The 51,270-nt window shown below is 73.7% G+C and carries 39 protein-coding genes and 1 pseudogene (1 of these 40 only partly in view); 22 read left to right on the plus strand and 18 right to left on the minus strand.

What is annotated here, in order from left to right:
- Positions 1-1,017, plus strand: the 3' portion of a protein-coding gene (locus ABH925_RS22420) for an acyl-CoA synthetase (protein ID WP_370150543.1). 549 nt of this gene lie to the left of the window's left edge; 1,017 of the gene's 1,566 nt are visible here — the last part of the coding sequence; its start codon lies off the left edge, out of view; the stop codon is at positions 1,015-1,017.
- A gap of 100 nt (positions 1,018-1,117) precedes the next feature.
- Here ABH925_RS22420 and ABH925_RS22425 read toward each other — a convergent pair whose 3' ends face one another.
- Together ABH925_RS22425 and ABH925_RS22430 are read right to left on the minus strand one after the other, a co-directional pair.
- Positions 1,118-1,627 carry a DUF2087 domain-containing protein gene (locus ABH925_RS22425; protein ID WP_370150544.1) on the minus strand — a complete coding sequence of 170 codons (510 nt, stop codon included), beginning with the start codon at positions 1,625-1,627 and terminating at the stop codon, positions 1,118-1,120.
- A gap of 209 nt (positions 1,628-1,836) precedes the next feature.
- Positions 1,837-3,918 (minus strand): glycosyl hydrolase family 8, encoded by a 2,082-nt coding sequence (locus ABH925_RS22430; protein ID WP_370150545.1) that lies wholly within the window; start codon positions 3,916-3,918, stop codon positions 1,837-1,839.
- A gap of 301 nt (positions 3,919-4,219) precedes the next feature.
- Here ABH925_RS22430 and ABH925_RS22435 point away from each other — a divergent pair, with 301 nt between their 5' ends.
- Complete coding sequence (locus ABH925_RS22435; RefSeq protein ID WP_370150547.1) at positions 4,220-5,320, plus strand: DUF2332 domain-containing protein; 1,101 nt, start codon at positions 4,220-4,222, stop codon at positions 5,318-5,320.
- Positions 5,321-5,341: 21 nt separating this feature from the next.
- Here the strand turns inward: ABH925_RS22435 and ABH925_RS22440 are convergent, their stop codons facing one another.
- Positions 5,342-7,030 (minus strand): acyl-CoA synthetase, encoded by a 1,689-nt coding sequence (locus tag ABH925_RS22440; RefSeq protein ID WP_370150549.1) that lies wholly within the window; start codon positions 7,028-7,030, stop codon positions 5,342-5,344.
- A gap of 128 nt (positions 7,031-7,158) precedes the next feature.
- Here ABH925_RS22440 and ABH925_RS22445 point away from each other — a divergent pair, with 128 nt between their 5' ends.
- The 7 genes and pseudogenes from ABH925_RS22445 (at position 7,159) to ABH925_RS22475 (ending at position 14,389) form a co-directional block, all read left to right on the plus strand.
- Positions 7,159-7,962, plus strand: a complete 804-nt coding sequence (locus ABH925_RS22445) for a crotonase/enoyl-CoA hydratase family protein (protein WP_370150551.1) — start codon at positions 7,159-7,161, stop codon at positions 7,960-7,962.
- 328 nt (positions 7,963-8,290) lie between these two features.
- Positions 8,291-9,300, plus strand: a pseudogene (locus tag ABH925_RS22450) (Zn-ribbon domain-containing OB-fold protein).
- Positions 9,297-10,394 carry a thiolase domain-containing protein gene (locus tag ABH925_RS22455; protein ID WP_370150553.1) on the plus strand — a complete coding sequence of 366 codons (1,098 nt, stop codon included), beginning with the start codon at positions 9,297-9,299 and terminating at the stop codon, positions 10,392-10,394. The pseudogene ABH925_RS22450 and the gene ABH925_RS22455 overlap by 4 nt, the downstream one beginning before the upstream one ends.
- Positions 10,391-11,596 (plus strand): thiolase domain-containing protein, encoded by a 1,206-nt coding sequence (locus ABH925_RS22460; protein WP_370150555.1) that lies wholly within the window; start codon positions 10,391-10,393, stop codon positions 11,594-11,596. Before ABH925_RS22455 ends, ABH925_RS22460 begins: the two co-directional genes overlap by 4 nt.
- Positions 11,597-11,874: 278 nt before the next feature.
- Positions 11,875-12,087: a DUF397 domain-containing protein gene (locus tag ABH925_RS22465; RefSeq protein ID WP_370150609.1), complete on the plus strand. Its 213-nt coding sequence runs from the start codon at positions 11,875-11,877 to the stop codon at positions 12,085-12,087.
- Between the two features lie 516 nt (positions 12,088-12,603).
- The gene (locus ABH925_RS22470; RefSeq protein WP_370150557.1) at positions 12,604-13,098 is read left to right on the plus strand and encodes a hypothetical protein; all 495 of its coding nucleotides are present in this window, start codon (positions 12,604-12,606) and stop codon (positions 13,096-13,098) included.
- 109 nt (positions 13,099-13,207) lie between these two features.
- Complete coding sequence (locus tag ABH925_RS22475; RefSeq protein ID WP_370150559.1) at positions 13,208-14,389, plus strand: acyl-CoA dehydrogenase family protein; 1,182 nt, start codon at positions 13,208-13,210, stop codon at positions 14,387-14,389.
- A gap of 61 nt (positions 14,390-14,450) precedes the next feature.
- On the opposite strand, the gene ABH925_RS22480 is transcribed toward ABH925_RS22475, so the two are convergent.
- Complete coding sequence (locus tag ABH925_RS22480) at positions 14,451-15,587, minus strand: aminoglycoside phosphotransferase family protein (RefSeq protein ID WP_370150561.1); 1,137 nt, start codon at positions 15,585-15,587, stop codon at positions 14,451-14,453.
- Between the two features lie 350 nt (positions 15,588-15,937).
- Between ABH925_RS22480 and ABH925_RS22485 the strand changes: the two genes are divergently transcribed.
- Entirely contained in the window at positions 15,938-17,425 is a 1,488-nt protein-coding gene (locus ABH925_RS22485; protein WP_370150562.1) for a hypothetical protein, read from the plus strand.
- A gap of 96 nt (positions 17,426-17,521) precedes the next feature.
- Here the strand turns inward: ABH925_RS22485 and ABH925_RS22490 are convergent, their stop codons facing one another.
- Positions 17,522-18,154 carry a PAS domain-containing protein gene (locus ABH925_RS22490; RefSeq protein WP_370150564.1) on the minus strand — a complete coding sequence of 211 codons (633 nt, stop codon included), beginning with the start codon at positions 18,152-18,154 and terminating at the stop codon, positions 17,522-17,524.
- Positions 18,155-18,480: 326 nt separating this feature from the next.
- On the opposite strand from ABH925_RS22490, the gene ABH925_RS22495 reads away from it, so the two are divergent.
- From ABH925_RS22495 to ABH925_RS22510, 4 genes are all read left to right on the plus strand, one after another.
- Positions 18,481-19,974, plus strand: coding sequence for a HEAT repeat domain-containing protein (locus ABH925_RS22495; RefSeq protein ID WP_370150566.1), 1,494 nt, complete (start codon positions 18,481-18,483; stop codon positions 19,972-19,974).
- Positions 19,975-20,210: 236 nt separating this feature from the next.
- Positions 20,211-21,422: a glycosyltransferase family 4 protein gene (locus tag ABH925_RS22500; RefSeq protein WP_370150568.1), complete on the plus strand. Its 1,212-nt coding sequence runs from the start codon at positions 20,211-20,213 to the stop codon at positions 21,420-21,422.
- Positions 21,419-22,591 carry a glycosyltransferase gene (locus ABH925_RS22505; protein ID WP_370150570.1) on the plus strand — a complete coding sequence of 391 codons (1,173 nt, stop codon included), beginning with the start codon at positions 21,419-21,421 and terminating at the stop codon, positions 22,589-22,591. The genes ABH925_RS22500 and ABH925_RS22505 overlap by 4 nt, the downstream gene beginning before the upstream one ends.
- The gene (locus tag ABH925_RS22510; protein ID WP_370150572.1) at positions 22,588-23,595 is read left to right on the plus strand and encodes an SGNH/GDSL hydrolase family protein; all 1,008 of its coding nucleotides are present in this window, start codon (positions 22,588-22,590) and stop codon (positions 23,593-23,595) included. The genes ABH925_RS22505 and ABH925_RS22510 overlap by 4 nt, the downstream gene beginning before the upstream one ends.
- On the opposite strand, the gene ABH925_RS22515 is transcribed toward ABH925_RS22510, so the two are convergent.
- The 4 genes from ABH925_RS22515 to ABH925_RS22530 form a co-directional block, all read right to left on the minus strand.
- Entirely contained in the window at positions 23,588-24,676 is a 1,089-nt protein-coding gene (locus tag ABH925_RS22515) for a WD40/YVTN/BNR-like repeat-containing protein (RefSeq protein WP_370150574.1), read from the minus strand. The two genes, ABH925_RS22510 and ABH925_RS22515, sit on opposite strands and share 8 nt — an antisense overlap.
- Positions 24,677-24,768: 92 nt before the next feature.
- On the minus strand, positions 24,769-25,632 hold the full coding sequence (locus tag ABH925_RS22520; protein ID WP_370150576.1) for a biotin-dependent carboxyltransferase family protein: 864 nt from the start codon (positions 25,630-25,632) through the stop codon (positions 24,769-24,771).
- Complete coding sequence (pxpB, locus tag ABH925_RS22525; protein WP_370150610.1) at positions 25,629-26,330, minus strand: 5-oxoprolinase subunit PxpB; 702 nt, start codon at positions 26,328-26,330, stop codon at positions 25,629-25,631. Before pxpB ends, ABH925_RS22520 begins: the two co-directional genes overlap by 4 nt.
- A gap of 176 nt (positions 26,331-26,506) precedes the next feature.
- Entirely contained in the window at positions 26,507-27,268 is a 762-nt protein-coding gene (locus ABH925_RS22530) for a LamB/YcsF family protein (RefSeq protein ID WP_370150611.1), read from the minus strand.
- Between the two features lie 206 nt (positions 27,269-27,474).
- Here ABH925_RS22530 and ABH925_RS22535 point away from each other — a divergent pair, with 206 nt between their 5' ends.
- The 3 genes from ABH925_RS22535 (at position 27,475) to ABH925_RS22545 (ending at position 34,740) form a co-directional block, all read left to right on the plus strand.
- Entirely contained in the window at positions 27,475-28,986 is a 1,512-nt protein-coding gene (locus ABH925_RS22535; RefSeq protein ID WP_370150578.1) for a hypothetical protein, read from the plus strand.
- Positions 28,987-29,125: 139 nt separating this feature from the next.
- A complete protein-coding gene (locus ABH925_RS22540) occupies positions 29,126-29,992 on the plus strand; it encodes a hypothetical protein (protein WP_370150580.1) in 867 nt (288 codons plus the stop codon).
- A gap of 74 nt (positions 29,993-30,066) precedes the next feature.
- On the plus strand, positions 30,067-34,740 hold the full coding sequence (locus ABH925_RS22545) for a hypothetical protein (protein WP_370150582.1): 4,674 nt from the start codon (positions 30,067-30,069) through the stop codon (positions 34,738-34,740).
- A gap of 49 nt (positions 34,741-34,789) precedes the next feature.
- Here ABH925_RS22545 and ABH925_RS22550 read toward each other — a convergent pair whose 3' ends face one another.
- The 7 genes from ABH925_RS22550 to ABH925_RS22580 form a co-directional block, all read right to left on the minus strand.
- Positions 34,790-34,972 (minus strand): hypothetical protein, encoded by a 183-nt coding sequence (locus tag ABH925_RS22550; RefSeq protein WP_370150584.1) that lies wholly within the window; start codon positions 34,970-34,972, stop codon positions 34,790-34,792.
- A gap of 254 nt (positions 34,973-35,226) precedes the next feature.
- Positions 35,227-36,810: an FAD-dependent oxidoreductase gene (locus ABH925_RS22555; RefSeq protein WP_370150586.1), complete on the minus strand. Its 1,584-nt coding sequence runs from the start codon at positions 36,808-36,810 to the stop codon at positions 35,227-35,229.
- A 118-nt stretch (positions 36,811-36,928) separates the two neighbouring features.
- Positions 36,929-38,461 carry a glycerol kinase GlpK gene (gene glpK / locus ABH925_RS22560; RefSeq protein WP_370150588.1) on the minus strand — a complete coding sequence of 511 codons (1,533 nt, stop codon included), beginning with the start codon at positions 38,459-38,461 and terminating at the stop codon, positions 36,929-36,931.
- A gap of 65 nt (positions 38,462-38,526) precedes the next feature.
- A complete protein-coding gene (locus ABH925_RS22565; RefSeq protein WP_370150589.1) occupies positions 38,527-39,237 on the minus strand; it encodes an MIP/aquaporin family protein in 711 nt (236 codons plus the stop codon).
- Between the two features lie 304 nt (positions 39,238-39,541).
- Positions 39,542-40,306, minus strand: a complete 765-nt coding sequence (locus tag ABH925_RS22570) for an IclR family transcriptional regulator (RefSeq protein ID WP_370150591.1) — start codon at positions 40,304-40,306, stop codon at positions 39,542-39,544.
- Positions 40,307-40,458: 152 nt separating this feature from the next.
- The gene (gene mmuM, locus ABH925_RS22575) at positions 40,459-41,304 is read right to left on the minus strand and encodes a homocysteine S-methyltransferase (protein WP_370150612.1); all 846 of its coding nucleotides are present in this window, start codon (positions 41,302-41,304) and stop codon (positions 40,459-40,461) included.
- A 138-nt stretch (positions 41,305-41,442) separates the two neighbouring features.
- Positions 41,443-42,165 carry an SDR family oxidoreductase gene (locus ABH925_RS22580; protein ID WP_370150592.1) on the minus strand — a complete coding sequence of 241 codons (723 nt, stop codon included), beginning with the start codon at positions 42,163-42,165 and terminating at the stop codon, positions 41,443-41,445.
- Between the two features lie 99 nt (positions 42,166-42,264).
- Here ABH925_RS22580 and ABH925_RS22585 point away from each other — a divergent pair, with 99 nt between their 5' ends.
- The 5 genes from ABH925_RS22585 (at position 42,265) to ABH925_RS22605 (ending at position 48,373) form a co-directional block, all read left to right on the plus strand.
- The gene (locus ABH925_RS22585) at positions 42,265-42,855 is read left to right on the plus strand and encodes a TetR/AcrR family transcriptional regulator (protein WP_370150593.1); all 591 of its coding nucleotides are present in this window, start codon (positions 42,265-42,267) and stop codon (positions 42,853-42,855) included.
- A gap of 65 nt (positions 42,856-42,920) precedes the next feature.
- Positions 42,921-43,781: an NUDIX domain-containing protein gene (locus tag ABH925_RS22590; protein ID WP_370150594.1), complete on the plus strand. Its 861-nt coding sequence runs from the start codon at positions 42,921-42,923 to the stop codon at positions 43,779-43,781.
- Positions 43,782-43,929: 148 nt separating this feature from the next.
- Positions 43,930-44,922: a hypothetical protein gene (locus tag ABH925_RS22595; protein WP_370150595.1), complete on the plus strand. Its 993-nt coding sequence runs from the start codon at positions 43,930-43,932 to the stop codon at positions 44,920-44,922.
- Complete coding sequence (locus ABH925_RS22600; RefSeq protein WP_370150596.1) at positions 44,919-46,337, plus strand: adenylosuccinate synthetase; 1,419 nt, start codon at positions 44,919-44,921, stop codon at positions 46,335-46,337. Before ABH925_RS22595 ends, ABH925_RS22600 begins: the two co-directional genes overlap by 4 nt.
- Positions 46,338-46,399: 62 nt before the next feature.
- Positions 46,400-48,373: an acetoacetate--CoA ligase gene (locus ABH925_RS22605; protein ID WP_370150597.1), complete on the plus strand. Its 1,974-nt coding sequence runs from the start codon at positions 46,400-46,402 to the stop codon at positions 48,371-48,373.
- A 107-nt stretch (positions 48,374-48,480) separates the two neighbouring features.
- On the opposite strand, the gene ptsP is transcribed toward ABH925_RS22605, so the two are convergent.
- Positions 48,481-50,166: a phosphoenolpyruvate--protein phosphotransferase gene (ptsP, locus tag ABH925_RS22610; protein WP_370150598.1), complete on the minus strand. Its 1,686-nt coding sequence runs from the start codon at positions 50,164-50,166 to the stop codon at positions 48,481-48,483.
- 126 nt (positions 50,167-50,292) lie between these two features.
- Complete coding sequence (locus ABH925_RS22615) at positions 50,293-50,742, minus strand: PTS glucose transporter subunit IIA (RefSeq protein WP_370150599.1); 450 nt, start codon at positions 50,740-50,742, stop codon at positions 50,293-50,295.
- Between the last annotated feature and the right edge of the window lie 528 nt (positions 50,743-51,270).

The following is a 51,270-nucleotide window of genomic DNA, read 5'->3' on the forward strand; positions in this document are numbered from 1 at the left end:
ATCGGCAAGCCCCCGGAGCAGACCGCGCTCGGTGGCTTCCTCGGCATCTTCGGGATCCGGCCCGGCGACGGCAACGTCCACCTGGTCTGCTCGCCGCTCTACCACACCGCCGTGCTGCAGTTCGCCGCCGCCTCGATGCACCTGGGCCACCCCGTGGTGCTGATGGACCGGTGGACCCCGGAGGAGATGCTGCGCCTGATCGACCGTCACCGGGTCACCCACACCCATATGGTGCCGACCCAGTTCCACCGGCTGCTGGCACTGCCCGCCGGGACCAGGGCCCGCTATGACGTGTCCTCGATGCGGCACGCCATCCACGGGGCGGCCCCGTGCCCGGAGCACGTCAAGCGCGCGATGATCGCGTGGTGGGGCGAGTCCGTCGAGGAGTACTACGCCGCCAGCGAGGGCGGCGGCACCTTCGCCACCGCCCGGGAGTGGCTGGAACGCCCTGGCACCGTCGGCCGGCCCTGGCCGATCAGCGAGATCGCCGTCCTGGACGATACGGGAGAGCCGGTGCCGACCGGCGAACTCGGCACCGTCTACCTGAAGATGAACACCGGCGGCTTCAGCTACCACAAGGACGAGGAGAAGACCCGGCAGAACCGGGTCGGCGGCTTCTTCACCGTCGGCGACCTGGGCCTGCTGGACGCGGACGGCTACCTCTACCTGCGGGACCGCAAGATCGACATGATCATCTCCGGTGGGGTCAACATCTACCCGGCGGAGATCGAGTCGGCGCTGCTCGCGCACCCCGGCGTGGCCGACGCGGCCGCGTTCGGCATCCCGCACGACGACTGGGGCGAGGAGGTCAAGGCCGTGGTCGAGCCCGCGCCCGGACACAGCCCGGGTCCGGAGCTGGCCGCCGGGATCCTCGCGCACTGCGAACGGCAGCTGGCGAAGTACAAGTGCCCCCGCTCCGTCGACTTCGTCGCTGAGCTGCCCCGCGACCCCAACGGGAAGCTCTACAAGCGCCGCCTGCGGGACCCCTACTGGGAGGGCCGCACCCGGCAGGTCTGACCCCCGCTGCACGGCCCCAGCCACACAACGTTCCTGACAGGGACTCATCCTGAGATACCGTCAGGCACGTTGTGCGTGCCTCCGGTTCGGACGCGCGGGGTCAGGCCGGTGTGACGCGGTAGGCGCGGCCGTCGGCGGAGCGGGTCAGCAGTTGCGCCTCGACCAGATAGCGGCGCAGCGCGGAGGGGTCGTCCCAGTACTGGCGCAGTGCGATGTTGACCTCCGGCTCGCCGTAGCTGACGCCGGGGGAGAAGATCCGCTCGGTGAGATGCTCCAGCAGCGCCTGCCGCAGCGGGGGACGTACCGGCATCGTGGTGAGCCGCCCGTCCTTGAACAGCCGGGCCACCTCGTCCTGCTCCGTGGCCTCGGCCGGGCTCAGCGCCTGGGCGAACGCCTCGGTGTTCGCCACCGCCGTTCCGTCCGGGCGCAGCTCCACCAGGCCTGCCTGGGCCAGCCGTTGCAGATGCCGCCGACCGCCGGACTCGGCGGCTTCCAGCTCGTCCGTACCGACCCCGTCCGCCCCGGCGAGCACCGCGCGGGCGAAGGTCCGCAGCCGGGCGGGATCGGCGAGCGCCGAGGCAAGCGGGGCGATGGTGGCGATCTGTGGCATGGCATGGTCCTCTCGGAAGCGGTCCGGCCCACGCTAGGAGCCGACGAGACCGGAGCGCCACCAGATTTCCCGGCGGTGCGGAAGCGGGCCGAGCGAATGCCGACGGCGCGGGGAGCCGCCGACCGTACCTCCGGTGGAGGTCCGGCCGTGCGGTTCCCCGCGCCGCCGACTGATGCCCGATCCGCCGTGCTACCGGCGGGAGCCGTCGGTCAGGAGATGTTGAGGGCGGTGTCGTCGAGGACGAAGTTCGTGGTGCCGCCGTTGGCGTCGGTCTCGGTGCCGGTGAACTTCAGGGTGACGGTCTGGCCGGCGTAGGGGGCGAGGCTGGTGGTGTGCTGGGTGTAGCCGGTGTTCTTGTTGAGGTTGGAGTAGCTGGCGAGGGTGGTCAGGACGGTGCCGCTGGTGTCGAGGATCTGGACCTTGAGGGTGTCGGGGGTGGCGGTGCTGGTGCTCTCGGTGGTGTCGATGTGCAGCCAGTAGGAGAACGCGGCGGTGGTGCAGCTGGCCGGGATGGTGACGGTCTGGGCGACGGTGTCGGTGTCGGCCTTGCCGTCGCCGTTCAGCCAGGCGGTCCAGCTGCCGGAGTGGGAGGGCTCGTCGGCGGTGTCGTTGTTGATCGGCGACTGGCCGAGCGTGGACGTCTGGACCCACGGCGCGGTGGTGGTGCCGTTCTCGAAGCCCGGGTTGCCCAGCAGTTGTGCGGCGGTGCAGCCGGTCGTCCCGGAGGACACCGTCAGCGTGTAGCCGGTGCTGTGCGAGCCGGACGCCGCCGTACCGGTCACCGTGAGCGGGTAACTGCCGGCCGCGACCGAGGAACTGGTGGACACGGTCATGGTCGAGCTGCCGCCGGAGCTGATCGAGGCCGGGCTGAAGCCGACGGTCACACCCGAGGGTGCCCCGGAGGCGGTCAGTGCGACGGACTCCGCGCTGCCCGCGGTCACCGCCGTGGAGACGGTGGCGGTGGCGGCGTTGCCCGGGGTCACCGAACCGGAGCCGGGGCTGGTGGAGAGGGAGAAGTCACTGGAGCCGGTGCCGCTGCCGACCGTGGCGGGGTTCCAGTAGTCGCCGGCCATCACGATGTAGACCAGCATCTTGATGGTCTCGCCGTAGTAGCCGTCGCCGAACGGGTTGGTGCCGAGCTGCTTCCAGATCGCGTCGGTCCAGGCCTGGTCGCCGGAGGCCATCGCGGCCGGACCGACCGAGTCGCCGGCCTCCTCGGCCTGGGTGTCGCCGGAGATGTTCCCGTTGGCGCAGTTGAGCTTGATGTGCGGCTGGACGTTTGCCGGGTTGCCACCGGACAGGGACTTGGTACAGGCCGACTCCTTGGTGGCCAGCCCGTACTCGGTCGCCGCGACGCCGGTGCCGTTCTCCAGCGCGTCGGTGCCCATGTGCCAGGGGACCCGGATGGAGTTGTAGCCCACGATGTTGTCGGGCTGGTTCTCCTGGTAGTTGGCCGGGGCGGGTTGGGGGCTGGTGGTGTTGGCGTTGACGACGAAGTCGGAGAGCAGGCCGGAGCCGGCGGAGTAGGCCTTGGAGTACTCGGTGTCCAGGGCCTCGGTCCTGGTGATCACCTTGTTCCAGTCGTGCGCGGTGTCGTAGGCGGCGAAGGCCCGCAGGTGGTCGATCATCTGGTCGCTGGGGCGGGTGTCGGTGGTCGGCCCGTCGTCCTCGCACTTGAGGTGGCCGTCGGGGGCCACGTCGTTGGCGTAGAAGCTGGCGAGCCAGGACTTGGCGTCGGCGGTGTAGCCGCCCCACTGCTTGTCGGCGAGGATCAGGCCGTAACCGATGTCCAGGTCACCGTCGGTGGCCGCGTCCGGGGTGCCACTGGAGTAGTACTTACAGGTCTTGCCGTCGAGCTGCCACTGCATCAGGCCCCACTGGTCCTTGTGGTCCTTGACCAGTTGCCAGAGGCCGTTGAACTCGGTCTGTGCGTTGGCGTCGTAACCGGCCATCAGCGGCACGATGTTCATGCCGTAGCCCTGGCCCTCGGAGACCGGGCCGTTGTTGGTGGCGTCCGAGTCGCCCTTGGTGGAGATGTAGTACTCGTTCGACGCGCAGCCGTGCACCAGGTAGGTGGCCTTCCAGGAGTCGTACTGCTTCTCCACCGCCGCGTCCCGGCTGGCCGCTGAGGCGGAGGGCAGCACGCCGACCTTGTAGGTCTGGTGCTGGGGGAAGGGCTGCGCCGGAGTCGTCGACGCGCTCGCGGGGGCGCCGCCGATCGCGACAACTCCCAGTGCTGCGCACGCGCTTGCGGCCACTGCCGCGAGTACGCGCTGGACGGGTCGTGCCATCTGGACTCCTTCGTGGGGGAAGAGGAGAACGGGCCAGAGCCAGGGGGTCAGTTAGTTAGGAAAGCTTCCTAACTCAGTCGCCTCACAGGATTCTGCCCTTGAGAGGCTCGCGTCAAGAGGCAGGGGCGAGATCCTTCCGGCCGCGGGCCGCCGTCTGCGGTCCGGCGCAGGTGAGCGGTGTCACGCGGGTCGACGCTGTTCCCCCGCACTCGACCGGGGCATGATCACGAACGTCGAACCATGGCCACCACAGGGCGAACAACGGCGAGCAATCGCGAGCAACTGCGAAGGGATGTGGCGGATGTCCGGCGAGGAATCACGCGAGCGCGCGGCACGGCTGGTCGAGTGGCAGGCCGAAGCCTGCGCCGAACTCGGCTCACGGCTCTCGGCAGAGCTGCTGCTCGCGGCCGCCGCCGACGTCCGGGCCGGTGGCCCCTGCGCGGACGCCCTGGCCGGGTACGAGGACGCGCCCGGGATGGACGCCATCGCCCTGCGGCTGCTGGGCGCGGTGCACGGGCTGGTGCTCACCGGACGTGCCCCGGAGCTCGCCCGCTACTACCCGACCGCGGGCGGCGCCTTCACCCCGGACCAGGCCACCGAGGCCGGGGACGCGTTCCGCGCCGCCGTCGCGGCGGAACTCCCGTGGGTCCGCGACTGGATGACCCGTCCGCCGCAGACCAACGAGGTCGGCCGGGCCAACCTGTTGATCGCCGGGCTGCTCCGGGCCACCGGCGGCACGCCGCTGCCGCTGCGGCTGTTCGAGCTCGGAGCCAGCGCGGGCCTGAACCTTCGCCCCGAGCGGTTCCGCTACACGGCGCAGGGAGCGGACGGCGCCGAGGGGTTCGCCTGGGGCGATCCCGGCTCGCCGGTGCTGCTCGCGAACGGCTGGACCGACGGCGCGCCCGGGTGGCTGACCGCCGCGGCGGCCGAGCGCCCGGAACTCACCGTGGTCGAGCGCCAGGGCTGCGATCTGACCCCGATCGACCCGCTCTCGCCCCACGGTGCGCTGGCGCTGCGCGCGTACGTCTGGGCGGACCAGGCCGACCGGCACGCTCGGCTGGAGGGCGCGCTGCGGCTCGCCGCCGCGCTGCCGTCCCCGGTCGTGACCTGCGGCGCGGCCGAGTTCCTGGCCGGTGTCGAGCTCAAGCCGGGGACGCTCACGGTGGTCTGGCACTCCGTCATGCGCCAGTACGTGCCCGCCGAGGAGTGGGCGCGGGTGGACGTGGAACTGGACCGGCTCGCCGCCGCGAGCACGCCGGAGGCCCCGTTCGCGCACATCGCGTTCGAGCCGGTCCGCGAGGACCACCGGCTGCGCTTCCGGCTCACCGTCCGGGAGGGCGCGGGGGAGCGGGTGCTGCTCGCCGAGAGCGCCCCGCACGGGCTGCCGGCCCGGGCGTTCTGAGCGCTGGGCTGCTGACGGCTGTCAGTCGGCGGCTGCGACGGACTTGGCCCAGCGCATGTCGGGCTTGCCGGTCGGGGTCCGCTGGACCTCGGCCACCAGGTGCAGCCGGCGCGGCACCTTGTAGCCGGCCAGGTGCGCGCGGCAGTGCTCCTGCAACTGCGGCAGTGTCAGTTCGCCGACCCCGGGACGGGCCTGGACGACGGCGACGACGGTCTCGCCCCAGCGCTCGTCCGGCGCGCCGACGACCACCGTGTCGTACACCCCGGCGTGCGACTTGATCACCGACTCCACCTCCTCGGGGAAGATCTTCTCGCCGCCGGAGTTGATGCAGGAGGACCCCCGCCCCAGCAGGGTGATCCGGCCGTCCTCCTCGCGCCGGGCCCAGTCGCCGGGGACGGAGTAGCGCAGCCCGTCCGGCCCGGTCCGGAACACCTCGGCGCTCTTCACCGGGTCGCCCAGGTAGCACAGCGGAACGTTTCCGCGCCGGGCCAGCCGGCCGACGACGCCCGGCGGCAGCGGGTTGAGCTCGTCGTCCACGACCTCGGAGTCGCCAATGGCCTTGGTGGTGACCCCGTCCCCGGAGCCGTCGGCCGCGGCGGCACCCTGGCTGATCCCGCCGGCGCCGCCCTCGGACGAGCCGATGGCGTCGCTGAGGTAGAGCGTCGGGAAGCGTTCCAGGAAGCGCTGTTTCACGGGGGTGGAGAACAGCGCGGCACTGCTGACCAGGCCCATGAAGGAGCCCAGGTCGAAGCCGGTGTCCGGGTCGTCGAGGGCCTCGACCAGCGGACGGCCCATCGCGTCCCCGGTGATCATGACGATGTTGGCCCGCTCCGACTCCACCAGCTGCCACACCCGTTGTGGCTCGAAGCGGTCCAGCAGCACCGCCCGGTTGCCCCTGAACAGTTGCTGCATCAGGCCCCACTGGGTGGCGCCGTGCATCAGCGGTGCGATCGGGAAGAAGGTCAGCGGGTTGTCGTAGGCGGTGCCGACGATCTCCTCGGGGGTGGCCATCCGATGCCCGGTGGTGACGTCGATCCCGCCGCCGAGGGCGAAGAAGACGTCCTCCTGGCGCCACACCACGCCCTTGGGCAGCCCGGTGGTGCCGCCGGTGAACAGCAGGTAATGGTCGTCGGGAGAGCGAGGCCCGAAGTCCCGCTGCGATCCGCCGGACGCGACGGCCTTCTCGAACGGCACCGCGGCGAGAGCGGCGGATCCCGCCGACCCCGCCGACCCCTCGAGTCCGGCCGCACCTGTCGGCTCCGCACCCTCCGGGCCCCCTGCCGGCTCCGTGGTCGTGTCGTCGATCACGATGAGGTGCCGCAACCCGGGCAGACCCGGGGCGACCTGGGCCACCCGGTCCGCCCAGCGCTCCTGGTAGATCAGCACCACCGGCTCGGCCATTCCCAGCAGGTAGGCGAGTTCGTCGGCGACATAGCGGTAGTTGACGTTGACGCAGACCGCGCGGATCTTGCAGATGGCCAGCAGTGACTCCACCCACTCGGCCCGGTTCAGCGCATACACGCCGACCCGGTCACCCGGCCCGACCCCGGCCTCGGACAGGTGGTGCGCCAGCCGGTTGGCGCGCTCCTCCAACTCCGCGAAGCTGCGCCGCTGGACGGCCGGGCCGTCGGCGACCGCGCAGGTGACCGCCTCGCGCTCGGGGAAGTGGTCGACCGCTTGCTCGAACAGGTCAGCCAGGTTGAATTCCATGCGCGGAGAGTAGGAGCGGGGACCGGAGAACTCCAGAGTGCTGACAACCTTGAAAACCTGTCGCCAAGACTGCAACCTGTTCTAGATCTGACGATGCGTCATGACCCAGCGGAATGAAGGGCGTCGGTATGAGCAGCACGGAACATCTGGTCACGGAACGGTACGGGGCGACGATGGTGCTCACCCTGAACCGGCCCGAGGCCAAGAACGCGTTCTCGATTCCCATGCTGGTCGGCCTGCACGACGCCTGGCTGGAGGCCGACGCCGACGACGACATCCGCTCGGTGGTGCTGACCGGCGCGGGCGGTGCCTTCTGCGCCGGAATGGACCTCAAGGCGCTGGCCGCAGGCGGCTTCGCCGAGGACGATCCGTACCGGGCCCGCCTGGCCGCCGACCCGGACCTGCACTGGAAGGCGATGCTGCGGCACTACCGCCCGCGCAAGCCGGTGATCGCCGCCGTCGAGGGCGTCTGCGTGGCCGGCGGAACCGAGGTGCTGCAGGCCACCGACATCCGGGTGGCCGCCGAGTCGGCCAGCTTCGGCCTGTTCGAGGTCCGGCGCGGACTGTTCCCGGTCGGCGGCTCCACCGTCCGGCTGCAGCACCAGATCCCGCGCACCCACGCGCTGGAGATGCTGCTCACCGGCCGCCGCTACAGCGCCGCCGAGGCCCGCGACATCGGGCTGGTGGGCAGCGTCGTCCCGGACGGCACGGCGCTCAAGCGCGCGCTGGAGCTCGCCGAGGCGGTCAACGAGGCCGCGCCGCTGGCGGTGGAGGCGGTCAAACGGTCCGTGTACGAGACCGCGGCGCTCAGCGAGGCGGAGGGACTCGCCCGGGAGCTGGAGATCGGCTGGCCGATCTTCGCCACCGAGGACGCCAAGGAGGGCCCCCGGGCCTTCGCCGAGCGCCGAGCGCCGGTCTACCGCCGCCGCTAGCGGCCGTCCGGCCCGGGTTCGCCTTCCGGGGCGGGCGCCGGCCGCCCGGCCTGTCCGGGGCCGCGGCCCCTCCCGTCCGGTCGCCGCTCCTCCCGTCAGGGCACGCCGCTCCTCCCGTCCGGCCGCGCCGCTCCTCCCGTCCGGCCGCGTCGCTCCTCCCGTCCGGCCGCGTCGCTCCTCCCGTCCGGCCGCGCCGCTCCTCCCGTCCGGCCGCGCCGCTCCTCCCGTCCGGCCGCGCCGGCCCGTCGCGAAGCGGCCTCGCACCACGTCCGCCCGCTCACGTCCCTGCTCCTCACGTCCGCCCCTTCGGAGAATGCCGAGGCCCGCCATGCCCGAGGTGCTCAGCGCACCCCTGATCGTCGAGTTCCCGTTCACCCGCTCCACCGGCCCGGTCCTCGGCGCGTTCCTGACCGGACTGCGCGAACGCGTCGTCCTCGGAATCCGGGGCAGCGACGGCCGGGTGCTCTGCCCGCCCGCCGAGTACGACCCGGTCACCGCCGCGGAGCTGACCGAACTGGTGGTGCTCCCGGACACCGGCACCGTCACCACCTGGGCCTGGAACCCGCGTCCGCGCCCGTTCCAGCCGCTGGACACCCCCTTCGGCTGGGCCCTGGTCCGGCTGGACGGCGCCGACACCGCGCTGCTGCACGCGCTGGACGCACCCGCGCCGGACAGCGGCGACCCGTGCGCGGTCCGCACCGGGCTGCGGGTCCGGGTCCGCTGGGCCGCGGAGCGCAGCGGCGCCATCACCGACATCGCCTGTTTCGAGTCGCTACCCGCAGAGGAGCAGACGTCATGACCAGCGCCGCCGACCTGCTCGCCGCCGTCGCCGCAGACGCCCCCGCGCTCGCGGGGGTGGAACCGGTCACCCGGGTCACCCTCCCGGCCCGGCTGGCCTACACCTACACCCCGGGGGCGGCCCAGTCCCGGTTCCTGACCGGCCTCGCGGACAAGCGCCTGCTCGCGGAGCGCTGCCCGGTCTGCACCCGCGTCTACATCCCGCCGCGCGGGGTCTGCCCCACCTGCGGGCGGGCCACCACCGAGCAGCTCGAACTCCCGCATGTCGGCACCGTCACCACCTTCTGCATCGTCAACATCGCCGCCCGCGGCCTGAACATCGAGGTCCCCTACTGCTACGCCTACGTCCTGCTGGACGGGGCCCATGTCGGGCTGCACGCGCGGATCGGCGGCATCCCGCACGACCAGGTGCACGTAGGCCAGCGGGTCGAGGCCGTCTGGGACGACGCCAACCTCGGCCCGAGCCTCGCCGGGATCAGCCACTTCCGTCCCACCGGCGACCCCGACGCCGACCCCGACACCTACCGGAGCTGGATGTGACTGCCGCAGCCAAACCGTCCCCGCTCTCCGGCGAGCGGGACGTCGCCGTCGTCGCCTTCGCCCAGAGCACCCACCAGCGCAGCACCGACCAGCTCTCCGAGGTCGAGCTGGTGCTGCCGGTCCTCCAGGACGTACTCAAGCAGACGGGTCTGACAACCGACCGGATCGGCTTCACCTGCTCCGGCAGCAGCGACTACCTGGCCGGCCGGGCCTTCTCGTTCACCATGGCCCTCGACGGGGTCGGCGCCTGGCCGCCGATCTCCGAGTCCCATGTCGAGATGGACGGCGCCTGGGCGCTCTACGAGGCCTGGGTCAAGCTGCGCACCGGCCAGGCCGACACCGCGCTGGTCTACTCGTACGGGAAGTCCTCGCCCGGCAGCGTCCGGGACGTGCTGACCCGTCAGCTCGACCCCTACACGCTGGCCCCGCTCTGGCCGGACTCCGTCGCCCTGGCCGCGCTGCAGACGCAGGCCCTGATCGACGCCGGGATCACCGACGAGCCGGCGCTGGCCGCCACCGCCGTGCGCAGCCGCCGCGCCGCGCTCGGCAACCCGCACGCGCAGCTGCGCGGCAGCGCGGACGCCGAGGCCCTGCTGCGCGAGCCGTACGAGGTGCGGCCGCTGCGCCGGCACGACTGCCCGCCGGTCAGCGACGGCGCCGCCGCCGTGATCCTCGCGGTCGGCGACGCCGCCCGCGCACTGCATCCGCGTCCCGCCTGGATCCGCGGCATCGACCACCGGATCGAGGCGCACCAGCCCGGCGTGCGGGACCTCACCGAGTCCCCGTCCACCTGGCTGGCCGCGATCCACGCCGGGGCGTTCGACGCCCCGCCCGACACCGCCGAGCTGCACGCTCCGTTCACCGGCCAGGAGGTGGTGCTGCGCCGGGCGCTGGAGCTGAACGACGCGGTCGCGGTCAACCCGTCCGGCGGGCCGCTGGCCGCCAACCCGGTGATGGCGGCCGGCCTGATCCGGATCGGCGAGGCCGCCGCCCGGATCCACCGCGGCGAGTCGCGCAGGGCCCTGGCCCACGCCACCTCGGGCCCCTGCCTGCAGCAGAACCTGGTGGCCGTCCTGGAGGGGGAGCAGCAATGAGCAGCCCGACAGCAGCATCCGCACGCGGGGCACGCACCGGCCAGGAGCCCGTCGCGGTGGTCGGCATCGGCCAGACCAGGCACGTGTCGGCCCGTCAGGACGTCTCGATCGCGGGTCTGGTCCGGGAGGCCGCGGTGCGGGCCCTCGCCGACGCCGAACTGTCCTGGGCCGACATCGACGCCGTCGTGATCGGCAAGGCCCCGGACTTCTTCGAGGGCGTGATGATGCCCGAGCTCTACCTCGCGGAGGCGCTGGGCGCGGTCGGCAAGCCGATGCTGCGGGTGCACACCGCCGGTTCGGTGGGCGGCTCCACCGCCCTGGTGGCCGCGAACCTGGTCGCCGCCCGGGTCCACGGCACGGTGCTCACCGTGGCCTTCGAGAAGCAGTCCGAGTCCAACGCCATGTGGGGGCTGTCGCTGCCGGTGCCGTTCCAGCAGCCGCTGACCGCCGGCGCGGGCGGGTTCTTCGCCCCCCACGTCCGCGCCTACATGCGCCGCACCGGGGCACCGGACCACATCGGCTCGCTGGTCGCGTTCAAGGACCGCCGCAACGCTCTGAAGAACCCCTACGCCCATCTGCACGAGCACGGTCTGACGCTGGAGAAGGTGCGCTCCGCGCCGATGCTCTGGGACCCGATCCGCTACTCGGAGACCTGCCCCTCCTCGGACGGCGCCTGCGCGATGGTGCTCACCGGCACCGCCGGAGCCGCCAGGGCACCGCGCCCGCCGGCCTGGGTGCACGGCGGTGCGATGCGCAGCGAGCCGACCATCTTCGCCGGAAAGGACTACGTCAGCCCGCAGGCCGGCAAGGACTGCGCCGCCGACGTCTACCGCCAGGCCGGGATCGCCGACCCGCGCCGGCAGGTCGACGTGGTCGAGATGTACGTCCCCTTCTCCTGGTACGAGCCGATGTGGCTGGAGAACCTCGGCTTCGCGGCCGAGGGCGAGGGCTGGAAGCTGGTCGAGTCGGGGGTGACCGAGATGGACGGCGACCTGCCGGTGAACCCCTCCGGCGGGGTGCTGTCCAGCAACCCGATCGGGGCCTCGGGCATGATCCGCTTCGCCGAGGCGGCGCTGCAGGTGCGCGGAGGGGCCGGGGAGCACCAGATCGACGGCGCCCGGCTGGCCCTGGGCCACGCCTACGGCGGCGGCGCCCAGTTCTTCTCCATGTGGCTGGTCGGCAGCGAACCGCCGACCCGCTGACCCGGCCGGCCGGTCCCGGCGCGTGCGGAACCGTTCGAGGGGTCGTCCGACGACCGTTCGAGACCTGCCGGGGTACCCGCTCGACCACCCTCGGCCACTGATCCGGGTGCCCCTCGCGGGATGCGTCCGAAGCCTGTATTCAGTCGCTTCGATCCGGTTACAGTGAAATCACGAGACGGGAGGATCACGACGTGGCAAGCGACGCGTTCTTTGGTGACAGTGCGTTCGGTGACAACGCGAGGGCCGGCGTTCTCACCCAGCCCAGTCCGTTCGACGAGGTGACCGACGGCCGGAAGCCGCAGCTCGACCTGACCAGGGCCGAGTGGCTGTCGAGTAGTAACGGCGTGGGTGATGTGCAGATCGCCTTCGTCGAGGGGTACATCGCCATGCGGGACGGGCGCAGTCCCGACGGCCCGGCGCTGATCTTCACACCGGCGGAGTGGCGGGCGTTCGTCCTGGGCGCGCGGGACGGCGAGTTCGACCTGACCTGACGGGCCTGACCCGACCGGCCTGATCTGACAGCGACGACGGATGCGCCGCGCCGACCACCCCCACGGGGCCGACGCGGCGCATCCTGCGGTCCGTGCCTCGCACACCCCCACGCGGCGGGGCGAACGGACCCGTCCACCGGGACGCGACCGAACTGGTCACGTCGATCGATGGACGTGCTTTGGTGGTGTGGGCGCAGCAGAAGTCCGACCGAAGTGCTGTGGGATGCCGATGACGGACGATCAGCGGACACACGGTCGGGTGGGTGTCACCGACAGCGGGTGGGCGTCACTCGCTGCAGGTCGACATGACCTCTGCGGACTAGCCGTGCTGATCTCCCCATGACGCTGACCGTAATCGGGTTGTGACACGTTCGTCAACTGGCGTCCCGATCGTTGGATGGCGGACGACCGGTCCTGATGATCGCCGGATGACCGGTCGGCGACCCCTCGGCGAACACCGGACGCGCCCCCGGGGGCCCGGGCTGCGCACGTGCCGATGCCACGTACGATGTCGGCATGGCTTTCCTTCGCCGCCGCTCCGGCACACCCGCAGGTCCGGACTTCGACGTTCTCGCGATGGACCCGGACGACTGGCCCGGCGACTTCGGGGCAGCCCTGCTGGCCGACCCCGAGGACGGCAGCTGCCAGGGCGTCTTCCTGCACTACGACCTGCTCGGCGGGCGCGGCCCGTCCATGCTGATCGGCAACCTCTGCGAGGGCTCGCCGGCCCGCGACCCCGAGGACGGGGTTCCCTTCGAGGTCAGACAACTGCTCGCGGCGATCGGCAACGACGAGCCGGTGGGGGTGCTGGACCACGAGGACTTCCCGGTGCTGCTCGGCGACGATCTGCTGATCGTGAAGAAGGTCAAGCTGACCGAGAGCCGGGTGTCCTGCGTCCAGTTCGGCCGCAGCGACGGCGTCCAGGTCACCGTGGCGACCTGGGACCGGCCGATCACCGAGGACCTCTACCAGCTGCTGAAGCCGCTGCCCGCGGAGATGTTCAAGGCCTGACCGGCCATGAACGGCCCGGTTCGGGCATGATCGGCGCCGGAGCGCTCCGTCCCGGACGGAGACCGCACGCACCCCCAGCGCAGACAGGTCCCGCAGGCCGGAGGTCCGCATGACGACCACTTACCAGTTCCCCGCCGTCGCGGACGCCGTCGCCCGGCTGCCCCGGGTGGTGGACCTGCTCGCCGCCCGCGCGCAGGAGCACGACCGGGACGCCGGCTTCCCCTACCAGGGCATCGAGGCCGTGCACGAGGCCGGTCTGCTCACCCTCACCGTGGCCGAGCGGCACGGCGGGGCGGGCGGCGGGCTCGCGGACACGGTCCGGGTGCTCGTCGAGCTCGGCCGGGGCGACCCCTCGGTGGCGCTGCTCTGCGCCCAGACGCTGCTCGCGCACGCGCAGCAGACCGGAGCACACCCGTCCTCCCGCTGGCCCGAGGGTGTCTACCGGGAGCTGCTGGCCGACTCGGTGCGCGGCCCGGCCCTGGTCGGCAGGCTCCCCGGAGCCGCCACGGCCAGTGCCCGACTCGAGGGGGGCCGCTGGATACTGACGGGGCGTAAGACCGGGGTGCCCGGCGCGGAGGCGCTCGCCTGGATGGCGGTGACCGCGCGCACCGAGGAGGAGCCGCCCCGCGAGGGGGTGTTCCTGGTCCCGGGCGACAGCCCGGGGATCCAGGTCGAGCCCAGCGGGGACCAGCTGGGCCTGCGGGCCAGCGCCAGCCACGACGTGCTGCTGCTCGACGTCGCCGTCGATCCGGAGGCGGTGCTCGGGCTGCGGGCGGACCGGCAGCCGGGTCCCGCGCACGTTCCCGAGGCGTGGGCGAACATCGCCGTCCCCGCGGTCTACCTGGGTGTGGCCCGGGCGGCGAGGGACTGGCTGGTCACCGCCCTGCGCCGGGGCGACGCCGATGCCGCGACCGTGGCGGCGGTCGGCCTGGTCGAGGTCGAGCTCACCGGCGCCGAGGAACTGCTGCTCTCCGCCGCCGGGCGGGTCGACGACAGCGCCCGCGACACCGCTCACGACACCGACCGGGACGGCGGCAGCGACCGGGACGGTACCGATCGGGACGGCGGCAGCGGTGAGGCGTTGCGGCGCAGCGCGGCGGTCAGGATGCTGGCCACCCGCGCGGCTGTCGGCGCGGTGCAGCAGATCGTGGCCATCAGCGGCAGCGCGGGACTGAGCCGCGCCAACCCGCTGGAGCGCCATCTGCGGGACGTCCTGCACGCGCACACCCTGGACCCGTCCGACGCGGAACTGCTCCGCGCCGCCGGAAGGCAGGCTCTGGGCGGCAGCTGACCTGCCGCCGAGCAGCCGGCGCTCGGCCCCCGGCCGGGACCGGGTTTGAGCCCGTCCGCGGTCAGCGGGTGCCGACCGCGGCCCGCACGGCCCGCCGGGCCAGCGCCGCGTCCTCGTGCAGCCGACGGATCAGTATCCGCTGCTCCTCGCCGGCGCCGGGCACGTCGTGCAGCCGGATCTCGCGCATCAGCACCAGGATCAGGTTCACCAGGAAGGCGTCGCGCGGCAGTGTCCCGGAGGACTGGGCGACCTGGCTGATCTGCCGTCGTGCCGCGGTGTCGCCGGAGAGCACGGTCCACAGCACCGCGAGGTCGTAGCCGGGGAGGTACCAGCCGGCCAGCTCCCAGTCCACCAGGACCGGACCGGACGGGGCCAGCAGCACATTGCTGAGCAGCGCGTCCCCGTGGCAGAACTGCGGTCCGGTGTGCGCGAGTCCGTGCAGCAGGTGCTGGAGGTCGCCGGCGTCACGGTCGGTCAGCAGACCCACCGCGTGGTAGCGGGCGATCTCCCGGGGGTAGTCCAGCGGCGCGTCGAACGAACCGGTGGGCGGCCGCCACAGGTTGAGTGCGCGGAACGCACCGAGGATGGCGCGCATCTCGCCCGGCGTGGGGGTGTTGACGGGGTGGCGCTCCCGGGCGGCGGGGCGTCCCGGCACCCGCTCCATCAGCAGCACGCAGCGGTCGGTGTCGGCGGCGACCAGCTTGGGCAGCCGCGCCGGCGGCCGCTGCCGGACGAAGGTCCGGTACGCGGCGACCTCACGGCGCATCAGCTCGGCGGCCTCCAGCCGGGCCCGGGTGGTCTCCCTCCCGACCGCCGGGGCAAGGCACTTCGCCACCACCGGGGTGCGCCCCGCCGTCCCGGCGACCAGGATGTGCGTGTCGTCCTCGCGCAGCAGCTGGCGCGGGACGAACGCTGGACATATCCGCGCGACACCGCCCAGCGCGGCCCGCAGCGCCGGGGACTGCTCGGCCGGGTTGTCCAGCCGCGGCATCCTGGCGGCCTGCGCGGCGGCGGGGCGCCCGGTCCCGACCATCCGCCGCGCACCGACCGGCTGCTGCCGCAACGGCTGTCCGTACGGGTCGCGTTGCTCGCGCAGCCGGGGGTCGGTGCGCGGATCGGCGCCCGGCGCGGGACGGTGGCGCGGTGCGGTGACCCGGGGACTCGCTGTGGTGGCGGGGGAGAGCGAAGGAGAGTACATGGGTGGTTCCGGGTCCCTTCCTGGCGGGCTGCCGCCGGCGGGCCGGGGGTGGCCTGCCGCGAGTCGGATCTGGAGGGGCCCCGGGCGGCGCACCCTGGGGAGTGCGCCGCCCGGGGAGTCCCCGGGGAGCGAATTCGGAGCTTTCGCCACCCCTCGCGCCACTCCCGAAACGCCCTCTGCCTCCAGCAACGCGCCGCAGGTGGAGGAGTGTTCGGGGTGGTGCGGTTCTACATCACACCCGGCGCGTACTGGCGCATCAGTGGGCGGACCCTGGCGAACCCTGGCGAATGCTCGCCTGGCACATGACGCACGGATAGCCTCGAAAGCGCCGAGGAACCTGGGGGCTTGACGTGAACAGAGGACCCAACACCCGATTCGCCGACCTCTTCGCCATGACGGGGTGGTCGAAAGGCGAGCTGGCGCGATTGGTCAACCGGCGTGGCGCGTCGGCGGGACAGCAGCAGCTGTCCACCGACACCTCGCGGGTCCGGCGCTGGATCGAACGGGGCGAGATCCCGCGCGATCCCGTGCCACGGGTGCTGGCTGCCCTGTTCACCGAGCGGCTCGGCCGTGTTGTCACCACTGAGGACCTCGGGTTCCAGCGACACCGGCACTCCGCGTCCGACGCCGCCGATCCGGCGACGTCGGACACCTCCTCCTGGAAGCCGGAACGCACCGCAGAGGTCCTCACCGAGTTCACGGGAATGGACCTCATGCTGAACCGACGCGGACTGATGGGCGCGAGCACCGCGCTCGTGGCGGGTGCGACCATCGCGAACCCGCTGCACGACTGGATGACCGGCGCGGACCGGCTGACGACCGGGGCGGCCGGGCGATCGGCCGCCGCCGTGCGCAGCCCCGGCGCGGCGGCGCTGCCGGCGACCGACTTCTACGAGGCCGGGCCGGTGGGCCTGGACGAGGTGGAGGCCCTGGAGACGTCGGTCGACGTGTTCCGGGCCTGGGACGCCTCGCGCGGTGGCGGCCTGCAGCGCAAGGCCGTGGTGGGCCAGCTCAACGAGGTGGGCGGGATGCTGACCTACCGTCATCCGGAGGCGCTGTCACGGAGACTGTGGACGGTGGCCGCCAACCTCTCGGTGCTGGCCGGCTGGATGTCCCACGACGTGGGCCTGGAGCCGACCGCCCAGCGCTACTTCGTGATGGCCGTGCACGCCGCGCGCGAGGCGGGGGACAAGCCGCGCGCGGGCGAGGCGCTCTCCCGCGCCGCCCGGCAGATGGTGCACCTGGGCCGGCCGGTCGACGCGCTGGACCTGATGCGGGTGGCGGAGACCGGCAGCGGCGAGCGGAACCTGCCGCGCACCCGCGCCATGCTGCGCACCGTGGAGGCCTGGGCGCAGGCCTCGATGGGCAGGACCCAGGCCACCCGGCGCACCCTCGGCGAGGCCGAGGAACTGTTCTCGCAGGACAAGGGCGACCCGGGCCCGAGCTGGCTGCAGTTCTTCGACCGGGCGGACCTGCACGGCATGGAGGCGCTGGCGTACCGGACCCTGGCCGAGCACGATCCCTCGGCCGCGCCGCTCGCGCAGTACCACGCGCAGCAGGCGCTGGACCTGCGGGTGAACGGTCACGAGCGGTCCAAGCTGTTCGACTACCTGTCGATGGCCTCCGCCTGCTACATCGCCAACCGTCCTGACGAGGCCGGCAACTACGCGCGGATGGCGCTGAACTCCACCCGCGAGATGTCCTCGCACCGCACCTGGGACCGGCTGCGTGAGATGTACCGGCTCACCGGCCGGTACGACCAGCTACCGGAGGTCCAGGCGCTGCGGGCCGAGATCCGCGGGGCGCTCCCGCAGCCGCCCCGGTCCCTGGCGGTCTGACACTCACGCGGTCGCAGATCCCGACATCCGAGCGGACCAGGACCGAGCGGACCAGGACAGCACAGTTCAGGACAGCACAGTTCAGGACAGCACAGTTCAGGACAGCCGTGACTCCGTCACGTCCTGGACCTCCAGCCGGATGGACCGGACGGTGCCGTCCGTCCCCTGCTCCGGCCTGCCCGCGCAGTGCACCGTGCACAGCGTGCCGTCCGGTCGGGCGACCCGGAACCAGGTGTCGATCCGTCTGCCGTCGACCAGTGCGGCGGTGAGTGCCCCGGACAGTGCGGGGCGGTCGTCCTCGTGCAGGTACGCCGGCAACTGGTCCAGGGTGAGCGGGCCGAGCGCTGCGTCACGCCCGAAGATCCGGAACATCTCCGCGGACCACACGGCACGGTCCTCGGCCAGATCCCACTCGGCGTCCGCCACGTCGGCCCGGACCGACGCCCGGCGGGACGCCACGACCTCCACCATGAGCCCCGCCTTCCCGCGCACCCGTGCCAGGCGGCGCTCCAGTGCGGCCAGCTGCTGATGCGCCGCGTCCAGGTGCGCCCGCACCTCGGCGACGGCGGCGAGCAGTGCCCCGGTCGACGCCGGTTCCGTCGTGGCGTCGACCGGAGCGGCGGCGTGCTGTAAGGGGGCGTCCTGTGAGGCGGCGTCCTGTGAGGCGGCGTCCTGTGAGGCGTGGCCTGCTGCCTGGTCTGCGGGTTCGTCCGCGGCCTGGGAGTGCATGGCTTCCCGTGGTGCTGTCCGCTACGGCTTGGAGTCCTACGACTACGACTGTGGCACAGCCGCGCAGTCGCCGTGCGGCCTTTGGGTGAAGTCGAACCAGATGTGCTGTTGGCATATGTTCGGACTGTTGACAGCCGTCCCGCCTGCCCCAGGAGGCACACCCACTGCCACATACCGACCGAAAGGTGCACGGGAACGCGCCCGACCGCTACCATTCCGGCTGCGGAGCGGCTCCTATCCCTCAGCCGGTGCTCCTCAGGTGCCGTCACGACCGGTTTCACCGAAATTCCTTTGCCACCAGGACCGCCGCAACGGATGCTGACCTCATGTTCGAGCCCGCGATAGCGCCCAGCGCCTCCCTTCTCGGCCTGCTTCAGCGGGGCCGAGGGGACGGCACCCTGCACGCTCTGGCGGCCGAGCGTCTCGACGCGCTCGCCGCTCTGGATGAGTGCGTCACCAGAGACCCCCGTCGTGACTGGCGGGTCGAGAACCGCTCGCTCTACTACGCACGCCTCTACATGGAGCTGGAGGCGCCGTTGCAGGGGCTGGAGGACCATCTCTTCCACGTCGAGGACCTGCTCGACGACGACGAGTCACGCACCGGGCTGACCCTCGCCGTGCTCGGCCGGCTGGCCGGCTACGGCCGCCGCGACGCCCTGCTGCTGCTGCGCCGCTACGCGAGTGCCGGCGGCAACTGGGCCTGGGCCCTGGACGAGCTGGCCGTGCGCGAGGACGACGCCGCCCTGGCCCCGCTCGCCGGAGCCGTGCTGGCCCGTTTCCCGGCCGGGCCCGAGGGCGACGCCGCCCTGCGCGCCGCGATCCGTGACGCCTACGAGCCCCGCCCCTGGCACGTCTGGGCGCAGACCGAGCCCCGGGTCGCGGCCGCCATCGAGCAGGCGCCGTTCGACCTGTGGCAACGGCAGCTCGACCGGACCTCGTCGGCCCCCGACTGGAGCGTCGAGGCGGTTCTGGCCTGGGCCGACGACCCGTCCGCGGCCCGGCCGACCGGTTCCGGCTCCGACCGCTCCGGCTCCGGCGTCACCGGCGCCGCCGATTCGCGGCACGGCTACGACCCGGGCAACCCGGAGTCCTTTGTCCGCCGTGCCGCCGCTGCCGCGCGCTGCCTGGGCGCGGTGGCCGGCCCGGAGGACCTCCCGCTGCTGCGGGAGGCGGCCCGCGCGGGGCAGGACGGCGCCCGCTGCGCCGCGCTGCGCCACCTGGCGGACCACGACGACGAGCAGGCCCCGGCGCTGATCCAGCTGGCGGCCGCCGCGGTGTCCCGGCTCACCGCCGATTTCGCCCTGGCCACGTTGGCCCGGATGCGTGGCGACCGGATCACCGGCTGTGCCCGGGTCTGGGCCGCCGATCCGGACGGCGGCGGGCTGGCCGACGCCGCCGCCCAGCTGCTCGCCTGCCTCGGCGCGGCGCAGGACGCCCCGCTGATCGTGGCCGCGCTGCGGCGCTGGGTCTACCGCAACGGCGCCGACGGCGAGGGCCTCGGCGTCCTGATCGACGGCGTGGGGCGGCTGGCCGCCGTCGCCGCCGTCCCGGTCCTGCGCCATGTGTACGCCGAGACCAGGTGCTCGCAGCTGCGCGGCGGTGCCGCCCGCAGCCTCGCCGCGACCGACCCGGTCTTCGCCACCGGCGCGGCCGTGGAGTGCCTGTGGGACTGCGAGGAGGCCACCCGCGAGCTGGCCGCCCGCCATGTGTTCACCAAGGGCGACGGGAAGGTGCTGGACCGCCTGCGCCGCCTGGCCGCCGACCCCGGCGAGGAGGCCGAGGTGCACGCCGCGGTACGGGGCCGGCTCAGCGCGGGCTGACCCCGGGCAGACGCCGGGCCGACTCGGGCCGGCTTTCGGACCGGCGGCGGCCGAAAGCGGGCCACACGGGGCGCGCCGTGCGGGCGGGCCGGGAGCGGCCGGGACGTGGCTGAGGTGTGGCCGGGGCGTTGCCGAGACACGGCTGACGCCCTGCTCGGGCGAGGATTCGGACGTCGTTCGCTCGCACGAAAGATCCCTTTGGCCGTACGCACGCCGCGCCTCGGAATAACGCAGACATGCGTGTCGCCCTGGTCACCGAATCGTTCCCGCCGGACATCAACGGCGTCTCCCACTCCGTCCTGCGCACCGCCGAACACCTGGTGCGGCGCGGGCACCAGCCACTCGTCGTGGCCCCGGCTCCGGCCTCCCCTCCCACCGCCGCCGACCCCTGCCGGGTGGTCCGGCTGCCGGCCCTCCCGCTCCCGGGCTACCCCCAGGTCCGGCTGGCGCTGCCCAGCCGCCGACTGGAGCAGCTGATCGCCGGACACCGGCCGGACGTGGTCCACCTGGCCAGCCCGTTCCTGCTGGGTGCCCGGGCCATGATCGCCGCCGACCGGCTCGGCATCCCCGCCGTCGCCGTCTACCAGACCGACCTGGCCGGCTACGCCCGGGCCTACCGGGCCGGCAGCGGGCTCGGCGAGGCGGCGGCCTGGCGCCGCATCCGCACCGTGCACACCGCCGCCGCCCGCACCCTGGCCCCGTCCACCCCGGCCGTCCAGGACCTCACCGCGCACGGTGTGCCGAGGGTGCGGCTGTGGCCGCGCGGCGTGGACTCGGTCCGGTTCCACCCCCGGCACCGGGACGAGGCGCTGCGCCGCAGCCTGGCCCCGGACGGCGAGCTGCTGGTCGGATACGTCGGCCGGCTCGCCCCCGAGAAGCGGGTCGACCTGCTCTCCGGGGTGTGCGGGATGCCGGGGGTGCGCCTGGTCGTCATCGGTGAGGGCCCCAGCGAGCCGATGCTGCGTCAGGCCCTGCCCGGCGCGACCTTCCTGGGCCGCCGTACCGGTGACGAGCTGGCCGCGCTCTACGCCTCCCTGGACCTGTTCGTGCACACCGGCCCGATGGAGACCTTCTGCCAGACCATCCAGGAGGCGATGGCCAGCGGGGTCGCCGTGGTCGGACCCGCCGTCGGCGGTCCGCTCGACCTGATCGGGCACCACCGCACCGGGCTGCTGGTGCCGCCCCGGGACGCCCGGGCCGTCGCCGTCGCCGTGGCCGCGCTGGTGGGCGACCCGGCCACCCGCGAACGCTACGGCGTGGCCGGCCGCGCGGAGGTGGCCGGACGCACCTGGGAGAGCGTGGGCGACCAGCTCATCGAGCACTACCGGGAGATCCTCGCCGAGCAGGGCCGCGATCGCGCCGCCGCTCAGCGCGTCGGGTTCCTCGGCCCCGGCGCCGCGCCCGGTATGAGTGGCGCGACCGTCGACACCGAGGGGGCGGCCGCATGACCGCCGCCGGCCTCCGTATCGTGCGGATCGCCAACTTCGTCACCCCGGTGTCGGGCGGTCTGCGCACCGCGCTGCAGCACCTCGGCGCCGGGTACCTCGCCGCCGGGCACGAGCCGGTGCTGATCCACCCGGGCCCGACCAGGACCGACCGGGAGGACACCGCCCAGGGCCGGGTGATCACCCTGCCCGGCCGCACCGTGCCCGGCACCGGCGGCTACCGGGTCCTGCTCGACCGCCAGGCACTGGCCGACCTGCTGGCCGAGCTGCGCCCGGACCGGCTCGAAGTGTCCGACCGGACCACGCTGCGCTGGACCGGAGGCTGGGCCCGCCGGCACGGGGTACCCGCCGCGATGGTCTCGCACGAGAGCCTGGACGGCCTGCTGCGCACCTGGGGCCTGTCCGAGTCGCTGGCCCGCCGGGCCGCGGACCGGCTCAACGCCGGGACGGCCCGCGACTACCACTCGGTCATCTGCACCACCGACTGGGCCGCCGCCGAGTTCCACCGCATCGGCGCCCGCAACCTCGCCTACGCGCCACTCGGCGTCGACCTGAGCCGGCGCCATCCGCGGCACCGCAACGCCGCCGCCCGCGCGCACTACGCCAGCCCCGACGAGATCCTGCTGGTGCTCTGCTCGCGGCTGTCGCCGGAGAAGCGACCGGGCCGCGCCCTGGACGCCCTCGCCGAGCTGCGCCGTCGCGGCATCCCGGCGGTGCTGGCCGTCGCGGGCGACGGGCCGCTGCGGCGACGGCTGGCCGCGCGGATCGAGCAGGAGGGCCTGCCGGCCCACCTGCTCGGCCACCTCGCCTCCGTCGACGGCCTGTCGACACTGCTCGCCAGCGCGGACGCGGTCATCGCCCCCGGACCGATCGAGACCTTCGGCCTCGCCGCGCTGGAGGCGCTGGCCTGCGGCACCCCGGTCGCCGTGAGCGCCTCCTCCGCGCTGCCGCAGATCATCGGCGACCCCGCCATCGGCGCCGGGGCGGTTGCCCCGGACACCGGCCCCGGCTTCGCCGACGCGGTGCAGCGCATTCTCGACCGGCCCGAGACCGTCCGGCGTGCGGCTGCCCGCAGCCGGGCCGAGTCCTTCGGCTGGGACCACGCCGTCGCCCGATTCCTCGCCGCCCACCGGGCCGCACCCGCGCCCGTCCCGCAGGGAGCAGCTCCGTGACCGCCGCACAGCCGATCACCCCTTTCCGCATGGTCGCCCTCGGTGACTCCCTCACCGAAGGACTCGGCGACCCGCATCCCGATCCCCTCCGGGCCGGGGCCTGGCGCGGCTGGGCCGCGCTGCTGGCCGACAGCCTGCGGCTCTCGCCGGAGGCCGTCGACCTGCGCAACCTGGCCACCAGCGGCGCGCGTGCCGCCGATGTGCGGGAGCGTCAGATCCCGGCGGCGCGCGAGCACCGCCCGCATCTCGCGACGGTCATCGTCGGCGTCAACGACACGCTACGGGCCAGCTACGACATCCACGCCCTGGCCGGTGACCTGGACGCCGCGCTGGGCGCCCTGGCCGCCGAGGGCAGCACCCTGCTCACCGCCTGCCTGCCCGACCCGGGCCGGATGCTCCGGCTGCCGGGCCCGCTGGCCCGTCCGCTGGCCCGCCGGATGCACAGCGTGAACCAGGTGGTGCACGCGCTCAGCGCCAAGCACGGGGCGCTGCACCTCCATGTGGCCGACAGCTCCTGGGTCGACGACCCGCGGATGTGGAGCGTCGACCGGCTGCATCCCAGCGAACGCGGGCACCGCGCGCTGGCCTGCGAGTTCCACGCCCTGCTCAGCGCCGCCGGCGAGGCCACCGGCACCCCGCCGGACGCCGAGCCGCTGTCCGCGCCGCCGACCCTGACGGCGCAGATCTGGTGGATGGCCACCCGGGGGACCCGCTGGGTGCTCGACCGCTGCACCGACCTGCTCCCGGACCTGCTGCGACTGGCTGTCGCCGAGGCCCTGCAGCGCGGCCGCGGCGCGCAGCGGCTCGACCGCGAGGCGGCCCGCCGGACCGCCGAAGCCCTGCAGGCGTTGCACGCCCCACACGTCCCGCAGGCGCTGCACGCCCCGCAGCCCGCACCGTTCGGACCGGCCACGCAGAGCGAACAGACCGAGCAGGTGGGACGGGCCGTGCCGATCGGCTCCGCCCCGCACGGCGGCACGGAGGAGTTGCGGGCCGTCAGCTGATCCCGGCCGCCCGTACGCAGAGCACGCTCGGCAGGTGCTCGGTCAGCAACTGCCAGCTCTCGCCCTCGTCCGCGCTGCCGTACACCTCGCCGTTGCGATTGCCGAAGTACACGCCGACCGGGTCGGCGTCGTCGGTGCACAGCGCGTCGCGCAGCACCACGCCGTAGTGCTTCTCCTGCGGCAGGCCCTGGTCCAGCGGTTGCCAGGTCTCGCCCGCGTCGCTGGTCCGGTAGACCCGGCAGCGGCGTTCCGGAGGCAGCCGTTCGTAGTCCGCGACCAGGGGGAACACATAGGCCGTCCCGGCCCGGCGGGGGTGCGCCACGATCGTGAAGCCGAAGTCCGCGGGCAGTCCGGCGGCGATGGAGGTCCAGTGCTCGCCGGCGTCGTCGCTGCGGTAGACGCCGCCGTGGTTCTGCAGGTACAGCCGGGACGGATCGCCGGCGTCGACGGCGACCTTGTGCACGCACTGGCCGAACTCCGGGTAGTGGTCCGGCTGGAAGCGCGCCTCGATCCCGGTGTTCGACGCCGACCAGTTCGCCCCGGCGTCCAGCGAGCGGTACACGCCACCGGTGGACACGGCGACGGTCAGCCGTTTCGGGTTCTCCCGGTCGACCAGCACGGTGTGCATCCCCTGGCCGCCGAATCCGGCGCCCCAGTCCTTGCGCTGCGGATGCTCCCAGAGGCTCTCGACCATCGCGAAGGACTCGCCGCCGTCCTCCGAGCGGAACAGCGCGGCGGGCTCGGTGCCGGCATAGACCACACCCGGTTCGGCGGGTCCGGCCGGCTGCAGTTGCCAGACCCGCTCCAGCGAGGTCTCGGTGGACTTGGGGAATTTGACCGCCGCGGCCGACGGTTCCTGCCAGCTCTCACCCAGGTCGTCGGAGTGGAACACCGAGGGGCCCCAGTGGCTGCTGTCCGCCCCGACCAGGATCCGGGGCCGCCCGCCCCGGCGGTCGACGGCCACCGAGTAGACCCCCTGCATCACGAAGTGCGGACCGGTCCAGGACCACTCCCGGCGGTCCCCGCTCCGTCCCAGGAACAGCCCCTTCGCCGTACCGACGGCCAGAAGTACCTCACCCACAGCTGATCACCTCGTTCGGTCGGGTCGGGATCACTTGGTCAGCATGCAGTCTTCTCGCTGTTCGTCCCGTTGTCCTCCCGGCGAGCACATGTTCACCTTCCCGTGCGATAGAACCGAACAGACGTTCCAGGTGTCGCCTGTGCGGCGGCGGTCAGATCCGCTGCGGGGACGACTCCCACCACGGGATAACCCCCGGTGGTGGGGTGGTCGGCGAGGAACACCACCGGCATCCCGTCGGGCGGCACCTGGACCGCGCCCAGCACCATCCCCTCGCTCGGCAACTCGCCGCGACCGGCCACCCGTTCGAGCCGCGCGCCGCGCAGTCGCAGCCCGATCCGGTTGCTGGCCGCGGAGACCTCGTAGCAGGTCGTGCCCAGCAGCCGCAGCGCGTCGGGGGTGAACCAGTCCGTGCGCGGGCCCGGATCCAGCCGCAGCACCAGCTCGCGCGGGGGAGCGGGCAGCGGCAGCGGGTCGATGACGCAGGGCGGCCCGATCGCCGGGCCCACCGGCAGCAGCCGCCCGGTGACCAGCGGGGCGGGCCCCAGTCCGGAGAGCAGGTCGGCGGACCGGCTGCCCAGCACCGGCGGCACCGTGATACCGCCGCCCAGCGCCACATAGCAGCGGACCCCGGAGACGGCCGTCCCGACGTCGAGGACTTCCCCGGCGGCCAGGGCGACCGGCGCGCCCCAGGGTGCCGGCCGACCGTCCACCCGGACCGGCGCGGGCGCCCCGACCACCGCCGCCACCAGCGGTTCCAGCGCCCGCAGCGCCACCCCGCCCACGGTGGTCTCCAGCACCGCCGCCCCCGAGGGGTTGCCCACCAGCAGGTTCGCCAGCCGGTGGGCCTCCGGGTCGAGGGCGCCCGCGCGGGGCACGCCCAGCGCCGCGACACCGACCCGGCCGGCGTCCTGCACCGTGGTCAGCGGACCGGGCCGCACCACCTCCACCGCCCTCATCCGCGCTCCCCGGGGGTGTGGTGCTCTTCGGAAGTCCGGAGCTCGTCGGGCGTGTGCCGCTCGGCGGGCGTGTGCCGCGCGTCGGTGGTAGGGGGCTCTTCGGGGACGAAGCGCACCCGGGTGCCCGGCCGCAGCAGCGCGGGCGGCTCCGCCGCCGGGTCCCACAGGGTCAGCCCGGTACGCCCGAGCAGCTGCCAGCCGCCGGGGGACGCGCTCGGGTACACCCCGGTATAGGTGCCCGCCAGCGCCACCGAGCCGGTCGGCACCCTGGTCCGCGGGGTGGCCCGGCGCGGCACCGCGAGCCGCTCCGGCAGGCCGGTCAGATAGGCGAAGCCGGGTGCGAAGCCGCAGAAGGCCACCCGGAACTCGCAGCCCGCGTGCAGCCGCACCGCTTCGGCCGCGGAGACCCCCCACAGCGCGGCGACCTCGGCCAGGTCCGCCCCGTCGTACACGGTCGGCACCTCCACCAGCGGCCCGACCGCCGCGGCGGACCCGGCCTCGGGCACCCGCCACCCCTCCAACTGCCGTACCAGCGGCTCGACCTGGGCCACCCCGTCGAGCAGCACGGTCCGCGCGGCCGGCACGATCTCGGCCACCGGGCCCAGCCGCCCGTCCTCCTGACGCATGGTCAACTCACGGTACAGCGCCGCGACCTCGTCGTCGCTGTCCACCTCCAGCAGCAGCGCGGTACGCCCCATCCGCCGCACCCGCACCCCGCCGGCGCCCCCCTCCGTTCCCGCGCCGCTATCCGCTCCCGCGCCGCCGCCCCCGTTCGTGCCCCGGGCCATGCCTGCGCCGCCACTGCCCGTGCCCCGGGCCACGCCCGCACCGCCACCGCCCGCGCCGCCGCCCGCGCTCGGGACCGTGGTCCCGCTCATGCGAAGGCCGCCAGCCGCACGCCGGCCGCCTCCAGGCCGGCCCGCACCCGCCCGGCGAGTTCCGCCGCGCCCGGGGTGTCGCCGTGCAGGCACAGCGACCGGGCCCGCACCGGCACCACCGTCCCGTCCACCGCCAGTGCCGACCCGTCGCGGGCCATCCGTACCGCCCGGGCGACCACCGCGTCGCCGTCGTGCACCAGCGCCCCCGGCTCCCTCCTCGGCACCAGCGTCCCGGCCGGGGTGTAGCCGCGGTCCGCGAAGGCCTCGCCGACCACGGGCAGCCCGGCCGCCTCCGCCGCGCGCAGCAGTGCCGAGCCCGGCAGGCCCAGCACCGGCAGCCCGCGCCCGTCCGCCCGCCGGTACGCCAGCACCGCGTCCACCACGGCGGCCGCCTGCTCCTCGTCCGCGACCACCCGGTTGTAGAGCGCGCCGTGCGGCTTGAGGTAGGCCACCACCGTGCCCGCCGCCCGCGCGAAGAGGTCCAGCGCGCCCAGCTGGTAGGCGATCTCGTCGGCCAGTTCGGCGCGCGGCACGTCCATGGCCCGCCGCCCGAACCCGGCCAGGTCCCGGTACGACACCTGCGCCCCGATCCGCACCCCGCGCGCCGCGGCCAGCTCGCAGACCCGGCGCATCGTGGCCGGATCCCCGGCATGGAAGCCGCAGGCGACGTTCGCACTGGTCACCACGGAGAGCAGGGCCTCGTCGTCGGTCAGCGTCCAGCGGCCGAAGCCCTCGCCGAGATCCGCGTTGAGATCCATCACCGGCTGCGTCACAGCACTCCTTCTCGCTGGGGGCCTTCCACGGGGCGCGTCCACTGAGGGTTCCACGGGGGCGCCGCCGGGACCATCCTCACGCGCCGGGCCCGGCCGTACGTGGCCCGGATCACAGCGGCGAGTCGACGCGGTTGGCAGGGCATACCGTGGCGATTCGGACCTTGTCAGTGCCACCCCCTAACCTTTCTCCCATGACCACGACCGCCGAACCGACCCGACCCGCTCGGGGGCCAGCCGCCGACGAGGGGCTGGCCAGGCGGTTGCGCGCGCTCGCCTGCACCGCGCCGCTGCACGATCTGGACAGCCGCAAGGCCAACCTGGCGGGCGAGTACGCGGTCTACGGCATGGCCGAGGTCGCCCTCGCCGCGATCGACCTGGTCACCCTGCAGATGGACTTCGACACCGGCGCCGACCGCGACCAGGTGCTGGCCCGGCTGCAGCCCCGGGTCGCCGCCCAGGCACCGGACCGGCCCTGGACCGAGCACGAACGGGTCGCCCGCTGGGTGCTGGAGTCCCTGCTCAACGTCGGCAGCGTGGACCGCGGCTTCCGCGCCGTCTACGGCACCTTCGGCCCGGACGGCGCCTATGTCCGCCGTGACTACGACTTCAAGCTGATCGAGGAGGTCCCCGGCCCGGACGGCGGGGTCTACCTGCGCACCACCGACGAGGCCGTCAACGTCCTGGTGGGCGCCCTGGACACGGACGTCACCAGCGCCCAGATCGCCGCCGAGGTCAAGCTGGAGGTGCTGATCCGCCGGGGCCGGCTGGCCGACGCGCAGCTCGCCGCCGAACAGGCCCGCTACCGCACCGTGCAGTTCGCCGAGACGCTGCGCCGCGCGCTGGAGGCCACCCGGCGCAACGTCCGCGCCGTGGACTGGATGGAGGCCGTCCCCGACCTCATCGCCGAGGCCCTGGAGCACATCTCCGACCGCTACCGGCACGAGAACGCCATCCTCACCAACATCCGCCGCGCCCGCGACGAGGCCGAGCCCAACACCGCCGAGGGCGCCGAGCACAAGCGCCGGGCCGCCGAGCTGGTCGACATCGTCAAGGACTGCATCCGCCGGCACACCCAGCTGCAGACCCGGCTGCTGGAGGCCGGTCCGCTGTTCCGCGCCGAGCAGGACCGGCAGGCCTTCGCCGCGCCCAGCGCGCGCGCCGGGCTCGACCTCTACGGCCAGGTGCTCGCTCCGCTGCTGCCGCTGGCGCTGGAACGCGCCACCCGGGTCACCGACGCGTTCTTCGGCCACGCCATAGGGCTGCGCACCCCTTCCTCGGTGCGGATCACCGACCTGGTGGACGTGCTGCTGACGCCCCCGGTCGAACGCGAGCACCTGGGCGCGGAGCTGCCCGAGCCGGACCTGGTGGACACCCCGGACGACAGTCGCTTCTCCGAGGCCCAGCTGGACGTCGCGCACGAGTTGCTGGACCTGCCGCCGGACGCCCCGCGCCGGCTCTCCGGCCTGCTCGCCGAGGCCCGCCGCCGCGATCCCGAACTCCCCTACCTGGTCGCGCTGCTGGCGGTGCACGCGGCCAGCCCCTCGGTCGGCACCGCGTACCGCCAGGGCGAGGAGCGGCTGCTCTTCGCGGTGGACGACGGCACCCGCCTGGAGGACCCGGAGTTCGGCGGTGCCGACCTGATCGTCGGCAGCGCCCTGCTCGATGCCGTCGGCATGGCCGCGGACCGGGCGGAGGTCGCATGAGCAAGCGGGCAACCAGTGACTACCCAGGGGCGCGGGGAACTGCGCTGCCAACCATGCACCGTCGTAGCGGGTTGTTCGCGCAGTTCCTCGCGCCCCTGCGTCGTGCATGCGAGCCGTCCGTTGAACAGGAGCACCGCCGATGACCCCGTACGACGACGTGGAGCATCCCTCTCCGCCGCAGGCCGCTGCGGTCACCCCCGGTGACGTCGCCGACGCCTCGCGGCTGGTGTCGTTCGGGCTGCAGCCCAAGCTGCTGCCGGCCCGTGACGCCGAGTACGCGGAGCTGGTGCGGCGGTACCGCGACGACACCGCCTTCGCACGGCTCGCGGACGCGGTGGCGACCGGCCTCGGGCTGATCGTGCTGGAGGTGTCGGCCCGGGCCGGGATGGCCGTCGCCGCGGCCGAGGACTCCGTCTTCGCGGTCCGCCTCGGTGACTACTCGCGCCGCGCCGCCTCCGAGTCCACCGACCGCTTCCTGCACGGTCTCGCCCACCTCGCGGTGGCGGCTCTGGCGTTCCCCCGTCCGGAGGACCTCGCCGACGAGGGCTACCTCGGCCGGCTCACCGTCAACGGCGTGGACGCCTTCGTCCGGCAGGTCTGCCGCCGGCTGGAGGAGCAGGCCGACGCCGAGGGCGACAACACCGACCCGGTCAGCGACGCCCCCGGGCTTGAGGCCGCCTGGCGGGTCTACACCCGCCGCAGCGCCACCGGCGCCACCAAGGACGCCCGCCGTCTCTCCGGCTCCACCATCGGCATCGTCGGCAAGGCCATGGCCTTCCTGGTCGACTCCGGCTTTCTGCAGAAGACCTCGGACGACTCCGGCGGTACCTTCCGCACCACCGCCCGCTACCAGCTCCAGGTCCGCGACCTGGCCGGCAGCGCGGCGATGGCCGAGCTGCTCGCCCTGGGCGTGGTCCCGGTCAGCGACGGCAGCGCCACCCTGCTGCCGCCCGACCCCACCGAGGAACTGGTCGCCGACGCCGGCCTGCCCTTCCACACCTCCTGAACCGCCCGGAAACCCCCGAACCATCCCGCAACCCCAACCCCCATCCCTTCACCAGCACGGAGATCTGACGCCCCATGTACGAGCTCAACCGGGTCCGCCTGTACTCCATCGGCCCTGCCGGTGCGCGGTACGCCGACACCGTGCTCGACCTGAGCGACGTCGGTGAGGCCGTGCCGGAGCCCGCGCCGCGCCAGCCCGGGTTCTTCGACGAGGAGCAGACCGGCCCGGCCCGCCGCCCGGCCCCGGCCGGGGTGCTCTTCCTGGAGAACGGCGGCGGCAAGTCGGTGCTGCTGAAGCTGATCTTCTCGGTGATGCTGCCCGGCCACCGCAACACCCTCGGCGGCGCCAGCTCCGGCGTGCTGCGCAAGTTCCTGCTCGCCGACGACTGCGGGCATGTCGCGCTGGAGTGGCAGCACACGCTGACCGGCGAGACGGTGGTCGTCGGCAAGGTCAGCGAGTGGCGCGGGCGCCAGGTCTCCACCGACCCGCGCAAGTTCGCCGAGGCCTGGTACTCCTTCCGGCCCGGCCCCGGCCTCAGCCTGGACGGCCTCCCGGTCGCCGCCCGCGGCGAGCTGCTCCCGGCTCCCGGCCAGGACGCCCCCAAGGTGACGGCCCGGGGCCGCCGCCGCACCATGAAGGGCTTCCGGGACGCCCTCACCGAGGCCGCCAAGGCCTACCCGGAGCTGGACCTGACCTGGGAAGAGGGCCACGACCGCTGGATCGAGCACCTCGGCGGCCTCGGCCTGGACCCCGAACTCTTCCGCTACCAGCGCGAGATGAACGCCGACGAGGGCGAGGCCGCCGGCCTGTTCGCGGTGAAGAACGACACCGACTTCACCGACCTGCTGCTGCGGGCCGTGACCGACACCCGCGACACCGACGGCCTGGCCGACCTGGTGCACGGCTTCGCCGCCAAGCTCGGCCGCCGCGCCGAGCTCACCGCCGAACGCGACTTCACCGCCGGCTCGCTGGAGTTGCTGCACCGGATCGCCGAGGCCGGCACCGCCCGCGAGACGGTCCGCGAGACCCACCGCGCCGCCGAGCGCCGTACCCGCCGGCTCGCCCGGACGCTGGCCGCCCGCGCCGTGGTCGAGCGTGACCGCGCCCGTGGCCTGGCCGAGCAGGTCGCCGAGGCCGCCAACACGGTCGCCGACGCCGAGGACGCGCGCAGCCGGCAGTCGCTGATCACCGCCGAACTGACGCACCGCCACGCCAGCCTCGCCCTCGCCGCAGCCACCGGCACCGCCGCCGGGCTGCGCCGGGAGCTGCTGGATGCGCGGACCCTGCACGCCGCCTGGCAGGCCACCGAGCTGGTGCTGCGGCACCGGGCCGCCGCCGACCGCTCGGCCCGGGTCTCCGGCGCGATCCGCGAGGCCGAGCGCGACGCCGCCCCCGCCCTGGCCGCCCGGACCAGGGCGGCCCGGGCCCTGGTCGGCGCGCTGGAGGCGGCCGCCGGTGCCGCCGAGGTGCAGGCCGACGCCGAGGAGCAGCGCGCCGACACGCTGCAGGCCGAGGGCGAGGCGGCCCGCCGCGACGGCCTCGCCGCCGCCACCGCCGCGCAGAAGGGCCGCAGCGAGTCCGAGCACCTGCGCCAGCGTCTGGCCGAGGTCGAGCAGGAGACCCAGGCGGCGGTGCGCTCCGGCTGGATCGACGCCGGCAACGGTGCCCCGGACGCGGAGTCGATCGACCCGGCCCGTGCCGCGCTGGACGCCGCCGACGCCGAGAAGGACGCCACCGCCGCCTGGGACCAGGCCCGCGCGTCCGCGGACCGCTCCGCCGCCCGGGCCCGCGAGTCCGCGGCCCTGGGCAACCGCACCGAGCTGGCCGCCGCCCGCGCCAGCGACGCCCTCGCCGCCACCGAGACCGCGCTCGGCGCCGAACGCGACGCGGCCGCGCACCTCGCCGCAGAGCCCCGTACCGCCGAGTTGCTCGGGCTGTCCGCCGACGAGCTGACCCCGGACGTCCTGGACCGCTCCGCCGAGACGCTGCGGGAACTGCTGGACGAGTCCGTGACCGCCGCCGAACGCACGCTGTTCGAGCTGCGCACGGCCGCCGCCGCCGACTCCCGGGTGCTGGCCGCGCTGGGCGACGGCGGCCTGCTGCCGCCCGGACCCGACGTCCTGGCGACGGTGGAGTACCTCGGTGAGCACGGCGTGCCGGCCCTGCCCGGCTGGCGCTACCTGGCCCAGTCGGTCGACCCGGTCGACCACGACCGCATCCTCGACGCCAGGCCGCAGCTGGTCGACGGCGTGATCGTCACCGATCCGGCCGCGCTCCTGCGGGCCCGGGAGATCCTCTCCGCCGCCGCGCTGCTGCCGCGTTCCGCCGTCGCCGTCGGTACCGCCGCCGCGCTGCTCGGCCCGGTCCGCGAGGAGCCGGGGACCGACACCGGCCTGTTCCTGGTGCCGCCGAACCCGGCCATGCACGACGAGAACGCCGCTGACGAGGAGCGCCGGCAGCTCCGCGACCGGGCTTCGGCCCGGGACGAGCAGATCCGGTCGCTCGCCGCCCGCCTCGGCGCGGACCGGCTGGTCGGCGGGCGGCTGGCGTCCTGGCGCGGCCGCTGCCCGGCCGGGCACCTGGCCGCGCTCGCCGCCGACGCCCAGGCCGCCCGTGCCGCAGCTGAGCTGGCCATCGCCGAGCTTGCCACCGCCCGCTCCGAGCACCGCGAGGCCGAGGCCGAGCTGGCCGAGGCGGCCCGGCTGCGCGACGAGCGCGGCGAGGCCGCCCAGCAGGCCCGCCGCCGCGCGGACGCGCTCGCCGGGCTGGCCTTCCGGCTGCGCGAGCGTGCCAACTGGACCGGTCGGCTGCGCGAGCTCAGCGACGAGACCGCCCAGGCCGAGCAGCGCCAGCAGCAGTGCACCGACCGGGCCCAGGCCGTGGAAGAGGACCGCCGCGCCGCCCAGCGCGCCGCCGACGACGCCCGCCGCACGGTCCGCGCGCTGCGCGCCGAACGCGCCGAACTCCCCAGCAGCGACTTTCAGGACGCCGACTTTCAGGACGCCGACGTCCAGGGCATCAACGCCCACGACGCCGGCCTCCCCGGGGGTGTCGACGCCGCCCGGCCCCGGGCCTCACTGCCCGCCCTGCGCGAGGCACACCGCGCCGCCTCCCAGCTGTACGAACAGGTCGGCGTCGGCGCCGACCTGCGCGCCGAGCAGGCCAGGGCCGAGGGTGACGAGACCGCCGCCCGGGCCGAGCTGGACCGGCTCACCAACAAGGTCCGCTCCCGCGCCGAGGAACTGCTGTCCAGCCCCGACGGGGCGGACGGCCCCGGCCGCCAGGCCGCCGCGGCCCGCGCCGAGGACCTGGTGCAGACCATCGAGACCCGCGCCTCCACCGCCAGCGAGCACCTCGGCCGACTCCGCGGCGAGGCCGAACGCAGCGCCCCGGTGACCGGCGAGGCGCACACCGAACTCCCGGACGAGCTGGTCCCCGCCGACCCGGAGCACGCCCAGGCCCTGCTGCGCACCGCCACCGCCGAACTCGACCGCCGCACCGACCTGCTGACGGCCAGCCGGTCCGCGCACGGCCAGCTGCAGCGCACGCTGGACTCCACCCAGCACGCCGCCGCCGAGTTCGACGAGACCGCGGCCCAGCTCCGCGACGGTCTGCGCGATCCGGCCGCCGTCCCGGACCAGGAGGACGAGCAGCCCACCCCGTACCCCGGCACGCTCGCCGAGGGCCGCCAGGCCGCCGCCGACACCCGGCGCACCCTGCGCGCCGCCGGCGCCGAGCTGGGCGCCGCCGAACTCGCGGTCCGCGACGCCTCCGACGCGCTGGTCCGGCACGCCAACGCCACCCGCTTCGAGGCCGTCCGCACCCCGGCCCGGCAGCAGATCCGCGAGCTGCCCGCCGCCGCGCTGCCCGACCATGCGGCCGCCTGGGCCGCCGCCTTCGGCCCCCGGCTGCGGGTGCTCACCGACGAGCTCGAACAGCTGGAACGCAACCGCGACGGCATCGTCGACCGGCTGCGCGGACTGGTCGAGTCCTCGCTGGCGACCCTGCGCGCGGCGCAGCGGCTCTCCCGGCTGCCCGAGGGCCTGGGGGAGTGGTCCGGACAGGAGTTCCTCCGGATCCGCTTCGAGGACCCGGACCACTCCGCCCTCACCGAACGCCTCGGCGAGGTCATCGACGAGGCCACCCGCGTCGCGGTCCGCCGCGGCGGACCGACCGCGGCGCCCAGCAGTGACTGGAACCGCCGCGACGGCATGTCGCTGCTGCTGCGCGGCGTGCACGCGGCGCTGCAGCCCAAGGGCGTCGCCGTGGAGATCCTCAAGCCGGACGCGGTGCTGCGCGCCGAACGCGTGTCCGTCAGCCAGATGTCGGACGTCTTCTCCGGCGGCCAGCTGCTCACCGCCGCCATCGCGCTGTACTGCACGATGGCCGCGCTACGCGCCAACGACCGGGGTCAGGCCCGACTCGCCCACGCCGGGACGCTGTTCCTGGACAACCCGATCGGGCGCGCCAACGCCACGTACCTGATCGAGCTGCAGCGGGCGGTCGCCTCCGCGCTCGGCGTCCAGCTGATCTACACCACCGGCCTGCTGGACGCCAATGCTCTGGCGGAGTTCCCGCTGATCATCCGGCTGCGCAACGACGCGGACCTGCGCGCCGGGCTCAAGTACATCTCGGTGGAGGAGCATCTGCGTCCGGGCCTGCCCACCATCGACCCCGACGACACCGACATCCAGGGTGCCGTCACCGCCACCCGGATGTTCCGCCGCCCCGCCCCCGACCCCGCCTGACGCTCCCGCGCCGCCCGGCCCGCGTCGTCCGGCCCGCTGCGCGGCGGCGTCAGCGGGGGGCGCGGCGGCGCTGGGCGTCGTCCTGGGCGGCGATGACCAGATCCAGCAGGAACCAGGTGGTGACGAAGATCCCCACGCCGGTGGCGGCCAGTGCCGCGACCGTGAATCCGGTGTGGCCCAACGACCCGACCACCGTGAACATCAGCGCGTTCACGGTGTAGGCGAGGCTCATCACCACCCGCACCCGTGCCCGACGCGATCGGTCGGACACCCGCCGTCGCACCCGTTCCACCACCGCAGCCCCCGGTCCTCTCCTGCCCGCGCCCCTGGAAAGCCTGCCCCGCCCGCATCCCATCATTCCGCCCGGCGCGGGACGGGACGCCGGCGGGGCGGGGCGACTGTTCGTCACCCCACCCCGCCGGCCTGCCCGGTGGCGTGCCCGGGCCCTGCTCGAAGCCCTGCTCCGGGCCCTGCCCGGATGCGCCGTCAGCCGACCGGATGCGCTGCCAGGAACGCCTCGACCTCGGCCCGCACCTCGGGCGTGTCCAGGCCGCGCACCACCATCGTGGTGCGCCGGCGCAGCACGTCGTCGGTGGTGTAGGCCCACTCCTGCGCGGCGGCGTAGGCGACCTGGGCCCAGACGTCGGGTCCGTCGGCGTGGATCGGGCGGCCCAGCTCGGGGTTCTCCGCGATCAGCTGGGCGATCTCGAAGGACAGCGTGCCGTAGTGGGTGGCCAGGTTGCGCGCCACCAGCGGGTCCATCCGGGTGCCCGGCTCGCGGTCGACCAGCAGCCGGTGCGCGACCGCGTTGGGGCTGCCGACGCCGGGCAGCGGCACGGTGCGCGGGATGGCCGAGATGTCCTCCGCCAGGCCGGTGCCGGGGGTGTGCGCGAGCTTCTCCAGCACGACCCGGCCGATGTGGCGGTAGGTGGTCCACTTGCCGCCGGCGACCGAGAGCATGCCGCCGCGGCCCTCGGTGACCACGGTCTCGCGCTTGGCCGCAGCCGTCTCGCCGGGACCGCCGGGCAGCACCCGCAGGCCGGCGAAGGAGTAGGTGACCAGGTCGCGGTCCAGGTGCTCGTCCTTGATGGCGTGTCCGGCCTCGGACATGATCTGGTCGATGTCGGCCTCGGTGGCGCGGACGTCGGCGGGGTCGCCGGTGTACTCCTCGTCGGTGGTGCCGAGCAGGACGTGGTCCTCCCACGGGATGGCGAAGGAGACCCGGTACTTGTCGATCGGGATGGTCAGCGCCGCGTGCCACGGGGCACGGCGCTTGACCACCACGTGGGCGCCCTTGGAGAGCCGGATGCTGGGGGCGGAGCCGGCGTCCTCCATGGTGCGCAGGTGGTCCACCCACGGTCCGGTGGCGTTGAGCACCAGCCGGGCGTTGACGCCGAACTCGGTGCCGTCGAGCCGGTCGCGCAGCTCCGCGCCGGTCACCCGCCCCCCCGTGAAGCGCAGCCCGGTGACCTCGGCGTGGTTGAGCACCACCGCGCCGGAGTCGACCGCGGCGCGCACCGTCATCACGGCGACCCGGGAGTCGTTCATCTGGTGGTCGCCGTAGACGGCGACCGAGCGCAGGCCCTCGGTCTTCAGCGCGGGGACCTGCTGGGAGGCGTGCGCGGCGGTGGAGACCCGGCCCATGCCGTCGCGGAACGCGGACAGCGCCGAGTAGAGGAACACGCCGGCGCCGAGCTTGGGGGCGCTGTGCGGGCCGCCCTTGTACACCGGGACGAAGAAGGTGAGCGGGTTGACCAGGTGCGGGGCGACGTCGGTGGCCAGCGCGCGGCGCTCCTTGTGGTTCTCCGCGACCAGCTTGACGGCGCCGGTCTGCAGGTAGCGCAGCCCGCCGTGGACGAGTTTGGAGGAGGCGCTGGAGGTGGCCCCGGCGAAGTCGCCGGCGTCGACCATGGCGACCCTCAGCCCGGACTGGGCGGCGGTCCAGGCGACCGCCGTGCCGAGGATGCCGCCGCCGATGACCAGCAGGTCGTAGGTGGCGCTGCTGAGCAGGTGGCGGGACTGCGCTCGGCTGCCGGTGTGGTTGGCGCCCAGGGTCGGGATGGTGTTCATCAGCGTGTGTGCCGGCAGGCCGCGTTCGTGGCGCGGGGCCTGCCGTCTCCTCTCACAAAGGGGGTGTGCCAGGGGTGGGGGGAGGGGCGTCGCGCGTCGGCGCCCCTCCCGCCGTCGGTCAGGACTCGGGCTGGTCCTCCTCGATCCAGCCCATGGTCCGCTCGACGGCCTTCAGCCAGTTCTTGTACTCGCGGTCGCGGGTGGCCTGGTCCATGCGCGGGGTCCACTCGGCGGCGCGGTGCCAGTTGGCGCGCAGGGTGTCCAGGTCGGGCCAGAAGCCGACGGCGAGACCGGCCGCGTAGGCGGCGCCGAGCGCGGTGGTCTCGGCGACGTACGGGCGCTCGACCGGGGCGTCCAGGACGTCCGCGATGTTCTGCATCAGCAGGTTGTTGCTGGTCATGCCGCCGTCGACCTTGAGCGCGGTCAGCGTGACGCCGGAGTCCTTGGCCATGGCGTCGACGACCTCGCGGGTCTGCCAGGCGGTCGCCTCCAGCACCGCGCGGGCCAGGTGGCCCTTGGTGACGTAGCGGGTCAGGCCGGTGATCACGCCGCGGGCGTCGGAGCGCCAGTACGGGGCGAACAGGCCGGAGAAGGCGGGGACGATGTAGGCGCCGCCGTTGTCCTCCACGGTCGAGGCCAGGGTCTCGATCTCGGCGGCGGTGGAGATGATGCCGAGCTGGTCCCGCAGCCACTGCACCAGCGAGCCGGTGACCGCGATGGAGCCCTCCAGGGCGTAGACCGGCTTCTCGTTGCCGATCCGGTAGCCGACCGTGGTCAGCAGCCCGGCGTACGAGTTGACCGCCTTCTCACCGGTGTTCAGCAGCAGGAAGGTGCCGGTGCCGTAGGTGCTCTTGGCCTCGCCCTCGTTGAAGCAGGTCTGCCCGAACAGCGCGGCCTGCTGGTCACCCAGCGCGGAGGCGACCGGCACGCCGTCCAGGACGCCGACGGCGGTGCCGTAGACCTCGGCGGAGGAGCGGATCTCCGGCAGCACCGCGAGCGGCACGCCCATCGACTCCGCGATCTTCTCGTCCCACTCCAGGGTGTGCAGGTTCATCAGCATGGTGCGCGAGGCGTTGGTGACGTCGGTGACGTGCCGGCCGCCGTCGGGCCCGCCGGTCAGGTTCCAGATCACCCAGGTGTCCATGGTGCCGAACAGGATGTCGCCGGCCTCGGCACGCTCACGCAGGCCCTCGACGTTGTCCAGCAGCCAGCGGATCTTCGGCCCGGCGAAGTAACTGGCCAGCGGCAGCCCGGTCTCGCGGCGGAAGCGGTCCTGGCCGACGTTGCGGCCCAGTTCCTTGCACAGCGCCTCGGTGCGGGTGTCCTGCCACACGATGGCGTTGTGGACCGGCACGCCGGTGTGCTTGTCCCACAGGATGGTGGTCTCGCGCTGGTTGGTGATCCCGATCGCGCGAATGTCCTCCTTGGCCAGGTTCGCCTTCCCCAGCGCGCTGGCCAGCACCGACTGGACCCGGGTCCAGATCTCGGCGCCGTCGTGCTCGACCCAGCCGGGCTGGGGGAAGATCTGGCTGTGCTCCTGCTGGTCGACGGCGACGATGCGGCCGTCCGCTCCGAAGATGATGCAGCGGCTGGAGGTGGTGCCCTGGTCGATCGCGGCGATGAACTGGCCGCCATTGGACAGTGTGGTCACGGCTGGAGTCCTCTGGGGAGTGGGGTGCGGACAGGGGATGAGGCGGGGTGGTGACGACTACACAATCAGAAGGCGACGTTGTAGAGGAGACCCGCGAGCGCTCCGCCGATGAGCGGGCCGGCCACCGGGATCCAGGCGTAACTCCAGTCGGAGCTGCCCTTGTTGGGTATCGGCAGCAGCGAGTGGACGATGCGCGGGCCGAGGTCGCGGACCGGGTTGATCGCGTAGCCGGTCGGGCCGCCGAGCGAGAAGCCGATGCCGACCACTGCCAGCGCGGTGATGAGCACGCCCATCCCGGACAGACCGAGCCCGGGGGTCAGGCCCTCGGTGAGGATCATGATGCACAGCACCAGGGTGCCGATGATCTCGGTGACCAGGTTCTGCACGGGGTTACGGATCTCCGGCCCGGTCGAGAAGATGCCCAGCGTGGGCTCCTCGTTGGCCTGGAACTGTCCCAGGTAGGTGATCCAGACCAGGAACGCGCCGAGCATCGCGCCGACGATCTGACCGGCGAGGTAGACCGGGACGTGGCTCCACTGGCCGGTCTTCACGGCGATGGCCAGGGTGACGGCCGGGTTGAGGTGGGCGCCCGAGAGCGAGGACGACACATACGCCGCGATCATGACGGCGAAGCCCCAGCCGAAGGCGATGGCGACCCAGCCGGCGCCATGGGCCTTGGACTTCTTGAGCGTCACCGCGGCGCAGACGCCGCCGCCGAGCAGGATCAGCAGCGCAGTGCCGATGAGCTCGCCTACGAAGATGTGGCCGTTGGACACAACGACTCCTTTGTCCGTGCCCTGTGGGTGGGGGAGGGCGCCTGACGCGGTTCCAATGAACGATGTTCGACATTGTCGACCGCCATGCGGCAGTTTTCCCCTCTGTGGGGCCGTACGTCAAGACCGTCATGCGCAATCGTTATAAGCGCTGGGAAACATCACCATAGGCTGACAAATCGCCCATGCGCAGCAGTGTGCGGGGCTGATGAATGTGCCTCAGGCGGGGCGCCGCCGTCGCGCTGTGCGAGCACGGGGGCCGGCGGGAGTGTTGATGCGGGTGATCGGTGGCGGTGTCGGTGGGGCGTCAGAACCGCGAGGCGCCGAGGTCCCGGGAGATCGCCCGGGCGGCCTCGCGGACCGACACGACGAGCTCCGGCCTGACCACTCCGGCCTCGCAGACCCGCTCCACCGCGCCGCTGATGCAGACCGCGCCCACCGGGTTGCGCCGGCGGTCCTGGATCAGCGCGCCGATCGAGGCCACGCCCTCCCAGGTCTCCTCCACGGCGGCGCTCCAGCCGCGCTCGCGGGTCAGCGCGGACTCCTCGTCGATGGCGGCGATGTCGGTGAGGGTCCGCGAGGTGAATCGCTCGGGCTCGTGTTCGTCGAGCTCGCCGCGCGCCACCGGGTCGTGGGCCAGCAGCACCTTGCCCAGCGCGGTGCTGTGCAGCGGCTGCATGCTGCCGACCTCCAGCACCTGCCGGGTGTCGTCGGGGCGGAAGACGTGATGGACGATCAGCACGCCGTGCTGGTGCAGCACGCCGAGGTACACGGTCTCGCCGCTGGCCCGCGCCAGATCGTCGGCCCAGACCAGCGCCCGGGCCCGCAATTCGTGCACATCCAGGTAGCTCTGTCCCAGCCGCAGCATCTCCGCTCCGAGCTGGTACTTTCCGCTCTCCCCGTCCTGCTCGACGAAGCCCTCCTGCTGCAGCGTGCGCAGGATGCCGTGGGCGGTGCCCTTGGCCAGGCCCAGCGAGGCGGCCACCTCGGACAGGCCGAGCCGACGCTCGCCTCCGGCGAGCAGCCGCAGGATGGCCGCTGCGCGCTCAAGCGACTGGATCGGGCCGGGCATCGCACACCTCCGCAGGGATACGGTCGACAATGCAGAACACCTAATGGTTATGTCGACCGCTAACTCTTCTTCCCAGAGTGTGCCAGTCCTGCGCCCGCCACTCCATCCGGACCGGGCGAACGGCCGGGAGAACCACCCCAACCAGGCTCAAATCACACCCCCGGCGTCGGCCACGCCCGCAGCGCCGCCGCGAGAGCGGCGATCTGCTCGGGGCCGACCCTGCAGCAGCCGCCCACCAGCCGGGCCCCGGCCGCGACCCACTCCGCGACCCGGGACGGGGTGAAGGTGGGCCGCCCCGTCCACCGGCGTGCCCGTGGGTCCCAGCCCTCGCCGCTGTTGGGGTAGACCACGACCGGCTTCCCGGTCACCGAGGCGGCCAGTTCCACCGCCTCGCCGGCCTGCTCCGGCGCGCAGCAGTTCACCCCCACCGCGAGCACCTGGTCATTGCCGCAGGCCAGCGCGAAGGCCTGCTCCAGCGGCTGCCCGGCCCGGGTCAGCCCGTCGGCGACGCTGTAGGAGAGCCAGACCGGAACCGGCAGACCGTCCACCGCCCGCAGCAGCGCCTCCGCCTCGTCGATGTCCGGGACCGTCTCCAGCGCCAGCACGTCGGGTCCGGCCGAGGCCAGTACCTCCACCCGGGGCCGGTGGAACCGCGCCAGCTCGGCGACGCTCAGCCCGTACCGTCCCCGATACTCCGAGCCGTCCGCCAGCGTCGCGCCGTAGGGGCCGACCGACGCGGCCACCCAGCCGTCGGGACGGGCCGCGCGGGCCAGCCGGACGCTGCGCCGCAGCAGTTCCTCCGTCCCGGCGTGGCCGATCCCGACGCGGGCGAATCCCTCGAAGCCGGCCTGATAGCTCGCGGTGATCGCCACCCGGGCACCGGCCTCGGCGTAGGCGCGGTGTGCGGCGGCCACCGCCTCGGGCGCGTCCGCGAGCAGCCGCGCCGACCACAGCGCGTCGGCCAGGTCGTACCCGGCCGCCTCCAGCTGGTTCGACATCCCGCCGTCGAGGACGACGACCCCTTCGTCGAGGGCGGCCGCCAGAGATTCCGTCACCACCCCATTGTCCGGCCGGCCCGGCCCGTCCGAACGCCTGGGCGGACGGACGGGCCGGGCCGGCCGGACGGTTCGGGTCGGTCAGCCCGCGGTGACACCGAGGCGGGCGCCGCCGTCGACCGGGAGCACCACGCCGGTGGTGTAGGTGTTCTCCACCAGGAAGGCGATCGCGTGGGCGACCTCCTCGGGACGCCCCACGCGTCCCACCGCGGTGCCTGCGCCCGCGCCGTCCAGGGTCTGCTGCCGCGCCTCGGCCGGGACCCAGTCCCACCACGGGGTGTCGATCACGCCGGGGGAGACCGCGTTCACCCGGCGCGGGGCCAGCTCCGCCGCCAGGATCCGGGCGGCGGTCTCGACGCCCGCGTTCGAGGAGGCCAGCACCACCAGGCCGGGCGCACTCAGCTGCGAACTGACCGCTCCGAGCAGGGTGACCGAGCCGTCCGCCCGCAGCGTGCCCAGGGCCGCCTTCACCGAGAGCAGCTGCGGGATCAGCTTGCCCTCGTTGTGCCGGCGCAGCTCCGCCGGGGTGAGGTCGAGCAGCGAGGTCACCCCGCCGTTGGCGGTGAGGGTGACCACCAGGTGGTCGAACGGGCCGACCCCGGCGAAGAACTCCGCGAGCTGCCCCTCGTCGCTCGCGTCCACGGTCCGGCCCTGCGCCGCCCCGTCCAGGTGCTTCAGTGCCAGTTCCAGCCGCTCCGCGCTGCGGCCGGCGACGACCACCTCGCAGCCGCGGCCGAGCAGCAGCTCCGCCGTGGCCAGGCCGATGCCGGAGGTACCGCCGATGATCACTACGCGCTCAGACATGAGTGAAGCTCCCCGTCCCTTTCGGCGACCCCTTTCGAGTCACCGTGCCTCGATTATGTAACGAGACACCGTGACTTGTAAAGCCGGTACAGTGCCGCCATGACTTCCCCCGATCCGGAGGCCGCCGGCAGAGCCGTCGGCCGACCGCGCAGCGACAGCGCCCGCCGCGCCATCCTGGACGCCGCCACCTCCCTCGCGATCCGCGACGGCTATGCCGCCGTCACCATCAAGGGCATCGCGGAGACGGCGGGCGTCGGCCGGCAGACCGTCTACCGCTGGTGGCCCACCCGGGGGGCGGTCTTCCTGGAGGCGCTGGGTGAGGTCGGCGCCGGACTCGGGCTGCCGGAGCCGACCGGCGATCCCTGGGCCGACCTGCGCGACTTCCTGGACCGCAGCTTCGCGCTGGCGGCCAAGCCGCCGGTGGCCGGCGTCCTGCTCGGCGTCACCGCCGACTCGGTCGCCGATGCCGACCTCGACCGGACCCGGCGCGCCTACATCGCCACCCGCCGCGCCCTGCTCCGTACCGCACTGGAGCGCTGCGGCTCGGACTGGGTGGTGTCGCTGGACACCGTGGTCGACATGGTCTACGGCGCCATGTGGTACCGGCTGATGAACGAACACGGGCCGGTGGGGCCGGAGTTGACGGCTGAGGTGCTGATTGTGCTGGACAGTCTCGGGGGCCGGCGGTAACTTGTTCTCAGAGCGAGAAATTCTCGCCAAGAGAACAACTCATCGACCGACGGGGACGGTGCACGATGGCAGCCGAGGGCGCGGAAGGCCGGCCGGGCGAGCAGGCCTGGCTGGCACAGTACGACCCTCGCGCCTTCCCGCCGGTCGCGGTGACGGTCGACATCGTCGTGCTGACGCTGCGCCAGAACCGGCTGCACGTACTGCTGGTGGAGCGGGCCGCGCCGCCGTACCAGCACTGCTGGGCCCTGCCCGGCGGATTCGTCCGCGCCGGACAGGAGGACCTCGACCAGGCCGCGGCACGCGAACTCGCCGAGGAGACCGGCGTCGACACCGCCGCGCTGAGCCGGGTCCACCTGGAACAGCTGGGCAGCTACGGCACACCCGGGCGTGACCCCAGGATGCACATCGTCTCCATCGCCTATCTCGCCTTCGCCCCCGACCTGCCCGACCCGCAGGCGGGCAGCGACGCGGCCCGGGCGTCCTGGACGCCCGTCGCCGCCCTCGGCCCGGCCGCCGGACCCCACAGGGGAGGGCCCGGCGGCCCGGCCGTGGACCACGACCCGGTCCCGGACCAGCCGCTCCAGCTGGCCTTCGACCACGCCCGGATCCTCGCCGACGCCCTGGACCGGGCCTGCTCCAAGCTGGAGTACACCCCGCTCGCCACCGCCTTCCTCGGCCCCGAGTTCACCATCGCCGACCTGCGCGCCGTCTACGAGGAGATCTGGGGGGAGCCGCTGCACGCCGGCAACTTCCACCGCAAGATCCTCTCCGTCCCCGGCTTCGTCGAGAGCACCGGCCGCACCTCCCCGCACGCCCGCGGCCGCGGCGGCCCCAAGCCCCAGCTCTACCGCGCCGGCGACGCCCGGCTGCTGCACCCGGCACTGCTCCGCCCCGATCGCGAGGAGGGCGGCGCCGCCGTCAGCTGATCCGGCCGGCCGCACCCCGATCGCCACGGCCTTCCCCGGCCCCGCACCTTCCGCCCGATGCACCTGCCCGACCCGCCCACCGGCCAGGCCCGTCCCGACACGACGCCGCGGACTCCCCGCCAAGGCCGGCACGCCAAGGAGTGAAGCCATGGGAAGCGGACACTGGTCCACCAACGTGTACGACGCCGCCGAGAACCTCCGCGCGGCCACCGGCAGCGACGCCTTCGACTACACCAGCCGGGCCCGGCGCGGCGACCGCTCGCACTGGACCGCCCACCCCTCGCTCGACCCCCGGGGGCTGACCCTGCGGGAGAGCCGCGACTCCGAGGAGCACCCCGCCTCGCTCGCCATCGCCGTCCTCTTCGACGTCACCGGCTCCATGCAGACCGTGCCGAGGATCCTGCAGACCAAGCTCCCGGAGCTGTTCGGCCTGCTGCTCCGCAAGGGCTACACCCAGCACCCGCAGATCCTCTTCGGCGCGGTCGGCGACGCCACCTGCGACCGGGTCCCGCTGCAGCTCGGCCAGTTCGAGTCGGACAACCGGATGGACGACCACCTCGGCAACATCTTCCTGGAGGGCGGCGGGGGCGGTCAGATGACCGAGTCCTACGAGCTCGCCATGTACGCCATGGCCCGGCACTCCTCGCTGGACTGCCACGAGAAGCGCGGACGCCGCGGTTACCTCTTCCTGATCGGGGACGAGATGCCCTACGGCAAGGTCAAGGCGAAGGAGGTCCGCGCGGTCATCGGAGACCATCTGCAGGCCGACATCCCGCTCACCGCGCTGATCCCGGAACTCCAGCACCGCTACGACGTCTACTTCATCCTCCCGGCCGGGGCCTCGCACGCCGGCAACCCCAAGGTGCTCGCCACCTGGCGCGCACTGCTCGGCCAGAACGTCATCGAGCTGGACGACCTCGGCGCCGTCTGCGAGACCATCGCGCTCACCGTCGGTCTCGGCGAGGAGGCCATCGACCTGCAGGAAGGTCTCAGCGACCTCGCCGACGTCGGCTCCACCGCCACCGCGTCCGTCGGCAGGGCCCTCGCCGGAGTCGCCCGCCGCCGCAGCACCGGCGCGGTCGGCACCACCTCCCCGCGGTACGAGGCCCCGGACGGCCGCCTGGGCTACGACCCGAGGTGACCGCCCCGACGCCGACGAACCCGACGCCGACGAACCCGACGCCGACCGCCGCGACGGTGACGGTGCCGACCGCCCCCGCCCCCACCCGGGCCGACGCGCTGCCCGAGCACACCATCGTGGTCGACCTCGGCTACGGCGACGCCGGCAAGGGGACCGTGGTCGACCACCTCTGCCGCAGCCGCGACGTCCACACCGTGGTCCGCTTCAACGGCGGCGCCCAGGCCGCGCACAACGTGGTCACCCCGGGCGGCCGCCACCACACCTTCGCCCAGTTCGGCTCCGGCACGCTCGCGCCGGGCCGGCACGGCCGCGGCGTGCGCACCCACCTCTCCCGCTTCATGCTCGTCGACCTGCTCGCCCTCACCGCCGAGGCCGCCTGGCTGCGCACCGCCCTCGGCGTCCCCGACCCGCTCGGCGGCCTCACCGTCGACCGCCGCGCCCTGCTCACCACGCCCTACCACGCCGCCGCCAACCGGCTGCGCGAAACCGCCAGGGGCGGCGCCCGGCACGGATCCTGCGGCATGGGCGTGGGGGAGACCGCCGAGTACGCCCTGCGCCACCCCGACGACGCCCCGACCGTCGGCGACTGCGCCTCGCCGACCCGGCTCCGCGCCGTCCTCACCCGGCTCAGGGACCGGCTCACCGCCGACCTCGGCCTGCGCGTCCCGCCGGGTCCGCCGCCCGGCGAGGTCGCCGACGCCTACCGCGCCATCGGCGCCCGGCTCACCCTCACCGGCGACGACCACCTCCGCCGCCTGCTGCGGCAGGGCCGGGTGGTCTTCGAGGGCGCCCAGGGCGTCCTGCTGGACGAGTGGCACGGCTTCCACCCCTACACCACCTGGTCCACCACCACCTTCGACAACGCCGAGACCCTCCTCGCCGAAGCCGGCGCCGATGCCCGCCCCGCCCTGCGGCTCGGCGTGCTGCGCAGCTACACCACCCGGCACGGCCCCGGCCCGCTGGTGACGGAGGACCGGCGACTCACCGTCCCCGAACCGCACAACGGCAGCGGAGCCTGGCAGGGCGGCTTCCGCCTCGGCCACTTCGACGCCGTCGCGCACCGCTACGCGCTGGCGGCCTGCGGCGGCGCCGACGCCCTCGCCCTCACCCACCTGGACGCCCCGGCCCGGCATCCCTCGCTCGGGCTCTGCGAGAGCTACCAGCTCGACGGCGCCACGCTGACCGACCTCCCCACCGCCGTCCCCGGCGACCTCGCCCGGCAGGCCCGGCTGACCGAGCGCCTGCTCCGGGCCCGTCCCGGCCGGATCCGCACCCTGCCCGCGGACCCGGCAGCCTGGACCGAGGCCGTCGCCGACACCCTGCGCACCCCGGTGCTGCTGGAGTCCCACGGCCCACGGTCCGGCGACAAGCTGCTGCACCACCACGCCGCCCCGACCAGGCAACTACTGGCGTAACGGTCGTTCACATGGCAGATTCCTGCGTGGCAACGACGCCGGACGCCGGAGGACAGTCACCGATGAGCAGCACCGACCAGCAGCAGCCCACCCCGCTCTGGCAGCCCGACCCGGCGCTGGCCGCCGGCACCCGGATCGTCCGCTTCCAGCAGTGGGCCGCCCAGCAGTACGGCGCGCCCACCGGCGACTACGCGGAGCTGCACGCCTGGTCCGTGAACAACCTCGACACCTTCTGGACCGCCGTCGCCGACTGGTTCGACGTCCGCTTCAGCACCCCGCCCAGCGCCGCGCTGGCCGATTCGGCGATGCCCGGCGCCGTCTGGTTCCCCGGGGCGAGCCTCAACTACGCCGAGCACGCCCTGCGCCACGGCGAGGTGGACGCCCACGCCGACCAGCCCGCGATCCTGCACCTGGACGAGAGCGGCGCCGACCCGCAGGTCCTCACCTGGGCCGAACTCCGGCTGCAGGTCGGCGCGCTGGCCGCCGAACTGCGCCGGCTCGGGGTCCGCCCCGGCGACCGGGTCAGCGCCTACGTCCCCAACGTCCCGCAGGCCGCCGTCGCCCTGCTCGCCACCGCCGCCGTCGGCGCCATCTGGACCTCCTGCGCCCCCGACTTCGGCGCCCGCAGCGTCCTCGACCGCTTCCAGCAGCTGGAGCCGGTCGTCCTCTTCGCCGTCGACGGCTACCGGTACGGGGGCAAGGAGCACGACCGCACCGGCATCGTCGCCGAGCTGCGCCGCGAACTCCCCTCGCTGCGCCACGTGGTGCACATCCCGCTGCTCGGCACCCCGGCCCCCGAAGGCGCGCTGGCCTGGGACGACCTCCTGGCCGGGAAGCAGCAGCCGGTCTTCGAACAGGTCCCCTTCGACCACCCGCTCTGGGTGCTGTACTCCTCCGGTACCACCGGCCTGCCCAAGGCCATCGTCCAGGGCCACGGCGGCATCGTCGTCGAACACCTGAAGCAGGCCGGACTGCACCTCGACCTCGGCCCGGAGGACCGCTTCTTCTGGTACACCTCCACCGGCTGGATGATGTGGAACTTCCTGCTCGCCGGACTGCTGGTCGGAGCGAGCATCGTGACGTACGACGGCAGCCCCGGCTACCCGGACACCGCCGCGCAGTGGCGCATCGCCGAACGCGCCCGGGTCACCGTGTTCGGGACCTCCGCCGCCTACGTGTCCGCCTGCGCCAAGGCCGACCTGCACCCGGCCCGGGACCTCGACCTCTCCCGGCTGCGCGCGATCGGCACCACCGGCTCCCCGCTGCCGCCGGACGGCTTCCGCTGGATCTACGACCGGGTCAGCCCCGACATCTGGCTCGCCTCCGTCAGCGGCGGCACCGACCTCTGCAGCTGCTTCGTCGGCGGCGTCCCCACCCTCCCGGTCTATCTCGGCGAGATCCAGGCCCCCAGCCTCGGTGCCGCGGTCGAGTCCTGGGACGTCAACGGCAAGCCGCTGACCGGCGAGGTCGGCGAACTCGTCTGCACCAGGCCGATCCCGTCCATGCCGCTGCGCTTCTGGAACGACCCGGACGGCACCCGCTACCACGACAGCTACTTCGACACCTACCCCGGCGTCTGGCGCCACGGCGACTGGATCACGGTCACCCCGCGCGGCAGCGTGATCATCCACGGCCGCTCCGACTCCACCCTCAACCGCCAGGGCGTCCGGATGGGCTCCGCGGACATCTACGAGGTCGTGGAACGGCTGCCGGAGATCCGCGAGTCCCTGGTCATCGGCCTGGAGCAGCCGGACGGCGGCTACTGGATGCCGCTCTTCGTGGTCCTCGCCGACGGCGCCGTCCTGGACGACGCCCTGCGCACGGCGGTGGCGTCGGCACTGCGCGAACAGCTCTCCCCGCGCCACGTGCCGGACGAGGTCATCGCCGTCCCGGCCCTGCCGCACACGCTGACCGGCAAGCGCCTGGAGGTCCCGATCAAGCGGATCCTCTCCGGCACCCCGCTCGCCCAGGCCGTCAACCCGGGCTCCCTGGACAACCCCGACGCCCTCGCCCCCTTCCTCAGGCTGGCCCGATAGCCACCCCACCCGAGGCAGCCGCCGCGCCGCCCGCCGACCAGCGCCGCCCGCCGATCCGCGCCGGCGGCGGATCCCGTCCCGGGACGGCCGCCGGCACGGAGTCAGGACTACTCGCCGGACAGCACCTGGTGCGCGGCGGCCCGCGCCTCGTCCGCACTGTCCTGAGCCCGCGCTGCCGCAGCCGCCCGCCGGCACTGCGCGAGGGTGTACTTCGCCAGCGTCGCCCGCACGTAGGGGATCGAGGCAGCGCCCATCGACAGGCTGGTCACGCCGAGCCCGGTCAGCACGCAGGCCAGCATCGGATCGGCCGCCGCCTCCCCGCAGACGCCGCAGCTCTTGTCCTTCAGCGCCGCGGCCTCCGCCGCCATCGCGATCAGGTCGAGCAGCGCGGGCTGCCACGGATCCTGCAGCCGGGCCACCGCACCCACCTGCCGGTCGGCCGCGAAGGTGTACTGCGCCAGGTCGTTCGTCCCCAGCGACAGGAACTCGACCTCCTGGAGGATCGACCGGGCCCGAAGCGCTGCCGAGGGGATCTCCACCATCGCGCCGAACTTGGCGTCGAGACCGGCCTCGCGGCAGGCGTCGGCGAACGCCTTCGCATCCGCCCGGTCGGCCACCATCGGCGCCATCACCTCCAGGTACACCGGCAGCCCGGTCGCCGCCCGGGTCAGCGCCCGCAGCTGCGTCCGGAGCACCTCGGGATGCTCCAGCAGACTGCGCAGCCCGCGTACCCCCAGCGCGGGGTTGGGCTCGTCGGCCGGCGTCAGGAAGTCGAGAGGCTTGTCCGCACCCGCGTCCAGCACCCGCACCACGACCCGGCCCTCGGGAAAGGCCTCCAGCACCGTGCGGTAGGCCTGGTACTGGGACTCCTCCGAGGGCGCCTTCGCCGAGTCGTCCAAGCTGTGCTTCTCAAAGAACAAAAATTCGGTACGGAACAGCCCGACGCCCTCCGCCCCGGCCTCGACCGCCGCCGGTACGTCGGCGGGGCCGCCGATGTTGGCGAGCAGCGGCACCCGGTGCCCGTCCGAGGTCCGGCCCGGCCCGCTGGACGCCGTCAGCGCGGCCCTGCGCTCGGCCGCGACCCGCCGCAGTTCCGCCTGGGTCTCCTCGGACGGGTTGACCAGGACGTCGCCGGTGCTGCCGTCGACCGCGACCACCACGCCCTCGGGCATGCCCGTCGCCCCCGGCGTGGCCACCACGGCCGGCACGCCCAGCGCCCGGGCGAGGATCGCGCTGTGGCTGGTCGGCCCGCCCTCCTCGGTGACGAAGCCCAGCACCAGCGTCGGATCCAGCAGCGCCGTGTCGGCCGGGGCGAGATCCCGCGCGAACAGGACGTACGGCTCGTCGCTGTCCGGCACACCCGGCATCGGCACGCCCATCAGCCGTGCCACGATCCGATTGCGCACGTCGTCCAGGTCTGCGACCCGACCGGCCAGGTAGTCACCGGCGTTCGCCAGCAACGCCCGGTACGCGGCGAACGCGTCGTAGACGGCGCGCTCGGCCGTGCTGCCCACGGCGATCCGCCGCTCGACGTCGGCCATCAGCTCGGGGTCCAGTGCCATCAGTGCCTGCGCGTCCAGCACGGCCTGGGCCTCGCCACCGGCCAGGTTGCCGCGCGCCTGCAGATCGGCGGCGACCGCCTCCACCGCCCGCCGGGCCCGCGCCTGCTCGCGCGGCGCCTCCTCGGTCGGGGTCTGCTGCGCCGGAGGCTCCAGCACCGCCGTACCCATGTGCCGGACCTGTCCGATCGCGACCCCGTGGCTCACGCCCACGCCGCGCAGCGTCTCTGTCATCTCACCGGTCTCCGCTTGGGGTGTGCGGCCTTCGGGGGCCGCTCGAATCCGTCGTATCACGCAGGCGTCCGCACCGTTGGAACGCTGCGGAACCCGGGCTGCCTTCCGGGGCTGTTCCGGTGGGCGTCACTTCCAGGTGAAGAGGGTGCCGCCGGCGGCGACCGTCCCGTCGTCCTGGATGTCGCCCAGCTGATCCGCCGTCGCCTCCAGGGCCACCACCGGGCAGATCGGTGACTTGCCGGCGGCCTCGACGGCCGAAGGGTCCCAGCGGATCACCGGCTGGCCGCGCTTCACGCGGTCGCCCTTGGCCACCAGCAGCTCGAAGCCCTGCCCGTTGAGCTGGACGGTGTCGATGCCCAGGTGGGTGAGGACGCCATGGCCCTCGTCGTCGATGACGACATAGGCGTGCGGGTGCATGGACACGATGATCCCGTCGACCGGCGCCACCGCCGCACCGGGCCCGCGCACCGGGTCGATCGCGGTGCCCGGGCCCACCATCGCGCCGGAGAAGACCGGGTCCGGTACCGCGGCCAGGCCGATCAGGCGACCGGTCAGGGGGGACGTCACTGTCGTCATGCTCGTGTCTCCAATGCGGCGTCACATCTGGCGTGAGGATCAGCCTAAATCAAGTCAAGTTAGGACACTTCGCCACAGTGCAGACAGGCCCAGGCGCTGGACCGTCGCTCGACGACGGACCCTTGCCCGCGACCTGGCCGGCGGTGACGCGGTCGGTGCGCAAGTGGTCTAGTCCACTTGCCCGCTCGAACTCTACGTCATCCGGATGGAGTCCTTCCGGTGCGTGTCGGTTTGCCCGTCGGTGCGGCCCGATGTACCGTTGGGCTCCTGCCCGCCACAACCGCAACGGATGTGGCACGTCTGCAGAGCATCGATTTCGGACACGCAAGAAATTGCGCTACGGTTTGTGCCTGCCTTCGCAGTCTTGCATTTCGGCTGGGGCAGCCCGAATTCGACCGGGAACGGACCACTGAAAAGGTCTGCTAAGCTCGATAACGAAGGAAGCGCCCGGAGGGGCCGGTGAAACGGTCTCGAAGGAAGCGTCCGCTCCTTGAGAACTCAACAGCGTGCCAAAAGTCAACGCCAGAT

Origin of the sequence: Streptacidiphilus sp. EB129, from assembly GCF_041262645.1 — a bacterium.
Lineage (GTDB): Bacteria > Actinomycetota > Actinomycetes > Streptomycetales > Streptomycetaceae > Streptacidiphilus.

Coding starts and splice junctions, on each gene's coding strand:
- ABH925_RS22475 (WP_370150559.1), top strand. CDS start 13,208: ATGACGACCACTTACCAGTTCCCCGCCGTCGCGGACGCCGTCGCCCGG.
- ABH925_RS22545 (WP_370150582.1), top strand. CDS start 30,067: ATGTACGAGCTCAACCGGGTCCGCCTGTACTCCATCGGCCCTGCCGGT.
- ABH925_RS22595 (WP_370150595.1), top strand. CDS start 43,930: ATGGGAAGCGGACACTGGTCCACCAACGTGTACGACGCCGCCGAGAAC.
- ABH925_RS22615 (WP_370150599.1), bottom strand. CDS start 50,742: ATGACGACAGTGACGTCCCCCCTGACCGGTCGCCTGATCGGCCTGGCC.
- ABH925_RS22540 (WP_370150580.1), top strand. CDS start 29,126: ATGACCCCGTACGACGACGTGGAGCATCCCTCTCCGCCGCAGGCCGCT.
- ABH925_RS22480 (WP_370150561.1), bottom strand. CDS start 15,587: ATGTACTCTCCTTCGCTCTCCCCCGCCACCACAGCGAGTCCCCGGGTC.
- ABH925_RS22500 (WP_370150568.1), top strand. CDS start 20,211: ATGCGTGTCGCCCTGGTCACCGAATCGTTCCCGCCGGACATCAACGGC.
- ABH925_RS22425 (WP_370150544.1), bottom strand. CDS start 1,627: ATGCCACAGATCGCCACCATCGCCCCGCTTGCCTCGGCGCTCGCCGAT.
- ABH925_RS22590 (WP_370150594.1), top strand. CDS start 42,921: ATGGCAGCCGAGGGCGCGGAAGGCCGGCCGGGCGAGCAGGCCTGGCTG.
- ABH925_RS22495 (WP_370150566.1), top strand. CDS start 18,481: ATGTTCGAGCCCGCGATAGCGCCCAGCGCCTCCCTTCTCGGCCTGCTT.
- ABH925_RS22435 (WP_370150547.1), top strand. CDS start 4,220: ATGTCCGGCGAGGAATCACGCGAGCGCGCGGCACGGCTGGTCGAGTGG.
- ABH925_RS22505 (WP_370150570.1), top strand. CDS start 21,419: ATGACCGCCGCCGGCCTCCGTATCGTGCGGATCGCCAACTTCGTCACC.
- ABH925_RS22460 (WP_370150555.1), top strand. CDS start 10,391: ATGAGCAGCCCGACAGCAGCATCCGCACGCGGGGCACGCACCGGCCAG.
- ABH925_RS22570 (WP_370150591.1), bottom strand. CDS start 40,306: ATGCCCGGCCCGATCCAGTCGCTTGAGCGCGCAGCGGCCATCCTGCGG.
- mmuM (WP_370150612.1), bottom strand. CDS start 41,304: ATGTCGAACCAGCTGGAGGCGGCCGGGTACGACCTGGCCGACGCGCTG.
- ABH925_RS22445 (WP_370150551.1), top strand. CDS start 7,159: ATGAGCAGCACGGAACATCTGGTCACGGAACGGTACGGGGCGACGATG.
- ABH925_RS22585 (WP_370150593.1), top strand. CDS start 42,265: ATGACTTCCCCCGATCCGGAGGCCGCCGGCAGAGCCGTCGGCCGACCG.
- ABH925_RS22520 (WP_370150576.1), bottom strand. CDS start 25,632: ATGAGGGCGGTGGAGGTGGTGCGGCCCGGTCCGCTGACCACGGTGCAG.
- ABH925_RS22535 (WP_370150578.1), top strand. CDS start 27,475: ATGACCACGACCGCCGAACCGACCCGACCCGCTCGGGGGCCAGCCGCC.
- ABH925_RS22490 (WP_370150564.1), bottom strand. CDS start 18,154: ATGCACTCCCAGGCCGCGGACGAACCCGCAGACCAGGCAGCAGGCCAC.
- pxpB (WP_370150610.1), bottom strand. CDS start 26,330: ATGGGGCGTACCGCGCTGCTGCTGGAGGTGGACAGCGACGACGAGGTC.
- ABH925_RS22605 (WP_370150597.1), top strand. CDS start 46,400: ATGAGCAGCACCGACCAGCAGCAGCCCACCCCGCTCTGGCAGCCCGAC.
- ptsP (WP_370150598.1), bottom strand. CDS start 50,166: ATGACAGAGACGCTGCGCGGCGTGGGCGTGAGCCACGGGGTCGCGATC.
- ABH925_RS22555 (WP_370150586.1), bottom strand. CDS start 36,810: ATGAACACCATCCCGACCCTGGGCGCCAACCACACCGGCAGCCGAGCG.
- ABH925_RS22530 (WP_370150611.1), bottom strand. CDS start 27,268: ATGGATCTCAACGCGGATCTCGGCGAGGGCTTCGGCCGCTGGACGCTG.
- ABH925_RS22430 (WP_370150545.1), bottom strand. CDS start 3,918: ATGGCACGACCCGTCCAGCGCGTACTCGCGGCAGTGGCCGCAAGCGCG.
- ABH925_RS22470 (WP_370150557.1), top strand. CDS start 12,604: ATGGCTTTCCTTCGCCGCCGCTCCGGCACACCCGCAGGTCCGGACTTC.
- ABH925_RS22580 (WP_370150592.1), bottom strand. CDS start 42,165: ATGTCTGAGCGCGTAGTGATCATCGGCGGTACCTCCGGCATCGGCCTG.
- ABH925_RS22440 (WP_370150549.1), bottom strand. CDS start 7,030: ATGGAATTCAACCTGGCTGACCTGTTCGAGCAAGCGGTCGACCACTTC.
- ABH925_RS22550 (WP_370150584.1), bottom strand. CDS start 34,972: ATGAGCCTCGCCTACACCGTGAACGCGCTGATGTTCACGGTGGTCGGG.